General features: G+C 28.8%; 46 protein-coding genes and 1 tRNA gene (2 of these 47 running past the window's edge). 29 read left to right on the top strand and 18 right to left on the bottom strand.

Going from position 1 to position 57,671, the window contains the following annotated elements:
• Window positions 1-140 carry the end of a patatin-like phospholipase family protein gene (locus KI686_RS00645; RefSeq protein ID WP_237587294.1) on the top strand. Its footprint begins 2,062 nt before the window's first position, so the window shows 140 of its 2,202 coding nt (coding positions 2,063-2,202); its start codon lies off the left edge, out of view; it ends in the stop codon at window positions 138-140.
• 61 nt (window positions 141-201) lie between these two features.
• Here KI686_RS00645 and KI686_RS00640 read toward each other — a convergent pair whose 3' ends face one another.
• Window positions 202-2,460 (bottom strand): inorganic phosphate transporter, encoded by a 2,259-nt coding sequence (locus KI686_RS00640; RefSeq protein WP_237587293.1) that lies wholly within the window; start codon window positions 2,458-2,460, stop codon window positions 202-204.
• Window positions 2,461-2,831: 371 nt separating this feature from the next.
• On the opposite strand from KI686_RS00640, the gene KI686_RS00635 reads away from it, so the two are divergent.
• Both KI686_RS00635 and KI686_RS00630 read left to right on the top strand, forming a co-directional pair.
• A complete protein-coding gene (locus tag KI686_RS00635) occupies window positions 2,832-5,582 on the top strand; it encodes a TonB-dependent receptor (protein ID WP_237587292.1) in 2,751 nt (916 codons plus the stop codon).
• Between the two features lie 207 nt (window positions 5,583-5,789).
• On the top strand, window positions 5,790-7,781 hold the full coding sequence (locus KI686_RS00630) for a beta-helix domain-containing protein (RefSeq protein ID WP_237587291.1): 1,992 nt from the start codon (window positions 5,790-5,792) through the stop codon (window positions 7,779-7,781).
• A 356-nt stretch (window positions 7,782-8,137) separates the two neighbouring features.
• Here the strand turns inward: KI686_RS00630 and KI686_RS00625 are convergent, their stop codons facing one another.
• The 3 genes from KI686_RS00625 to KI686_RS00615 form a co-directional block, all read right to left on the bottom strand.
• The gene (locus KI686_RS00625) at window positions 8,138-8,626 is read right to left on the bottom strand and encodes a cation transporter (protein ID WP_237587290.1); all 489 of its coding nucleotides are present in this window, start codon (window positions 8,624-8,626) and stop codon (window positions 8,138-8,140) included.
• Between the two features lie 146 nt (window positions 8,627-8,772).
• On the bottom strand, window positions 8,773-10,824 hold the full coding sequence (locus tag KI686_RS00620) for a M16 family metallopeptidase (protein ID WP_237587289.1): 2,052 nt from the start codon (window positions 10,822-10,824) through the stop codon (window positions 8,773-8,775).
• A gap of 19 nt (window positions 10,825-10,843) precedes the next feature.
• A complete protein-coding gene (locus tag KI686_RS00615) occupies window positions 10,844-12,154 on the bottom strand; it encodes a M16 family metallopeptidase (protein ID WP_237587288.1) in 1,311 nt (436 codons plus the stop codon).
• 260 nt (window positions 12,155-12,414) lie between these two features.
• Between KI686_RS00615 and rplU the strand changes: the two genes are divergently transcribed.
• The 12 genes from rplU to KI686_RS00555 all read left to right on the top strand — a co-directional run bounded on the left by rplU (window position 12,415) and on the right by KI686_RS00555 (window position 24,420).
• On the top strand, window positions 12,415-13,032 hold the full coding sequence (rplU, locus tag KI686_RS00610) for a 50S ribosomal protein L21 (protein WP_237587287.1): 618 nt from the start codon (window positions 12,415-12,417) through the stop codon (window positions 13,030-13,032).
• A gap of 40 nt (window positions 13,033-13,072) precedes the next feature.
• Window positions 13,073-13,333 (top strand): 50S ribosomal protein L27, encoded by a 261-nt coding sequence (rpmA, locus tag KI686_RS00605; protein WP_237587286.1) that lies wholly within the window; start codon window positions 13,073-13,075, stop codon window positions 13,331-13,333.
• 105 nt (window positions 13,334-13,438) lie between these two features.
• Complete coding sequence (locus KI686_RS00600) at window positions 13,439-15,370, top strand: sensor histidine kinase (protein ID WP_237587285.1); 1,932 nt, start codon at window positions 13,439-13,441, stop codon at window positions 15,368-15,370.
• Window positions 15,371-15,390: 20 nt separating this feature from the next.
• A complete protein-coding gene (locus KI686_RS00595; RefSeq protein WP_237587284.1) occupies window positions 15,391-16,110 on the top strand; it encodes a LytR/AlgR family response regulator transcription factor in 720 nt (239 codons plus the stop codon).
• 221 nt (window positions 16,111-16,331) lie between these two features.
• A complete protein-coding gene (locus KI686_RS00590; protein ID WP_237587283.1) occupies window positions 16,332-17,564 on the top strand; it encodes a 3-deoxy-D-manno-octulosonic acid transferase in 1,233 nt (410 codons plus the stop codon).
• 2 nt (window positions 17,565-17,566) lie between these two features.
• On the top strand, window positions 17,567-18,124 hold the full coding sequence (locus KI686_RS00585; RefSeq protein ID WP_237587282.1) for a YeeE/YedE family protein: 558 nt from the start codon (window positions 17,567-17,569) through the stop codon (window positions 18,122-18,124).
• Window positions 18,125-18,216: 92 nt separating this feature from the next.
• Entirely contained in the window at window positions 18,217-18,630 is a 414-nt protein-coding gene (locus KI686_RS00580) for a DUF6691 family protein (protein ID WP_237587281.1), read from the top strand.
• A complete protein-coding gene (moaA, locus tag KI686_RS00575) occupies window positions 18,631-19,623 on the top strand; it encodes a GTP 3',8-cyclase MoaA (RefSeq protein WP_237587280.1) in 993 nt (330 codons plus the stop codon). It begins immediately after the preceding gene.
• A 20-nt stretch (window positions 19,624-19,643) separates the two neighbouring features.
• Window positions 19,644-20,879 carry a molybdopterin molybdotransferase MoeA gene (locus KI686_RS00570; RefSeq protein WP_237587279.1) on the top strand — a complete coding sequence of 412 codons (1,236 nt, stop codon included), beginning with the start codon at window positions 19,644-19,646 and terminating at the stop codon, window positions 20,877-20,879.
• Window positions 20,876-21,349 carry a cyclic pyranopterin monophosphate synthase MoaC gene (gene moaC / locus KI686_RS00565; protein ID WP_237587278.1) on the top strand — a complete coding sequence of 158 codons (474 nt, stop codon included), beginning with the start codon at window positions 20,876-20,878 and terminating at the stop codon, window positions 21,347-21,349. The genes KI686_RS00570 and moaC overlap by 4 nt, the downstream gene beginning before the upstream one ends.
• An 82-nt stretch (window positions 21,350-21,431) precedes the next feature.
• Window positions 21,432-22,610 carry an NTP transferase domain-containing protein gene (locus tag KI686_RS00560; RefSeq protein ID WP_237587277.1) on the top strand — a complete coding sequence of 393 codons (1,179 nt, stop codon included), beginning with the start codon at window positions 21,432-21,434 and terminating at the stop codon, window positions 22,608-22,610.
• Window positions 22,611-22,647: 37 nt separating this feature from the next.
• The gene (locus KI686_RS00555; protein ID WP_237587276.1) at window positions 22,648-24,420 is read left to right on the top strand and encodes a MutS-related protein; all 1,773 of its coding nucleotides are present in this window, start codon (window positions 22,648-22,650) and stop codon (window positions 24,418-24,420) included.
• Here KI686_RS00555 and gldD read toward each other — a convergent pair.
• The 4 genes from gldD to mutY are packed head-to-tail and all read right to left on the bottom strand — an operon-like array spanning window position 24,417 to window position 27,825.
• Window positions 24,417-24,971, bottom strand: a complete 555-nt coding sequence (gene gldD, locus KI686_RS00550) for a gliding motility lipoprotein GldD (RefSeq protein ID WP_237587275.1) — start codon at window positions 24,969-24,971, stop codon at window positions 24,417-24,419. The two genes, KI686_RS00555 and gldD, sit on opposite strands and share 4 nt — an antisense overlap.
• A complete protein-coding gene (locus KI686_RS00545) occupies window positions 24,964-26,286 on the bottom strand; it encodes a gliding motility-associated protein GldE (protein WP_237587274.1) in 1,323 nt (440 codons plus the stop codon). The genes gldD and KI686_RS00545 overlap by 8 nt, the downstream gene beginning before the upstream one ends.
• 20 nt (window positions 26,287-26,306) lie before the next feature.
• Window positions 26,307-26,741, bottom strand: coding sequence for a single-stranded DNA-binding protein (locus KI686_RS00540; protein WP_237587273.1), 435 nt, complete (start codon window positions 26,739-26,741; stop codon window positions 26,307-26,309).
• A 40-nt stretch (window positions 26,742-26,781) separates the two neighbouring features.
• Entirely contained in the window at window positions 26,782-27,825 is a 1,044-nt protein-coding gene (gene mutY / locus KI686_RS00535) for an A/G-specific adenine glycosylase (protein ID WP_237587272.1), read from the bottom strand.
• A 143-nt stretch (window positions 27,826-27,968) separates the two neighbouring features.
• Here mutY and KI686_RS00530 point away from each other — a divergent pair, with 143 nt between their 5' ends.
• Window positions 27,969-28,259 (top strand): HU family DNA-binding protein, encoded by a 291-nt coding sequence (locus tag KI686_RS00530; RefSeq protein ID WP_237587271.1) that lies wholly within the window; start codon window positions 27,969-27,971, stop codon window positions 28,257-28,259.
• A 312-nt stretch (window positions 28,260-28,571) separates the two neighbouring features.
• Entirely contained in the window at window positions 28,572-30,101 is a 1,530-nt protein-coding gene (locus tag KI686_RS00525; protein ID WP_237587270.1) for an Rne/Rng family ribonuclease, read from the top strand.
• A gap of 88 nt (window positions 30,102-30,189) precedes the next feature.
• Here the strand turns inward: KI686_RS00525 and KI686_RS00520 are convergent, their stop codons facing one another.
• Window positions 30,190-31,245 carry an endonuclease/exonuclease/phosphatase family protein gene (locus tag KI686_RS00520; RefSeq protein WP_237587269.1) on the bottom strand — a complete coding sequence of 352 codons (1,056 nt, stop codon included), beginning with the start codon at window positions 31,243-31,245 and terminating at the stop codon, window positions 30,190-30,192.
• Between the two features lie 135 nt (window positions 31,246-31,380).
• On the opposite strand from KI686_RS00520, the gene KI686_RS00515 reads away from it, so the two are divergent.
• The 8 genes from KI686_RS00515 (at window position 31,381) to truB (ending at window position 39,283) form a co-directional block, all read left to right on the top strand.
• Window positions 31,381-34,137, top strand: a complete 2,757-nt coding sequence (locus tag KI686_RS00515) for a carboxypeptidase-like regulatory domain-containing protein (RefSeq protein WP_237587268.1) — start codon at window positions 31,381-31,383, stop codon at window positions 34,135-34,137.
• A gap of 19 nt (window positions 34,138-34,156) precedes the next feature.
• The gene (locus tag KI686_RS00510; RefSeq protein ID WP_237587267.1) at window positions 34,157-35,578 is read left to right on the top strand and encodes a DUF5689 domain-containing protein; all 1,422 of its coding nucleotides are present in this window, start codon (window positions 34,157-34,159) and stop codon (window positions 35,576-35,578) included.
• Window positions 35,568-36,020, top strand: a complete 453-nt coding sequence (locus KI686_RS00505; protein WP_237587266.1) for a hypothetical protein — start codon at window positions 35,568-35,570, stop codon at window positions 36,018-36,020. Before KI686_RS00510 ends, KI686_RS00505 begins: the two co-directional genes overlap by 11 nt.
• 7 nt (window positions 36,021-36,027) lie before the next feature.
• Window positions 36,028-36,450 carry a hypothetical protein gene (locus KI686_RS00500; protein WP_237587265.1) on the top strand — a complete coding sequence of 141 codons (423 nt, stop codon included), beginning with the start codon at window positions 36,028-36,030 and terminating at the stop codon, window positions 36,448-36,450.
• Between the two features lie 195 nt (window positions 36,451-36,645).
• Window positions 36,646-37,524 carry a cell division protein FtsX gene (locus KI686_RS00495; protein ID WP_237587264.1) on the top strand — a complete coding sequence of 293 codons (879 nt, stop codon included), beginning with the start codon at window positions 36,646-36,648 and terminating at the stop codon, window positions 37,522-37,524.
• A 4-nt stretch (window positions 37,525-37,528) separates the two neighbouring features.
• A complete protein-coding gene (locus KI686_RS00490) occupies window positions 37,529-37,771 on the top strand; it encodes a DUF3098 domain-containing protein (RefSeq protein ID WP_237587263.1) in 243 nt (80 codons plus the stop codon).
• Between the two features lie 2 nt (window positions 37,772-37,773).
• Window positions 37,774-38,568: an undecaprenyl-diphosphate phosphatase gene (locus KI686_RS00485; protein ID WP_237587262.1), complete on the top strand. Its 795-nt coding sequence runs from the start codon at window positions 37,774-37,776 to the stop codon at window positions 38,566-38,568.
• 22 nt (window positions 38,569-38,590) lie between these two features.
• Window positions 38,591-39,283, top strand: coding sequence for a tRNA pseudouridine(55) synthase TruB (truB, locus tag KI686_RS00480; RefSeq protein WP_237587261.1), 693 nt, complete (start codon window positions 38,591-38,593; stop codon window positions 39,281-39,283).
• A 9-nt stretch (window positions 39,284-39,292) separates the two neighbouring features.
• Here the strand turns inward: truB and KI686_RS00475 are convergent, their stop codons facing one another.
• The 4 genes from KI686_RS00475 to KI686_RS00460 form a co-directional block, all read right to left on the bottom strand.
• A complete protein-coding gene (locus KI686_RS00475; RefSeq protein ID WP_237587260.1) occupies window positions 39,293-40,963 on the bottom strand; it encodes an RluA family pseudouridine synthase in 1,671 nt (556 codons plus the stop codon).
• Window positions 40,964-40,979: 16 nt separating this feature from the next.
• A complete protein-coding gene (locus KI686_RS00470) occupies window positions 40,980-41,939 on the bottom strand; it encodes an L-threonylcarbamoyladenylate synthase (RefSeq protein WP_237587259.1) in 960 nt (319 codons plus the stop codon).
• Window positions 41,940-42,051: 112 nt separating this feature from the next.
• A complete protein-coding gene (locus KI686_RS00465; protein WP_237587258.1) occupies window positions 42,052-44,286 on the bottom strand; it encodes a DUF5916 domain-containing protein in 2,235 nt (744 codons plus the stop codon).
• A 363-nt stretch (window positions 44,287-44,649) separates the two neighbouring features.
• A complete protein-coding gene (locus tag KI686_RS00460) occupies window positions 44,650-45,456 on the bottom strand; it encodes an N-acetylmuramoyl-L-alanine amidase (protein ID WP_237587257.1) in 807 nt (268 codons plus the stop codon).
• 183 nt (window positions 45,457-45,639) lie between these two features.
• Between KI686_RS00460 and KI686_RS00455 the strand changes: the two genes are divergently transcribed.
• On the top strand, window positions 45,640-46,236 hold the full coding sequence (locus KI686_RS00455; RefSeq protein ID WP_237587256.1) for a hypothetical protein: 597 nt from the start codon (window positions 45,640-45,642) through the stop codon (window positions 46,234-46,236).
• Window positions 46,237-46,330: 94 nt separating this feature from the next.
• Here the strand turns inward: KI686_RS00455 and KI686_RS00450 are convergent, their stop codons facing one another.
• Window positions 46,331-46,717: a hypothetical protein gene (locus tag KI686_RS00450; RefSeq protein WP_237587255.1), complete on the bottom strand. Its 387-nt coding sequence runs from the start codon at window positions 46,715-46,717 to the stop codon at window positions 46,331-46,333.
• Window positions 46,718-46,720: 3 nt separating this feature from the next.
• A complete protein-coding gene (gene polA, locus KI686_RS00445) occupies window positions 46,721-49,561 on the bottom strand; it encodes a DNA polymerase I (RefSeq protein ID WP_237587254.1) in 2,841 nt (946 codons plus the stop codon).
• A gap of 242 nt (window positions 49,562-49,803) precedes the next feature.
• Between polA and KI686_RS00440 the strand changes: the two genes are divergently transcribed.
• Window positions 49,804-51,027 (top strand): metallophosphoesterase, encoded by a 1,224-nt coding sequence (locus KI686_RS00440; protein WP_237587253.1) that lies wholly within the window; start codon window positions 49,804-49,806, stop codon window positions 51,025-51,027.
• An 85-nt stretch (window positions 51,028-51,112) separates the two neighbouring features.
• On the top strand, window positions 51,113-51,406 hold the full coding sequence (locus KI686_RS00435) for a thioredoxin family protein (protein WP_237587252.1): 294 nt from the start codon (window positions 51,113-51,115) through the stop codon (window positions 51,404-51,406).
• A gap of 9 nt (window positions 51,407-51,415) precedes the next feature.
• On the opposite strand, the gene KI686_RS00430 is transcribed toward KI686_RS00435, so the two are convergent.
• Window positions 51,416-52,060: a polysaccharide deacetylase family protein gene (locus KI686_RS00430; RefSeq protein WP_237587251.1), complete on the bottom strand. Its 645-nt coding sequence runs from the start codon at window positions 52,058-52,060 to the stop codon at window positions 51,416-51,418.
• Window positions 52,061-52,070: 10 nt separating this feature from the next.
• Window positions 52,071-55,148, bottom strand: coding sequence for a glycosyltransferase family 117 protein (locus tag KI686_RS00425; RefSeq protein ID WP_237587250.1), 3,078 nt, complete (start codon window positions 55,146-55,148; stop codon window positions 52,071-52,073).
• Between the two features lie 170 nt (window positions 55,149-55,318).
• Here KI686_RS00425 and KI686_RS00420 point away from each other — a divergent pair.
• Window positions 55,319-55,390 (top strand) — tRNA-Gln (locus tag KI686_RS00420).
• A gap of 432 nt (window positions 55,391-55,822) precedes the next feature.
• Here the strand turns inward: KI686_RS00420 and KI686_RS00415 are convergent.
• On the bottom strand, window positions 55,823-57,671 hold the 3' portion of the coding sequence (locus KI686_RS00415) for a DEAD/DEAH box helicase family protein (RefSeq protein WP_237587249.1). The gene runs 1,295 nt beyond the window's last position; only the last 1,849 of its 3,144 coding nucleotides appear in the window; its start codon lies beyond the right edge, outside the window; it ends in the stop codon at window positions 55,823-55,825.

Below are 57,671 nucleotides of genomic sequence, written 5' to 3'. Positions count from 1 at the left end.
AGTTGTTTAATGAGCTTAAGTCTGGTTATGCAGTTGGTTATAGTTATAACAGTTTCTTTGGTCCTATAGAATTAAAGTATAGTTGGTCTCCAGATAATAGAGAAAGATATTGGTTATTTAATTTTGGTTTTTGGTTTTAAAAAAAAACCAGTAAAGAATAACCTTACTGGATTTTTTTTAAGATATTTATTAGTATTTTATTTAATCAGTTTTTTTGTTTTTTGTACTTAAATGAAACTCTTCGTAGGTTTCTAATAAGTTCATTAATGCCTTAATTAAATCTTTTGTTTCTAAAAGTAAGCTAAAGTATAAAGTAGTATTTTTAGGACTTGTTTCATCTGTTCTAATTCTTGCTACTTGTTTTTCTATAGATTTAGACACGTCTTTTAACAATAATGTTTTTTCTATAATTAGGCCATTAAGATTATCTAGTTGTCTTTTTTCAAAAATTAAAGCTTCTTTAGTTAATAAAGTAGTTAATTGAGCATCTATTTCATTTAAGTCATTTATTTGAGCTTTCTTTAAGTTTTTATGATTGTTGTTTACGTGCTTGTAACTTGCTCTAGAAATATAACTTATAGATTGAGCAACATCTTGTAAGTAACCTAAAACTAAAATATAAAATCTACTCGCTTGTACAGAAGTTTCATCTAAAGATTTTATAAAGTAGAAAACGCCATCTTTTAAACTATCTATTTCTTCATTAAGTTTAGCAACATGTTTGTCTGTTTTGCGTAACTTATTTAAATCATGATTGCCTAGATCATTTACAACATTAGTATATAATTTATTTACTCTTGCTATTACACTAGAAATATGATCTGCACTTTCTTCTATAACACCATTAATGGTAATTAATTCTGACCTCTCAATATATTCTTGTTTTTTAACTTCTTTAGATTTTTTTCTATAAATTAAAGAATTTCTAATTATTAAAAATGCAACAAGAGCTAATAGAATAGGAATCATAATCATGTCCCAACTAATTAAGTATGCTACTAATGCAGAAGCTAAAAAGGCAACAATTGCTGTTAAAAACCAACCACCAATAACATTAATTACACCTGCTACCCTATAAACAGCACTTTCTCTTCCCCAAGCTCTATCTGCTAAAGATGTACCCATTGCTACCATAAAAGTTACATAGGTTGTAGATAAAGGTAATTTCATAGATGTTGCAATAGATATTAAAATACCTGCTACAATAAGGTTAACAGAAGCCCTTACTAAATCAAAAGCAGGTAATTCATAAGTTTTATCTTTTGGTAACTCTATAATAGGTTTTTGAAATTTAGAATCAATAAAAGTTAATGTTGTTTTAGGGATTACATAACTTATACCAACATTAATGCCCATAGCAATTCTAACAAAAATTCTTGATAATGTGTTTGGTTGAAACTTTTCATGACCCTCTCCTTGGCGAGATAAATCGATACCAGTTTTTATAACATTTTGTGCCTTACTAGAAGTCCATAAAGTAATAACCATAATTGCACCAGCTAATAACAATAATAACATATTAGAAGGTACTTTTTCTGCTAAAATTCCCATAGAAAAAGCATCGGGTTCAATACCAGAGCTAACCCAAGATTGGTAAGAGTTCCAAGCGGCAATAGGTACACCTACAAAATTTACTAAGTCGTTACCAGAAAAAGCCATTGCTAAAGAAAAAGTACCAACACCAATAATTAGTTTTAAAATATTAATTTTAAATAATTTAATTAAAAGTTGTGATATAATAGACCAGGCAATAAAACTACCAACAATAATCATTAGAGTATTACCTTCTATTAAATGTTCTAGGTCTTTGTAAAAAGGTGTTCCTTTAAGACCTTTAATGATAATAAAATAAGTAATTGCGGTTATAGCAAAACCACCAAAAACCGCACTAATATATGTAGGTCTTTTTTCAAAATTGAATGAAAATATTACTCTAGAAATAAATTGTACTAAAGCTCCAACAGAAAAAGCGACAACTACAGATAATAAAATACCAAAAATTATTACTGTTGCAGTTTCATGGTTTATATAGCTCCAGAGATCAGAAAATGATTGTCCTTCATTAGCAGCAATTTTAATTAATGATATACTAACAGCTGCACCAAGAAGCTCAAATACAATAGAAACAGTAGTTGATGTAGGCATTCCAATAGAGTTAAAAATATCTAATAGTAAAATGTCTGTAATCATTACGGCCATAAAAATGAACATAATGTCTTGAAACATAAACATGTTTGGGTTAAAGATACCTTTTCTAGCCACTTCCATCATTCCGCTAGAGGTAACTGCGCCAAAGAACACACCTATACTGGCTATAAGCATTATGTTTCTTACTGATATTGCTTTAGAGCCAATAGCTGAATTTAAGAAATTAACAGCGTCATTACTTACTCCAACAATTAAATCTACAATAGCTAAAATAGCTAAAGCAATAAGCATCAAAATATATGGATCTCCCATTTTTATATATTGTTTTAGGTTTGCAAATCTACAAACACAAAAAAAATTGTATGTTATGTTTATGTTATATAATTAGCTATTAAAGCAATTTAGTAAACTATAAATTCCCTATTATAATAACCATTATTTTGATAGATGACAGACAAATTTTTTTCTTCATTTTTTTAAGAAAAAATGGTAGATTTTTAATTGATGAAAGGTATTAAGAATTGCTTTAATTTAGAAAAAATAATTTTTAAAATTAATTAAAGGTTAAATTTTTTTTCACAGTTAACATTAAGTTAACGTTTAAGTAATGTAAGTGTAATTTAAAACTAACATATAGTTTACAGTTTGGGTAGACTTTTGCTGCAAGAAATTATATATTCAAAATGAAGAAAATTTTATTTATTACTCTGTTAACTTTATGTCAGTTTATCTATGCTCAAGATAAAGGAACTTTAAAAGGTTTGTTAACGGATAAAGAAACTAATAATGAGCCATTGCCTTTTGCAAATGTTCTTATTAAAGGTACAGCTATTGGTGTAACAACAGATTTTGATGGTAATTATACGCTTAGTGTGCCTACTGGTACACATATTGTAGTTTTTAGTTTTTTAGGTTATAAAACAATAGAAAAAACAGTAACCATTAAAGCGGGAGAAACTGTAGTTGTAAATCAAATAATGTCTGCAGCAGAAGGGGTTTCTTTAGATGAGGTTGTTGTAAAATCATCTGCAAATAAAGAATCTGCAAGTGCACTGTTATTAGAACAAAAGAAAGCAACTGTAATTAAAGAAAGTATTGGGGCTCAAACTTTATCTAAAATAGGGGTTTCAGATGCAGCAACAGCAACAACTAAAATTTCTGGAGTTACTAAGAGTCAGGGTACAGGAGATATTTTTATTAGAGGTTTAGGAGATAGATATTTATCTACAACAATGAATGGCTTGCCAATACCTTCTGATGATGTTGAAAGAAAAAATATTAATTTAAGTCTTTTTTCTACAGATGTTATTAAAAATGTTGGTATTAGTAAAACATATGCTACATCGGGTTATTCAGATCAAGCTTCTGGTAATGTAGATGTTATAACTAAAGATTATACTAAAGAAAACTACTCTGTAGGCGTTTCTGGAGGTGCTAATACAAGTGTATTGGCTTATGAAGGAGATTTTAGAACAACAATAATAAGTAATGATATAAATTTTGGTTTTCATAAAAAACAATATGCTTTACAAGATTTAATAACATACCAAGGTTGGGATACAGAAGTTTTATCTGCACAGCCTATAAATTATAGTGGATCTTTATCAGCAGCTAAAAAGTTTGAAATTTTTAGTAAAGATTTGTCATTTTACACAACAATTTCTCACTCTAAATCTTTTGAATATTTTTCTGGAGAGTTTCAAAGCTTCAGACAGAATCGTAATGATACTTCTTTCGATGAAGTGGAAAGTTTTACAACTAAAACAAACACTAGTGGATATTTAAATTTTAAATTAAAATTAGATGATAATAATAGTGTAAAATTTAATACATTATTTGTAAATAAAGGTTCTAATAACTTGTATGAGCAGGGTAGAAATGGTTTAGGATTTGTTTATGATCAAGACCCTCAAGAAGAAGGAGCTTTTATTAGAGATCAAAATTTTAAACAAACTACAATGTTTGTTAATCAATTAATGGGAGAGCATAATTTAAACGATAACAATACTTTAAGTTGGGCAGGTGGTTATAATTATGTTTTAGCAGAAGAACCAAATAGAATTAGAAATGAGGTTAATATTTTAGATGTTGAGTCATCTTCTCTAATACAATATGCGCACGTTGGTGATTATCAACAAAGAAAATCTACACAAGAAATTGAAGATATAGAGCTTAATGGTTTTATTAAAAATAATTGGACATTTGGTGCACTTAATGAGGATGGGGATAAACCTTTTGCGCTTAATTATGGAGTAAATTATAGAAGAAAAGAAAGAGAATTTTATTCACAACAAATAGGTGTTTTAGCAAGAAACTTTACAGCACCTTCTGTAGATGAATTATCTACAACTTTTACGCAATCAAATTTAAATAACGGTTTAAATCTTAGAGTTGGTCAGGCAGATCTTTTTACGGGAGAACTTAATGTGTTGGCTGCTTTTACAGATTTTAATTTTATATTAAATCCAAAACTTTCTGGTAATTTAGGTTTACGTTTTGAGATAGATGAAATTAATGTATCTTGGGATGTAGCTAATTATGTGGGTAGAATAGGTAATACAAGTAAAACTTATGAAAATCTTTTTCCAAGCCTTAATTTAAAATATGAAGTTGCAGAAAATCAATATTTACGTTTTGCAACAAGTCTTACACAAACGTTACCAGAGTTTAAAGAATTGTCTCCTTTTGAGTATGTTTCACCAACAGGTCGTGTATCAAAAGGTAATCCAGAGTTAGAAAAATCGGATGTTATTAATGTTGATTTAAAATGGGAGTTTTTTCCAAGTAGAGGAGAAGTTTTTTCTTTAACTGGTTTTTATAAGAGCATAAAAAACCCAATTAACTTAGCGCAATCAAGAGGATCATCAGGTAACTTTATTTTTTACAATACAGGAGATAAAGCAACAGTAAAAGGGTTAGAGTTTGAAACAAAAACAAGTTTTATTAAGAATGAAGAAGATGATACTGTATTAGGTTTTACAGCAAACTTAACAAAGATGTGGTTTAATCAAGATTTATACGATATTTTTCAATATAAAGGTAAAACAGAATCAGATTTACAAGGTGCTTCAGATTTAATTGTAAATGGTAGCTTAAGTTATAGTAGTAATAAAGAAAATGAATTTTCGGCAACTCTAACAGGTAATTATTCATCAGATAAAGTTTTTGCACTAGGTTCTCCAGAAGATTTTGTTAGTAGTGCTACTCTTTATAATGATGAAATTATAGAAAAAGGTTTTGTTTCTTTAGATTTAGTTTTAAGCAAAGAGTTAAATGAACATCTAACTGTTAAATTTATAGGAAGAAATTTATTGAATCCAGATATTAAGCAAACACAGTTAGTAAATTACTTAAATGCAGAAGAGGTTAACGAAGTTGTTTCGAACTATAAACAAGGTGTTCAATTGAGTTTAGGAATTAAATATACTTTTTAAGAAAAAGAACTTTTAGTACACATAAAAAAAACCTAGAAATTTATTTCTAGGTTTTTTCATATATGGTTCTTTTTTTAAAAAAATAACAAGTTAACAATTAGTTAACAAACATGTTTTTATCTAACATATAATTAATATTTAGTTAAGGTTATTTAAAAGCTTTGGTGGTTTCTTTGTGCAAACAATAATAACAATACAAAATAAAAAATGAAAAGATCAATTTTAAATAATTTAGGTTTCGTAGCGTTAGCTGTCGCTATGTTTTTTACAAGTTGTAAAAGCGACGATCCAATAGTTATACCTACTTCTGATGTTCAGCAAAACTTAGAATCAGGTATTTTAAATGGTACATTAGATGTAGATTATACATTAGACTCTAGTGTTTCTTATCAATTAACATCTTCTTTTATTGTACCAGAAGGTTACACTTTTACAATACCTGCTGGAACTAAAATTGAAGCAACAGAAGGAGGAACAGATGTTTATATAGCCGTTTTACAAGGTGGTACGATTAATATTAATGGAACAGAATCAAGCCCTGTAGTAATTTCTACTGCTTCTGGAGAAGCTAATGGATGGGGAGGTTTAACTATCTGTGGTTATGCTACTACTAGTGCAGGTATTGATGCTGAAGCTGAAGTAGGAGGTTTTATTTATGGAGGTACAGATGATACAGATAGCTCTGGATCTATTTCTTATTTACAAATTGCTGGTACTGGAGCTCAAATTAATTCAGAGTCTCAATATAACGGAATTTCTTTTTATTCTGTAGGTTCTGGTACATCTGTAAGTAATGTTGCTGTACTTAATGGTGCAGACGATGGTGTTGAGTTTTTTGGAGGTGCAGTTTCTATAACTAATTTATATATAGAAAACACTCAAGACGATGCTATAGACTGGACAGAAGAGTGGAGTGGTAACGTAACTAACGCTTTTATTTCTCATACAGAAGCTGGTTTTTCTACTGTTTTTGAAGGAGATAAAGCTAACGGAAACCCTACTTTTGATAATATTACAGCAGTTTCTACAGTTGGTGGTACTGCATTACAATTTAAAGCAACTTCTGGTGGTACAATTTCTGGACTTTCTTTAGTTGGTTATGATGTTGATTTAGATATGAAAGATGGTGGAGATGTAACTAACGTTACTTTTACTGACGGTTATACTCCAGTAGCATTAAATGAAGATATGGAAGCAGATGGATATTTCTATTCTTTAAGTACTTCTGCCATTGCAACTGTAACTGCAGATGATTTCCCTTGGGTTTCTACAGATATTTCTTTTGATACTAATTTATTACAAGGAGCTGTTACAGGAGATGTAACATTAGATGCTTCTGTTGCATATACTTTAAGTTCTTCTTACATCGTTCAAGATGGTGGTAAATTAACAATACCTGCAGGAACTAAAATTACTGCTAGAGATGGTGGTACAGGAGTTTATATAGCAGTTTTACAAGGTGGAGAAATAGATATACAAGGTACTGCAGATAATCCAGTAGTAATGTCTTCTGCTTCAGGTGAGCCTGGAGATTGGGGAGGTCTTACTTTATGTGGTTATGCTACAACTAGTGCAGGTGTTGATGCTGAAGCTGAAATAGGAGGTTTTATCTATGGAGGAACTGATGATGCAGATAGCTCTGGTTCTATTAAGTATTTAGTAATTAAAGGTACAGGTGCTCAAATTAACTCAGAATCTCAATACAATGGTGTGTCTTTTTATGCTGTTGGGTCTGGGACTACTGTTGAAAATGTTTCTGTAATTAATGGAGATGATGATGGGGTTGAGTTTTTTGGTGGTACTGTTGCGGTTTCTAATTTATATTTAGAAAATAATAGTGATGATGCAATAGACTGGACAGAGTCTTGGTCTGGTTCAGTAACAAATGCATATATTTCTCATACTGTTGCAGGTTTTTCTACTGCTTTTGAAGGAGATAAAGCTAATGCAAACCCTTCTTTTACTAATATAACTGCTATTTCTACACAAGGAGGTACAGCTTTACAATTTAAAGCAACTTCAGGAGGTACTATTACAAATTTATATTTAGAAGGTTATGAAACTAACATTGATATGAAAGATGATGGACCATTAAGTAATGTACTTATCGATGGTGTTGCTGCAACACTTACAGGAGTATATAACACAGGTACACAAGTAGATGTTTCTGGATGGACTTGGATTAACGCAGGTTTATAATTAGATACAGTTATAAAAATACATAAATAAAAAAGCAGGCTTTTAAAGCCTGCTTTTTTATTTTATTTGGTTGACGTTTATTTTTTAAGCTTACTTATAATTTAAGCGGTTTTTTCTTTATTGAGACTTTCTAATAATAAATGTTTTAAACAAATTCTTAGTTAAGCTTTACTTAGAAGAAGAATTGAGTTAGGACAAACTACCTTAAATTAAACAAACTTTGTATTAATCTTTACTGGTTTTTATTAGATTATGAAGATTAACAAGTTTTAGTATTGCGTTAATTAATGGTTTTTTAAAACAAAAAAAGAGCAAACTTATTTAAGTCTGCTCTTTTTTCTGTAATTAATTTTAGTTTAAGCTGCTGCTTTATCTGTACAACAGGCCATTTTACAATCTTCTTTACAAAATGTTGTTCCATCATCATTTAAAGAGCAACATTCTTTTTCTTTTTCTGAAGCTGATGTTTTGTTTTTGCAAGTTTCTTTACATTCTTCTGTACAAGCATGTGCAGTTTTTTTAGAAGCAATAGACGCTTTGTAAAGTTCTCCACCAGCAATTCCGCTAACAAAAGCAGCTAAATCTTCTTTAGAAGTTGTATTTGCATCATATTCTATATTAGCAATGCTATCTGTAAAAACAACTTTTGCATCTAAAACGCCTTCTTTTTTAGATAATTTAGATTGTATTGTTTTTGCACAACCAATTTCACATGTCATACCAGAGATAGCTAAAGAAACATTTTCTTTTTTTACAGCTAATTTTTCTTTTTTAGGTTCGCTTTTACATCCTGTTAATACTAGGCAAACAAGAGCAAAAGAAAATAATATTTTTTGGATTTTCATTGTTTATGATATTATAAAGATTATGTTACAAATTTATTAATAAAAGAAATGACTTTTAAGATTTTATACAATTTTGTGAAAATTGTTGTAAAGAAAAAGGGTGAAAACAATTTGTTTTCACCCTTTTTTAAATTTAAAAAAGTTTACTATTTAAAATCTTCTTCAGAAACTTCTTCATCAATTTTTACTGAAACCAAAGTAGATTCAATTTTTTGAGGTCCCATACTTCCAGATTTTTTTGTTGGAAATAAAATACCCTCAAAATCTTTATAATCACTAAAAGTAGCTTCTTGGTTTTGTGTTTTACCACCCATAGACATCGTTTGAACTTCTTTTACTTTTAAGCCAGTTTTTACATCAAAATAAGTAGAAGTAGAAACTATTGTTCCTTTTTTAGAAAGTACGTAAACATCATTACCATCTAATTTTTCGATGCTAGTTAACACGGTTTCATCGTTATTTAACAATCCTAACTCAGGGAAAGTACCTAAAGTGTGTGTCATTTCTGATGCAATATTTTCAGGAAGAGATTGTCCGTTAGTGCTAACGCCGTCTTTATTGGTTAAGACTTTCATCATTACATTACCACCAATACTAATTTCGCTAGAGAAATTAGTGGCATCTCTTTTTTCAGAAATACTAAGTGTTTGTCCCATTGCACTTGCTTGGTAAGTAACAAAAACTGTTTTTACAGCTTTTACTTTTTCAACACCACCAATTGCTTTAAAGTAATTGTTAATAACAGTTTCTTTTGTAATTCCATCAGGTACAGGAATTGTCATTTCTGGTTTTTCTGTAGCGTCTCCGTTTTTATCAAAATAATTAATAGTATAACCTGTTTTTTCTAAATTGTCTAAAACCTCAATGGCTTTACCAGTAACTATTATACGAGCTTTATCACTACTAAAGTATTTTTTAGCTGCATTTTGCACGTCTTCTACGGTAACAGAATTAATGTTAGATAAATAATTTTCGTAGAAATCTGGAGCTAAATTATAACGAGCAATATTTAATGCATAACGAGCTGCAGTTGCTGGTTTTTGTACTTCCATAACAAAGTTACCAACGTAGCTAGCTTTTGCATTTTTTAGTTCTTCTGCAGAAACTTTAATATCTCTAATTTTATCTATTTCTTTTTTAATTTCTACAATAGAGCTGTCTGTAACGTTGTTACGTACACTTGCGGTAGCTCTAAAAGTTGCTGCTATTTTGCTTTGTCTAACGCTAGAGTAAGAGCCGTAAGTGTAACCTTTATCTTCACGTAAGTTCATAAATAAACGTGCAGTTCCACTACCACCAAGAATGTTGTTTGCTAATAAAGCAGCGTAATAATCTTTATCACCTAATTTTAAATCGATGTTATTTGCTATTACAACTTCAGATTGTACTGCATTTGGCATGTTAATAAAATCGATTTCTGTTTTAGAAACGTTTACTGGTTTTGGGAAATCAACTTGTGGAATCTCACTTTTTTTCCAGTCTTTAAATAACTTCTTTATTAGTTTTTTAGTAGCCTTAGGGTTTATATCACCCACAATAACTAAATAAGCATTATTTGGTTTGTAATAAGTATTGTAGTTTTCTTTAACATCTTCTAAAGTGATGTTGCTAACAGTTTCTTTAGAAATAAATTCTCCAAAAGGATGATTTTTTCCGTACAATAAAGCATTTTCTACTCTTCTAGCAGTACTTGTAACGTTTTTTTCATTAGACTTTAAACCATCTAAAGTAATTTTAATTTCCTTATCGAATTCTTCTTTTGCAAATTGTGAGTTTTTAATACCATCTGCCATTAAAGCCAATACTTCTGGAAAATATTTTGTTAATGATCTTGCTGATGCCCCAGAGCTAAAGAAATTAACATTTGCACCTAAAAAATCTACTTTTTCGTTAAACTCATCTTTAGTAATATTCTTTGTGCCTCTACCTAGTAAGCTACCCATTATGCTAGAAACGCCTGCTTTGTCTCCTTCTACAACAGGTTGATTGTCTATTGTTAAGCTAGCAGAAACTCTTGGTAATTTATGGTTTTCTACCATAATTATTTGCAATCCGTTAGATAAAGTAAATTTTTCTGATTTACCTAATTTAACTTTTGGTGCCGGACCTGGTTTTGGTTGTATGCTTCTATCTATTTGTGCATTTGTAGCAAAAGACATTGCTATAAGTGCGATAAGTGCTATTATCTGTTTTTTCATTTTATATGTCTTTTGTTAATTATTTTTTTGGTAAGTATTCTAAAGTTAATCGTTGATTAGGATTTAGATATTTTTTAGCCACTTCTCTAATATCTTCTCTTGTTATAGAACGATAAATATCAATTTCTGTATTAATCAAGTTTGTGTCTCCATACAATACATTGTATCTGGCTAAAGAATTTGCAATACCTTCTACACTAGAATTAGAATTTACAAATTGATTTTCGAATTGATTTTGAAGTTTTTGATATGTTTTTTCTGAAATTAAATCTGTTTGAAGTTTTACAATTTCTTCATCTATTTCTTTAACAATATCAGTTAATTTATTATCGCCTTGTGGTAAACCATAAATTATGTAAGTTCCGTAATCTTCTTGACTTAAGTTAATTGCACCAGCTTGTAATGCTATTTTTTTAGTGTCTACTAATTTTTTGTATAAGACAGAGCTTTTTCCTGTGCTTAAGTAAGAAGAAATCATATCTAAAACTCTAGAGTCTTTGGTTTTCATAGAAGGCGTTCTATAAGCAGTCATAACAGCAGGAATTTGAATGTTAGGATCATAACCTGTTGCAGAAATAGCTTCTGTTATTGGTTCTTCTTGTATTACATTTCTTTTGATGTCTTCTCCACGAGGAATTGGTCCAAAATAATCTTCAATCATTTTTTTTGCACTTGCAACATCAATGTCTCCTGCAACTACTAAAGTGGCATTATTAGGTGTATAAAACTTTTTATTAAATGCTAAAAACTCTTCTAGAGTTGCAGCATCTAAATGTTCCATTTCTCCAATAGTTGTTCCTTTATATGGGTGTTTTTTAAAAATTTCTTTTTTTACGTATTCTAAAAAACGAGAATATGGTTGGTTATCAAATCTTAATCTTTTTTCTTCTTTTACAACTTCGTTTTGAGTGTCAACACCTTCTTGGCCAATAATAGGGTGTAATAAACGCTCAGACTCCATCCATAAACCTAATTCTAAATTGTTAGAAGGAAATACTTCGTAATAATAAGTTCTATCATCAGTTGTGTTGGCATTATTTTTACCTCCGTTAGAAGAAACAATTTTAAACCATTCTCCTTTGCCTATATTTTTAGTTCCTTCAAACAATAGGTGCTCAAAAAAATGCGCCATACCAGTTCTGTCTGGTTGTTCATCTTTAGCACCTACATGATACATTACAGATGTTGTAACTACAGGAGCAGAATTGTCTTGATGTAAAATAACGTGCATTCCGTTATTTAAATCATACTCTTCAAATTCAACTTTTTGTGCATTTATAGAAAATGCAACTAAAAAAGCAGAAGAAAGAGCTAAAATACTTTTTTTCATCGATTTTTTGTTTATGAGATTGTTTTTTACGTAACGTTTGACGCAAACCTTACTTATTTGTTACGTTTATTTTAGATTAATTTACGCTTTAATAAAAATAATAAAGATAAATTGAATTCAGCTTGTTTTTAATTAAATCATTTAGAGGGTGTTAATTAAATTAATAAACTATTGTTAAGTTGTAAAAAAGATGTATATTTGCACCCGCATTTTGAGTTATTTAATGCAAATAATTAGTATAAATACGCAAAACAATAAGTATGTACGCAATCGTAGAGATAGCAGGGCAGCAATTTAAAGTAGCAAAAGACCAAAAAGTATACGTTCATCGTTTACAAGGAGAAGAAGGATCAGAAGTAACTTTTGATAACGTTCTTTTACTAGATAATGAGGGAGCAGTAACTATTGGCGCCCCAGCTATAGAAGGAGCCGCAGTAACGGCTAAAATTTTAGGTCATCTAAAAGGTGATAAAGTAATCGTTTTCAAAAAGAAAAGAAGAAAAGGTTACCAAAAGAAAAATGGACACAGACAATATTTAAGTGAGATTCAAATTGAATCTATTGCTGCTTCTGGTGCAAAAAAAGCAACAAAAGCAAAAGCTGCTCCTAAAAAAGCTGCAAAAGCAGATGACTTAAAGAAAATTGAAGGTGCTGGACCTAAGGCTGCTGAAGCTTTAGTAAATGCAGGTTTAGATACTTTTGCAAAAGTAGCAAAAACAGATGCAACTAAATTGAGTGAAATCTTAACTGAAGCAAGTTCTAGATTATCTCATATAGTTACTACTACTTGGCCAAAACAAGCTGGTTTAGCTGCAGAAGGTAAGTGGGATGAATTAAAAGAATTACAAGATAGATTAGACGGAGGAATTGAAAAATAATTCTGTTAAATTTAACTTTAACCTATAAAAACTCAATAAAATGGCACATAAAAAAGGTGTAGGTAGTTCGAAGAATGGTAGAGAATCAGAATCGAAACGACTAGGAGTAAAAATATTTGGAGGACAAGCTGCAATTGCAGGAAACATTCTTGTTCGTCAAAGAGGAACAACTCATAATCCAGGAGAAAACGTTTACATGGGTAAAGATCATACTTTACACGCTAAAGTTGATGGGATAGTAGAGTTTAGAAAGAAAAAAGATAATAAGTCTTACGTATCTATAACTCCTTTTGAAGTATAGAAGATAAGGTTTTAAACTTATTTTAAAACGCTCAAGCAAATTAATTTGTTTGAGCGTTTTTATTTATATAAAATATAGTATATTTCTCATTCATTCCCTAAATTTATGAGAAATACAACCCTTGCCCTTTTTTTTAGTTTTTTGTTTTTTATTAATAACATTACTGCTCAAGAGAATACAACTAATCAAGAAAAAATTATAGAAAAAGTAGAACTTTTTATTTTAGAAAAAAAGTTAGATTCTGCTAATTTTTATATAAAATCAGCAAAAAAAGATAGTTACACAGAAATTCTTCAAAATATTATAGATGAGAAAAATCTTTCTTATAAAGATTATTTAGATTTTATTTTTAAAAGCGGTAGTAAATCTTCTGTTGATTATAATAAAGTTTCAGAGTTTATAAACACTGTTATTAAAACCCCAAAATCATCAAAAATTAACAAAGATTATGTAGAAATAAAATGGGTTCAAATTTCTGAAGTAAGAAACAATGGAGATTTGACTAGCTCATCTTTAATGCAAACAGAGTTAGAAGAGTATGTAAATAAATTTAACGATAAAGATATAGATGTATTAAAGTTAAAAACTAAAATTACCACACATCATATAGTAATGTATCTTATAGAAAAAGATATAGAAAAAGGTAAAGCACTAGTATTAAAAGGTCTTGAAACAGCAAAAAAAATAGATGATAAAGAGTTGCAAATTACTTTTTTGTATCATTTATCAGATTTTTTAATTTTAGAAAGAAAATTACAAGAATATATAGATGTTAGTGAAGAGAGTTTAAGGTTAGAAAAAGAGTTGCCTAAAAAATCGCACTTTTATTATAGTACTATTGAGCACTTAATAGATGCGTATGTTTTTAAAGGAGATAGTAATGACAAGGTAATGTTGCTAATTGACGAACTTTATAATTATCCTTTAAGAAGAGTTTATTCTTACTCATTGTATGTAGAGTTAATATCTCATTTAGATAAATCATCACCTTTAAAGTTTGAGATTTTAGAAAAATTTAAAGTAAAAGATGTTTCAGAACTAATTTTAAAATTAGAAGATTTATCAAAAGATTTAAATTCTAATAATAAACTTAGTTTTATACAAGCTGCTGCTAGAGCATTCTATACTCACGGTTATACGGATTTAGCAATGAGCTATAAAGACAAAGCTATAGAAACTACTCAAAAAATATATTCTCAAGATTTATCACAATCTTTAGCAGATTATAAAACAGAACAAGCGTTAAAAGGTAAACAAAAAGAGATAGAGCACGAAAAAGAAAAAACAACATTATACGGAATTATAGCATTATTGGCTTTTGTTTTGTTTTTTATAGCATTAATAGTTTTAAGAAAAATAAATAAACAGTCTAAAGAACTTTCAGAAAAAAATAGCTTGATTCGTGAGGCACTAAAAGAAAAAGAGTTGTTGATAAAAGAAGTGCATCATAGGGTGAAAAATAATTTTCAAATAGTATCTAGTTTATTAGAGTTACAAAGTAAGGGTATAGAAGATGAAAAAGCGCTAGAGTTAGCTAATGAAGGTAAAAATAGAGTAAAGTCTATGGCTTTAATTCATCAAAAATTATATCAAAATGAAACAGGTTTGGTAGATTTTGATGAATACATTCATTTACTTGTTAAAGAATTGTCTGCTCTTTTTAAATCAGATAATAAGATAGATACGTCAATTAAATCAGAAAACATGAATTTTGATGTAGATACCGCTATTCCTTTAGGTTTAATTATAAATGAAATAATAACAAATTCTTATAAATATGCTTTTACTAAAGGGAAAGAAAATACATTGTCAATCTCTATAAATAAAGAAAACGACGATAATTTTAAATTAATTATAGAAGATAATGGACCAGGTTTATCTGACGATATTGATATTAAAAAAACAAAAAGTTTAGGTTTACGTTTAATAACTAGACTAGTAAAACAACTACATGGTAAATTAAAATTAACAAATGATAATGGAGCTCGTTTTGAAATCTTGTTTAAAGATATTCATGCAAGAGGTTTGGTAGATTAATTATATAAGTTATTTTTTTAATGAGCAAAGTAAAAGTTTTAGTAGTAGAAGATGAGATAATTATTGCAGATGGTATTTGCGATACTCTAGAAGAATTAGGTTACCAAGCATTAGAACCAGCAATTAATTATACAGAAGCTATAGAGATAATAATTGATGAAGAACCAGATATTGCAATTTTAGATGTACAATTGTCTGGAAAAAAGACAGGAATTGATGTAGCAAGAAGAATTAGAGAAGATTTTCATTTTCCTTTTATATTTTTAACTTCAAATTCAGATTCATTAACATTAAACGAGGCCAAGGAGGTAAGACCACAAGCATTTTTGGTTAAACCTTTTTCTAAAGAAGAACTGTATACATCTATAGAAATTGCCCTACATAATTTTGCTGAAAGTAAAATAAAAGAAGATGATTTTGTAGAAAAGGATTCAATTTTTGTAAAAGAAAAAGGTGTGTATACAAAATTAAAATTTGATGATATTTTATATCTAAAAAGCTCTCATGTTTATGTAGAATTGTATTTAATAAATGGTAAAAAGATTTTATTAAGAAGAGGTTTAAATGATGTTCTTAATAGCTTAAATAATTATTTTATTAGAGTTCAAAGAAGTTTTGTGGTAAACATTAAATACATATCAGAAGTTAAAAGTAATTCTTTAAAAATTGCAGAAAAAGAAGAGATACCAATCGGTAAAATGTTTAAAGAAGGTTTAATAAAAAGAATGAATCGTATGTGATAATTTTAAGAACAAAAACAACGCTTTTTAGAACAATTTTAAAAGATCTTTTTACAATTAAATTACTTTTGCCTCCGATATTGTGTTGGGGGACATAAATATTTATAATGGGCTATTTTATAAGCCTTCTAAAAAAAAAGTTACTATTCTAAAGTAACTTTTTTTTTAGCCTTTTTTTTAAAAGAGTACTTTACTAAGTTCTATTTAGTATTTTTGTAGCTATGAAATTTTTGTACGATTTATTAGTTTTTAAAGCTTCAATATTTTTACCTATTATCGCACTTTTCAATAAAAAAATAAAATTTTTTGTTGACGGAAGAAAAGAAACGTTTTCTAAAATAAAAGCTTTAAAGAATAAAAAAACAATTTGGTTTCATGTAGCATCTTTAGGCGAGTTTGAGCAAGCAAGACCAATAATAGAAGAACTAAAAAAGAATTACTCAACGTATAAAATATTAGTTACTTTTTTCTCTCCTTCTGGTTACGAAATTAGAAAAAATTATTATTTAGCAGATGTAGTTTGTTATTTACCTTTAGATTCTATATCTAATGCAAAAAAGTTTGTAGAAATTGTAAATCCAAAATATGCTGTTTTTATAAAATATGAATTTTGGCCAAATCTATTAAACGAATTAAAAAGAAAAGAAGTTTCAACCATTTTAGTTTCTGGAATTTTAAGAAAAAAACAATTGTTTTTTAAGAGTTATGGTGGCTTTATGAGAAAATCTTTAGAAGCTTTTCATCACTTTTTTGTACAAGATCTAAATTCTAAAGAATTATTAAATTCTATCAATTTTAATAACGTTACAATTGCTGGTGATACACGTTTTGATAGAGTTGCAAAAATTTTAGAACAAGATAATTCGTTAGATTTTATCAGTCAATTTAAAGACGGTAAATACACAATTGTTGCTGGTAGCACTTGGCAAGAAGATGAAGAACTGTTGGTAAATTACATCAATAATAAAACATCAGAAAACGACAAAATTATTATTGCTCCGCATAATATTAAACAAGAAGCAATTTTACAATTACAGAAATCAATCAATAAAAAAACAATTTTATATTCCGCTAAAGCGGATGAAAATTTAGCAGAATTTCAAGTTTTTATTATTGATACAATTGGTATTTTAACTAAAATTTATGCGGCTGCAGATATTGCTTATGTAGGTGGTGGTTTAAAAACAGGTTTACATAACATTTTAGAACCCGCAACTTTTGGAATTCCTGTGGTTATTGGAAATAATTATAGTAAATTTAAAGAAGCGGTAGATTTGGTAAAAATAGGAGGTTGTATTTCAATAAAAAACCAAGAAGAATTTAATCAAACTTTTATTAATCTAAAAGAGGATGAAGGTTTAAGAAAGTTAACAGGTGTTATCAATAAAAGATACATTAAAGATCATCTTGGTGCAACAGCATTAGTTATAAATTATTTAAAAAATAAAATTTAAAAATGGATTTTATATTACAACCTTGGGCATGGTATATTGGCGGTCCGTTAATTGCAATTTCTTTATTATTGTATTTTTATTTTGGTCAAAATTTTGGAGCATCCACAAATTTTGAAACTTTATGTACCATTGCAGGAGCAGATAAGTTTTCTGATTACTTTAAAAAAGATTGGAAAGACAGAGATTTTGCGTTGATGTTTGTTGTTGGGTTAATTATTGGAGGATTTATTTCTGCCTATTTTTTAACACCAGATAAAAGTATTGATTTAAACCCTAAAACGGTGCAAGAATTAACAGATTTAGGTTTTACAGAAGTAACAAATCAATATTTTCCTGATGAAATTTTTGGGGAAGAAGCATACTTTTCTTTAAAAGGATTCTTAATTTTAATTGTTTCGGGTATTTTTATTGGTTTTGGTACACGTTATGCGGGTGGTTGTACTTCTGGTCATGCAATTACTGGGTTAAGTAATTTAGAAATCCCTTCTTTATTAGCTGTAATTGGTTTTTTTATTGGTGGTATTATTGCTACTTGGTTTATAATTCCAATTTTATTTTAGCTAATAATTTGCATTAAACAAAAATAATTATGTTCAATTTGTCTCTTCGAGCGCAGTGGAGAAGTTAATTGAAAATTTAAAATATATTCAAAATGAAAAACATCAAATTTTTAATATTAGGCATCTTTTTTGCAATCGTATTAAGTAAAACACAAGCTATTTCGTGGTATCGTTTTTACGAAATGTTTAAGTTTCAATCTTTTCATATGTTTGGTATTATTGGTGGAGCAGTTGTAATTTCTATGATTTTTATGCAGCTTTTTAAAAATGGAAAAATAAAAGATATTAACGGGAACAAAATTGTACCAAAACCAAAGAAAAAAGGTTTTGTAAGAACAGTTTTAGGAGGAACATTTTTTGGTTTAGGTTGGGGAATTTCAGGAGCTTGTGCAGCACCAATTTTTGTAATTCTTGGTTTTAAATTAATACCTGCTTTAATTTTACTATTTGGAGCATTAATTGGTACGTTAATTTATGGTGTTTTAAGTAAAAAATTACCGAATTAAATGAGTAAACTGGTAGATAATTTTGGTAGACAAATGCAATACGTACGATTGGCAGTAACCGATCGTTGTAATTTACGTTGCCAATATTGTATGCCTGCTCACGGAATAGATATTGTACCAAGACAAGAATTATTAACTTTTAAAGAAATGTATCGCTTAGTTCGTGTACTCACAGAATTAGGCGTAAATAAAGTGCGTTTAACTGGAGGAGAACCTTTTGTGCGTAAAGATTTTGTAAAATTTTTAGAGATGTTATCTTACAACGATTTGTTAGATGCTATAAATATTACCACAAACGGCGCATTAATTTCTCATCATATTGATAAGATTGAAAAGCTAGAAAAAGTTAAAAATATCAATTTAAGTATAGATAGTTTGCAAAGAGAAAAATTTGCAAAAATTACTAGAAGAGATGTTTTTCCGGAAGTTTATAAAACTTTTGAATTACTTGAAAAAAGTAGTTTAAACTTAAAACTAAATGTAGTTGTACAATCTGGTTTTAATACCGATGAAATTTTAGATTTTGTACGATTAACAAAAGATAAAAATGTTGCTGTCCGATTTATAGAAGAAATGCCTTTTAATGGCAAAGGGCAACGTGATATGCAAGAAAATTGGACTTTAAAAAAAATTTTAAATGAAGTAAAAACAGCATTTTCTGTAGATGAAATTCGGTCAGAAAAATCATCAACTTCTAGAAATTTTAAAGTAGAAAATCATTTAGGAACTTTTGGTATTATACCTGCATTTACAAGAACAATTTGTAATGATTGTAATCGAATTAGAATTACATCTACCGGAACATTTAAAAATTGTTTGTTTGATGATGGTGTTTTTAATTTGCGAGATTTTATTAGAAAAGGAGCAAGTAATGATGATTTAAAAGAGCTGTTTTTAACCTTGGTAAAACAAAAGCCAGAAAATGGTTTTATAGCAGAAGCAAACCGTAAAAAAGGAAATGTTTCTGAAAGTATGAGCACAATTGGAGGGTAACAACTAATTTACATTTTTAGATGATTTCAGTAAAAGAAGCAAAAAATATCATTTTAAATTCAACGCAAGATTTTGGATTTGAAGAAGTTCCGTTTATAAAATCAGTTGGTAGAATTTTAAGAGAAAACATTCTTGCAGATAGAGACTTTCCGCCATTTAACAGAGTTTCTATGGATGGAATTGCAATTGATTATAAGTCTTTTAAAAACGGACAAAGAGCATTTAAAATAGAAGGAATTCAAGCAGCAGGAAGTGAGCAATTGTCATTGCAAAATTCTGAAAACTGTATTGAGGTAATGACAGGTGCGGTTTTACCAAATAAAGCAAATACAGTAATTCGTTACGAAGATGTAACTATTAAAAACGGAATTGCAACAATCAATATAGATGCTATAAACGAGAAGCAAAACGTTCACAATAAAGGAAAAGATGGTAAAGTAGGAGATGTTTTAATATCTGAAAACAAAATTATTTCAGCTGCAGAAATTGGTGTTTTAGCAACAGTTGGTAAATCAACAGTAAAAGTGGCAAAACAACCAAAAGTAATGATTGTTTCTACAGGTGATGAATTGGTTGGTGTAGATGAAACTCCGTTAGCGCATCAAATAAGAAGAAGCAATGTTTTTACATTAGTTTCTTTGTTAGAAAAATTAAATATTCCATCAGAAACGGCACATATAACAGATGATAAACCAGTTTTAAAATCAAAAATAAAAAGCTTTTTAAAAGAGTTTGATGTGTTGCTTTTTAGTGGAGCTGTTAGTAAAGGTAAATTTGATTTTCTACCAGAAGTTTTTGACGAATTAGGTGTAGAAAAACTATTTCATAAAGTTGCACAAAGACCAGGGAAACCATTTTGGTTTGGGCAAAAAAAGAATTTGAGTTCTGATAAACATATAGATGATAAATACCAAAAGAACACAATTGTGTTCGGTTTTCCAGGAAATCCAATTTCTACTTTTGTAAATTGTTTGGCGTATTTTTATCCTTGGTATTTTAAATCAGTAGGAGTAGAACCAAAAGAAGAAACTGCAATTTTAGGAGAAGATGTTTCTTTTAAACCAAATTTAGAATACTTTTTACAAGTAAAATTAGAAAGTAAATTCGGACATTTAGTTGCTTTTCCTGTAAAAGGAAATGGTTCTGGAGATTTGGTTAGTTTGGTAAATGCCGATGCTTTTATTCAGTTGTCAAAAACAGAAGAAATACTTTTTAAACAGGGTGAAAATTTCCCAATAATAAGATTTAGACAATGAGTGATTTTAGTCATATAAATTCAAAAGGAAATCCTAAAATGGTAAATGTTTCTGATAAGAAAATTACCAAAAGAACAGCTATTGCAAAAGCAACTATGTTTTTAGGAAAAGAAGTAATTGCTCATTTTACAAATGATGAGTTAATTACTAAAAAAGGTCCGGTTTTTCAAACGGCAATTATTGCCGGAATTCAAGGTGTTAAAAAAACATCAGAATTAATACCAATGTGCCATCCGTTGTTAATTAACGGTGTAGATGTAGACATAGAAATTATAGATTCTGAAAACATAGAAGTATTATGTAAAGTTACAATTACCGGTAAAACTGGTGTAGAAATGGAAGCTTTAACAGGTGCAAATATTGCATGTTTAACTATTTATGATATGTGTAAAAGTATCAGTCAAAAAATGGTAATTAAAGAAGTGAAATTGTTAGAAAAAACAGGTGGAAAATCGGATATTAAGAATTAAAATGTCTCCTCGAGTGCAGTCTAGAGGCTTTAATAGTTCTCGACTGCGCTCGAACTGATATTTTGAAAAAGTTTAACTTAAAATGAAAAAGCATACCAAACATACCAATTTAGAAAGAAGAGATAATGATAATTTTGCACCTAATGAAATTGCAATTCTAGGAACAAATTGTGGTGTTATTTCAGATTTAGTACATAAGGTCTCAGAGAAATTATCAAATTATAAACTAGCTTATTTTGATGCTTCTCATGCAAAATCTCTCGACTGCGCTCGAGATGACAGTTATAGTTTATCAGAGTATACTTTTCATCATCAAGGAAATTTACAAATAACTACTTCTGGAAACATAAATAAATTTCAGCAACGATTAGATTTTGCTCAATTCGATTACCTTTTTATTAACGGAAATCATTATCAAGGAGCAAAACAAATATTAATTCTAGATGAAGCTAAAGAGGCTTCTGTTTTAAAAAGATTAGAGCAGTTAGATCGAATTCAGTTTGTAATAAAGTTAAAATCTGAAACAGAATTTTTTCCTTTTTTAGAAGAAAAATATCCGCAGATAAAAAATATTACTTGTTATACTATTGATGAGGTTGATGCAATTGCAAATCATATTAATAATTTAATTCAAGAAAAAATTGCACCTGTAAAAGGGTTGGTTTTAGTTGGTGGAAAAAGTACTAGAATGGGTACAGATAAAGCCGAGCTTAATTATTTTGGAAAACCTCAAAAAGAAATTGCAAAAGAATGGTTAGAGAATAATAATTTAGAAACTTTTTATTCTGTTAGATCTTTCGACTCCGCTCAAGATGATAATCAGAATTTGAATGTCATTTCGAGCGCAGTTGAGAAATCTCAAAAAGCTCAAGAAATTTCTGATGTTTTTTTTAATTTAGGTCCTTTTGGAGGAATTTGTTCTGCGTTTCAAAAAGACCCAAATGCAGCTTGGTTGGTTTTGGCAACAGATGTACCTTTTGTAAATGAAGAAATTATTCAACAGCTTTTAAAGTCTAGAAATCCGAGTAAAACAGCTACTGCAATTAAAGGGAAAAACAAAGATTTTCCGGAGCCGTTAATTACCATTTACGAGCCAAAAGCATATCCTGTTTTACTACAATATTTAGCACAAGGTTATTCTTGTCCGCGTAAAATGTTAATCAATTCTGATGTAGAAATTGTAGAAATTAATGATGATTTTATCAGAAATATAAATACACCAGAAGAGTTTAAAATTGCCAAAAAAGAGATTGGAAATTAATGAAAAGAAGTCAACTTTAAGCTTTAAATAATTTTAAATGAAGAATAATCCTATAGAATTTTATACACAAGCAAAAATAGATTTAGAAAAAGAAGCTTTGGTATTAAAGAAAAAATTAATCAATGTTTCTATTTTTAGATTTGCTGTTTTTTTAGCAACTACATTTTTAATTTACTTGACCTTTGGTGATTTTCCAGATGTATTTATCATCGCTTGTTTAGGAATAGCATTATTCTCTTTTTTGGTGTTAACAAACACTAAAATAAAAAGAAAAAAACAGGTTATAGAAGCTAAAATTGTAATTAATAGCACAGAAATTAAAGTTTTAAATAGAGATTTTTATGATTTAGAAACTGGTGAAGAATTTGTAAATCCGTTGCATTATTTTAGCAATGATGTAGATTTATTTGGTAGAGGTTCGTTTTTTCAATACATGAATAGAACCGCTACAAATGATGGGAAATTACTTTTAGCAACTACACTTTCTGCAAATAACACGTCTAATATTGTAGAAAAACAGCATGCAATAAAAGAACTTTCTAAAAAAGTAACTTGGAGGCAACATTTTTCTGCCTTAGCAAGTTTAGTTTCAGTTAAAAATACTTCGGCAACTGTTATTGATTTATTTTCTAATTACAAGGCTGTTTTTTCTAAACATTTGGCAAAATTTCAAATAGTTTTTTCAATAATTTCTTTCACCTTAATTGGCTTGGTTTCTTTTGGTTTTATTGCATTTTCATTTGTTACAGCTTGGTTTTTTGTCGGACTTTTTATTACTGGTGCTTTCGTTAAAAAGACACAAAAATTATATTCAGAAACAGATAAAGTTAGAGAAACTTTTAGGCAATATCATCAATTGTTAAATGAAATAGAAAATGAAACTTTTACAGCATCAATACTAAAAGAGAAACAAGAAATTATAAAATCTGAAGAGAAAAAAGCTTCTTCAATTTTTAAAGAATTTTCTAAGATTTTAGATGGTTTTGATCAGCGAAACAACATCATTATATCTGTGGTTGGTAATGGCTTGTTTTTGTCTGAAATTTACAATGCTTGTAAGGTAGAAAAGTGGATTTTAAATTATAAACATACTGTACAAAAATGGTTTGAAGTAGTCGCGTTTTTTGATGCTCAGAACTCATTAGCAAACTTTAATTTTAATCATCAAAAATTTGTTTTTCCAGAAATCTTGGATGGGCACGAAACTATAAAATCTACTAATTTAGGTCATCCTTTGTTAAAAGTAGATCAAAGAGTTGATAACGATTTTATAATTGATGATGCACAATTTTTTATAATTACAGGCGCAAATATGGCTGGTAAAAGTACTTTTTTAAGAACCGTTTCTTTGTCTATTGTAATGGCAAATTGTGGTTTGCCCGTTTGTGCAGAATCCTATTTATATTCGCCAATAAAATTGATAACAAGTATGCGAACTTCTGATTCTTTATCTGAAGATGCCTCTTATTTTTATTCGGAATTAAAGCGTTTAAAGTTTATTATTGATGAAATAAAATCAGAAAAATACTTTATTATTTTAGATGAAATTTTAAAAGGAACTAATAGTAAAGATAAGGCAATTGGGTCTAAAAAATTCGTGGAAAAATTAACAAAATCTAAATCTACAGGAATTATTGCAACGCATGATATTAGTTTGTGCGAATTAGAAAACGAGTTTTCTAGTGTAAAAAACTATTATTTTGATGCAGAAATAATTAATGACGAGCTACATTTTGATTACACTATGAAAAACGGTGTTTGTAAAAATATGAATGCTTCTTTTTTACTGCAAAAAATGGAAATTGTTTAGTTTTCCCATTCTAAAGTTTCTACCAAGTGTAAAATATCTTTTTTAATATAATCTACGGCAGGTAAAATAGAATCGTAATTTGGTTTTGCATAAAAATATAAAGAACCTTTTATAAAGTTTTTTGTGCTATCTGTAACATGAAATTGTAGATGAGAAGCTGCGTTTCCTGTAATTTCATACAAGCTACCAAAAACTCTTTTCTTAGGGTTTACAAAATCTATTGGTGGTTTAATTTCTTCTGCTTTTACAGCATGTTTAAAAACCAGTTTTTCAGATTCGGTTAAAAGTTCTCTTAGGTTGTTATTTATAGGTCTGTATGTAATATCTATAGAAGCTTTTAGTTGAGGGTACTTAATAGTTATCCAATTATTTTCTTTGTTTATAACAGTAGTGTTTTTTAAAATATTAAAACTATAAGGTCTAGAGATTTCTAAGTTTTTATACGTTTTCTGTGGATATTCTAAACTTAAATAAGCCTTTGGTTTTGGTAAAACATCTTCTTTACAAGAAAGGAATAGAGTTAAAAAAATCAATAAAAAAAATTTACGCATTTCTAGTTGCTTTTACTTGTTTAATACGTTTTTTGTCTAACGCTTCTATTGTAAACGTATAGTTCTTGAAACTTATTTTCTCTCCTTTTTTAGGAAATTTTCCAGAAATTTCTAAAATAAAACCAGCAAGAGTTTCACTTTCTCCTTTTTCTTCTTCAAAAACATCTTCATCTTCATCATCTAAAACTTTACAAAAATCTTTAATTGTAATTTTACCTTCAAAGATATAATTGTTCGCATCAATTTTAGAATAAGATAAATCTTCATCATCAAATTCATCATTAATATCACCCACAATTTCTTCAATAACATCTTCTAAAGTAACCAATCCGCTTGTTCCTCCGTATTCATCAACAACAATTGCTAAGTGGTTTTTCTTCTCTCTAAAATCACCTAACAAATCGTCTAATTTTTTATTTTCTGGTACAAAGAAAGGTTCTCTAAGTAAATCTTGCCACTTAAATGTTGTTTTGTCTAAGTGTGCAAGTAAGTCTTTTGCGTATAAGACGCCAATAATATTGTCTATATTTTCTTTGTAAACAGGGTTTCTAGAATATCCGTTTTTTAATATTTTTTGTAAAACAGTTTCGTAAGGTTCATCATCTGATAGTGCAAAAATATCTATACGAGGTTTCATAATTTGTACAGTTTCTGTATTACCAAAATTTACAATTCCTTCTAGTATTTTTTGTTCGTCTTTTGTGGTTGCTCCTTCAGAAGTTAACTCTAGCGCCTGAGATAAGGTTTCTACAGAAAAATTAGAGTTTTTATTTCCTAGATTTTTTTCTATCCACTTTGTTAGGGTAATTAATGGCAAACTAAAAGGTGTTAGAAAAAAGTTTATACTATGTATAAATTTAGACATTACTCTAGAGAATTTAAGTGCATTTCTAGAGGCGTATACTTTTGGCAAAACTTCTCCGAAAAGTAAAATTAAGAAGGTTACTAGCACTATTTCTATTAAAAATCTAATAGAAATAGTAAAAAGAAATAGGTTTAATTGATAATTAAAATTGCCAAAAAGTGTTTCTGATAAAGATGCAAATAGCAAAACAATTAAAATATTAATAAAATTGTTAGTTATTAATATTGTAGCTAATAATTTTCTAGGTCTTTCTAATAAGGTAACAACAATATTTTCTTCTTTTCCGTTATTAGAAAGTTCATTTAAGTTTGTTTGTGTAAGAGAAAAAAAAGCAACCTCTGCGCCTGATACTAATGCAGAACTTATAAGTAGCGCTATTAAAGTTATTATATTAAACGAGGTTAATAGATCTATACTTGTAAAAAATAATATTTTGGGGTCTGGATCCAATTTTTAAGGTTTAAGTTAATTTAAAAAGGTAAATCATCTTCTTCTTCCATTTCTACAGATTTTGGAGCTGGAGAAGGTTTTTGATTTTGTACTGGGTTAATATTATTAGTTTCTGTATTTTTTTTGTTAGAAAGCATGGTCATTTCATTAACAACTATTTCGGTAGAATAACGTTTAACACCATCTTGTTCCCATTGACGGTTTTTTAGTTTCCCTTCAACATAAACTTTATCTCCTTTTGTTAAATATTTTTCACACACTTTGGCTAATCCGTTTCTTACAACAAGGTTATGCCAATCTGTACTTGTAACTTTTTCTCCGGTTTGCCTGTTTGTGTAACTTTCTGATGTTGCAATAGGAAAACGACCTACACAGTTTTGATCATCAAAATAATGCATTTTAACATCATCACCTAAATTACCAATTAAAATTACTTTATTTATTGTACCTGCCATAGCTTGTGTATTTCTATAACAAAAATACTAAAAATATCAATTACTTTTTAGGTAGGTGTTTTTCTAAGAAATTTGCTATTAAAATAGGAACAGGGTATTTTTCAATTTCACTCCATTTAATAGTTGCTTCTGATAAATTTTTGGTTTCAACAATCCAAAATTGTGTATATAAATGTTGATGAGATAATTTATGAACAATTTCTTTTTGATTAAAAAGTGAGATTGTGGTTTCTTCTGGAAATAAATTGATAAATTCTTGGGATGATATTAACTCTTCTTTATTAATAACGTTTTTGGTTTCTATTAACGGAAATTGATACAAGCCTTGCCAAATACCTTTTCCTTTTCTTTCTGATAAAATAGTTGTTTGCTTGTTGGTTTTTATCACTAAAAAATTAAAATAACGTTTTCTAACTTTTATTTTTTTCTCTTTAACAGGTAGCTCTTTAATTAATTGTTTTTCTAATGCAACACAACTATTAGAAAACGGACAAGTATTACATAAAGGATTTTGTGGTTTGCATTGTATAGCACCAAAATCCATAATTGCTTGATTAAAAGTACCTGGTTGTGTTTTATCTATTAAAGACTGCGCAAGTGTTTTAAACTCTTTAATTCCTGCAGATGTGTTAATAGGTGTTTTAATTCCGTAATAGCGAGAAAGTACCCTGTAAACGTTTCCATCAACAACAGCGGTAGCTTCGTTAAAGCAAATAGACGCTATTGCAGATGCGGTATAATCTCCTATACCTTTTAATTTAATAATTTCTTTGTAAGTTGATGGGAATTCTCCGTTTAGTTCGTTTGCAATTAATTTTGCAGAAAAATGAAGGTTTCTTGCACGAGAATAATAACCTAAACCTTGCCACATTTTTAAAACGGTACTTTCGTCTGCATTTGCAAGATCAAAAACAGTAGGAAAAGCTTCTGTAAATTTTAAATAATATGCCAAACCTTGGGCAACTCTTGTTTGCTGAAGCATGATTTCTGACAGCCAAATAAAATAAGGATTCTTAGTTTTTCGCCAAGGTAAATTTCGGCTGTTTTGTAAATACCAGAAAATTAATGTGTTATAAAAAATCATTGATAAAAAATAGGATTACAATATTACATTTTAAAATTCACATAATTTTAAGTGTTATTATTTTTGGAATTGATTAATTGTCATATATTTGCATCCGCATTTTTGGAAGTAAATTAATAAAAATATAGTAAAATATTAGAGACATGACGAAAGCAGATATCGTATCAAAAATTTCAGATAAATCAGGAATCGAGAAAACAGAAGTTTTAGCAACTGTTGAAGCATTTATGACTGAAGTGAAAGATGCATTAGAAAGTGGAGATAACGTATATTTAAGAGGTTTTGGTAGTTTTATAATTAAAACAAGAGCCGAAAAAACTGGTAGAAATATTTCTAAGAATACTACAATTAAGATTCCTGCACACAATATTCCAGCTTTTAAACCAGCAAAAACTTTTACAGAAGGAGTAAAAAGTAAAGTAGCTGTTAAATAACAAAATATTAATCTAAACCTTAAACGGTTAAAAAAACAACAGAAATTATGCCAAGTGGTAAAAAAAGAAAGAGAGCAAAAATCTCTACACACAAAAGAAAGAAAAGAGCTAGAGCAAATAGACACAAGAAAAAGTAAGCATCCGCTTACTTTTTCGTTTCTTGTTTAGACGAAAGAAGTTAAAAACAAAGTTCATTGACATTAGAAGGTTTATTTATTGTTTAAAAACAGTAAATCTTCTCACGGTATTATAAATATACCTGACAATATTAATCCATCTACACAATTAAGTGTAGTCTAAAACCATTTCAGTATGAAAACAGAATTAATAATTCGTAGTAATTCATCTGATATTGATTTTGCCTTATTAAGAGATGGAAAACTTATTGAATTAAATAATGAAACATCTGATAATAAATTTTCTGTTGGCGACATATTTTTAGCCAAAATAGGAAAAGTATTAACAGGTTTAAATGCATCCTTTGTTAATGTAGGATACCCAAAAGATGGGTTTTTACATTATCATGATTTAGGAGCGCAAGTAAACTCATTAAACTCATTCATTAAGAAAGTAAGCACAGGTAAGTATAAAGAATTCACTTTAAAGAACTTCCGTAAGGAAGAAGACATTAACAAAGACGGTAGTATTAACAGTGTACTAAAATCGGGTCAAAACCTATTAGTACAAATAGTAAAAGAACCAATTTCTACAAAAGGCCCAAGATTAAGTTCTGAGTTGTCTATAGCAGGTAGATATTTGGTTTTAGTTCCTTTTTCTAACCGAGTTTCTGTTTCTCAAAAAATAGCAGACCCAAAAGAAAAAGAACGTTTAAAAAGATTAGCAAAAAGCATTAAGCCCAAAGGGTTTGGTGTTATTTTAAGAACTGTTGCCGAAGGCAAAAAAGTGGCAGAACTTGATAAAGATTTACAAAACTCTTTAGATCGTTGGAAAACTATGTGTAAGAGAATACCTAACACAAATACACCAACAAAAATTTTGAGTGAGCTTAATAGAGCTTCTTCAATTTTAAGAGATATTATGAACGAAACCTTTACAAGTATTGTAACAAATGATGAAACTCTAAAAGTAGAGATTAAAGAATATCTACAAGAAATATATCCTGAAAAGGAAAATATTGTAAAACTTTATAAATCTGATGTTCCTATTTTTGAAAAATTCGGAATAGAAAGACAGATTAAAACGTCATTTGGCAAAACAGTTTCCATGAGCAGAGGTGCTTATTTAGTAATAGAGCACACAGAAGCATTACATGTTATAGATGTAAATAGTGGAAATAGGTCTAATAAAGCAGGTTCTCAAGAAGATACTGCTTTAGAAGTTAATTTAATTTCAGCAACAGAAATAGCACGCCAATTGCAATTACGCGATATGGGAGGAATTATAGTTGTTGATTTTATTGACATGCACAAAGCTGAAAATAGAAACAAATTATATCAGCATCTTAAAGAACAAATGGCTTTGGATAGAACAAAGCATAAAATATTACCTCCAAGTAAATTTGGATTGGTACAAATTACAAGACAAAGAGTAAGACCTGAGTTAAGTATAAAAACTACCGAAGCCAACCCAAATAAAAATGGAGAAGTAGAAGCACCTATAGTTTTGTTAGATAAAATTGAGGCAGATTTAGAGAAATATTTGTTAAGCTCTAAAAATAAAAAAGTACAATTACATGTACATCCTTTTATTGCTGCATATTTAACAAAAGGAGTGAATTCTATACGTTTTAAATGGTATTTAAAACACAAAAAGTGGATTACAATTATACCTCGTGACGCTTACACATACTTATATTATAGATTTAAATCTGTAAAAGCTTAAAATATTATAATATAAAGGCAATAATTTTTTATCAAAAAACCCTGCAATTTTCTTAGTTGCAGGGTTTTGTATTATTAATAAATTTATCTTAGTTTTTTTCTTTTATTAAATATAAGTAAACAGGATAATGGTCTGAATAACCACCTGTATAATTACCGTTAGAAAAACTTCTAAAAGGATATCCTTTATATTTTCCTTTTTTAGTGGTTAAAAAAGCTTTATTAAAAATCATAGCTTTATACATTTTGTAAGTAGTATAATCTTTTTCTCCTTTGTCTAATAACGGAGAAGTAAAGAAAATCATGTCAAATAAATTTATTTTATCTCTATATTTTAGGGTGTTAAAACCTCTTCTAAACATGTCTTCATAAGGGTTGTATAAGTCATCTTTACTTACCTCTTTTTTTCTACTTTTTGTTTGTAATACTTTTTTAAAACTAGAATTTATTGGGTCGTCATTAAAATCGCCCATAATTAAAATTTTAGCACTTTCATCTTGTTTTCTAACTTGATCTATAATTTTTGTGTTCTGGTAAGCTGCCTTTTCTCTATTAGGTCTACTTGCTTTTTCACCACCTCTTCTAGATGGCCAATGATTTACAATTATATGTATTAATTCATCATCTAAATAACCAGATACTAAAAGCTGGTCTCTTGTATAAATTTTTACGTTATCGCTATATATATTAGGATTAAAAGCTTCATGATAAATAGGGTTGAAATATTTTTTCTGATAAAGTAAAGCAACATCAATACCTCTCTTGTCTGGTGAATCATAATGTATAATGCCGTAATCATTATTTATTAAATGTTTAGATTTTATTAAATCTTCTAAAACGTTTAAATTTTCAACTTCAGATACTCCAATTATTGCCGGACTTGTATTTGTTTTTTCTGCTCCTATTTGAGCAATTGTACTACTAAGCTTTTCAATTTTATCCCAATAAACTTTAGATTTATTAGATTTTAACTCCATTATTGGGCTCGCTTCATCATTTTTATTTACATCATTTATGGTGTCAAATAAGTTTTCTAAATTATAAAAAGCAATAGTTCTAATATCGTATTGCTTTGCTTTTTTCTGAGAATTACAAGAAGTAATTACAATTAAGAAAGCTAAAATAAAAAGTATATTCTTACCCATTTTATGATGTTTTTTATGTGGTAAAAATAAGAAACTTAAGCTGCATATTTTAAATAGATGCTCTGTTATTGTAGAACTTTAATTTATTTTCACTAAATTTAATAGCGAAAAAGAAAATTTAGAGTACAATTATTTATGAAAAAAATTGTTATGGCAACTTGTTTGCTGTTAACAGCTACTTGGTATGTTAACAGTCAAAATATTATAAAAGGAGTTATTTTAGATAATAATTCCGAGAAACCTCTTGGGGCTGTTTTTGTTAAGATACAAGGCATAGATAAAGGTACAACTACAAATTTAAACGGTAATTTTACAATTAAAGTTTTAGGTGAAAAACAGGTTGTTTTAACAATACAACTTGATGGTTATCAAACACAAAATATACCTATAGAACTCTCTGATGCAATTTTAGACTTAGGTGTAATTTATCTTTTTAAAGATATTTCTATCAATCAAGATTTAAGTTTAATTACTCTTACAGATGATGAGTTAAATAATGATACTAATTCTGCAGATAACATCTCTGGGCTTTTGTTATCATCAAAAGATATTTTTTTAAGAACAGCTGCTTTTGAGTTTAGTTCTTCTTTTTTTAGAATAAAGGGTTTAGATTCTGGTAACGGAAAAGTATTAATTAACGGCATAGAAATGAATAAAATCTATGACGGTAGAGCTCAGTGGGGAAATTGGGGAGGATTAAATGATGTGTTAAGAAATCAAGAATTTAGAAATGGTTTATCTGCTTCTGATGTTACTTTTGGAGGGCTTTTAGGAGCTACAAATATAGAAACAAGAGCTTCTGAACAAAGAGCCGGAGCTAGAATAACTTATTCTTCATCTAATAGAAGTTATCAACATAGAATGATGGCAACTTACTCTTCTGGGATGTTAAAAAGTAATTGGGCTTTTACTTTTTCTGGAAGTAGAAGAATAGGAAATGAGGGATTTAATGAGGCAACTTCTTATAATGCATATTCTTTTTTTACATCCATAGAAAAAAAGTTAAGCAATAAAAGTAGCATTAATTTTACAGGAATTTTTACTCCAAACAGAAGAGGGAAATCATCACCAAATACCCAGGAAGTTTATGATTTAAAAGGCATAAAGTACAACGATTATTGGGGTTTTTTAAATGGTGAAAAGAAAAATTCTAGAATTAAAGAGGTTAGTGAGCCTATTTTAATGCTAAACCATTATTGGAATCTTACCTCAAAAACAGCTATAAACACCAATATAGCATATCAATTTGGTAAAATAGGAAATAGTAGAATAGATTATAACGGAGGGTCTAATCCGAGTAAAACATATTATCAAAATTTACCAAGTTATTTTTTAAGATATAATGATTTTGAAGGAGCTTACGAGGCTGAAAAGAATTTTAAAAATGATGGACAAATTAACTGGAATGCTATTTACGATGCAAATAGTACAAATAAAGATACAGGTTTAGAGAATGCGTATGTTTTTTATGAAGATAGAAATGATGATAAACAAATTACAATCAATACTATTTTAAATTCAGAACTTAACGATCATGTTACTATCAACGGAAAAATAGAATACAAACAATTACATTCTAAAAACTTTGCAGAGGTAATAGATTTGCTAGGCGGAAGTGGTTATTTAGATATTGATCCTTTTGGAGCAACAGAAGATGAAAAACAAAATGATCTTTTAAATCCAAATAGAATTGTAGGTAAAGGTGATAAATTTAAATATAATTTTAATTTAAGTTCTGCTATTATAAAAGCTTTTGCTCAAACTCAATTTAGTTATAAAAAGGTAGATTTTTATGCCGCTTTAAATGTTGTTAATACAACACATCAAAGAGAAGGTTTATATCAAAATGGGGGTTTTATTGATAATTCTCTGGGTAAGTCAGAAGAGCAAAAATTTACAACTTACGGTTTTAAATCTGGTGTAACTTATAAAATAACAGGTCGTCATTTGGTTGATATTAATGCTGGGTATTTTACCAATGCACCAACGCTTAGAAATACGTTTTCTAACTCAAGAGAAAATAATAATGTGGTTTTAAATTTACAAAACGAAAAAACACTTTATACAGATGTTAGTTACATTTTTAGAAGTCCGGTTATTACATCAAAAATAACAGCCTATTATGTTTCTACAAAAGACGCAACAGAGATTTCTTTTTATTTTGCAGATGGAGTTGGTGGTGATAATACAGCTTTTGTACAAGAAATTTTAAATGGGATTGATAAAAATAATTTAGGTTTAGAGATTGGTGTTGAAGCACAAGTTACACCCACTTTACAGTTAAAAGGAGCGGCGTCTATTGGGCAATTTACGTATGCTAATAATCCTAATTTATACCTAACTACAGAGGCGGATACAGAATCTATTGTGGCAGGCTTTGTAAATGGGTTTAAAGATTTTGGAACCACAAATCTTAAAAATTATAAAATAGCAGCTGGTCCGCAAAATGCTTATTCTATAGGTTTTGAGTATAGAGATCCAGATTATTGGTGGTTTGGTGCTACACTCAACTTTTTTGCAAACACATTTGTAGATATTTCCCCTTTAAATAGGTCTAGAAATTTTTACATTGATGATGATGGATTGCCTTTTTTAGATTATGATACAGAAATTGCAAAAGAACTTTTGGTTCAAGAAAAATTTAATAATTATTCAGTGGTAAATCTTGTTGGCGGAAAATCATTTATCGTCAATAAACATTACATCAGTGTTTTTGCAACAGTAAATAATTTATTAAATAAAGAGTATAAATCTGGTGGATTTGAACAAGGAAGAAATGCTAATTACAGACAATTATTAGAAGATAAATCTTTAGATAAACCCGTTTTTGGTAATAAATATTGGTATGGTAGAGGAGCAACTTATTTTTTAAATGTAAGTATCTCTTTTTAGAAAAATTAAAAAAAGAAAAATGAAAAAGAATAGAATCCTCTCGCTAATACTTGTTTGTATAACAAGTGTTTTGTGCATCACTTGTGTAGATGATGCAGATTTTAAAGTGCCAGAAAGTTTAGGAAATGAAGAAAACGAAGCTGTAAATAAGATTTTAGATAGCATTTCTGTTGGTACACTTCAATTAAAAACAATACAAGAACTAAAAGAGTTGTATGTAATTGGCAACGATCCTTTAGAGGTGGTTTCTGATATTGTGGTAAAAGGATATGTGGTTTCTTCGGATAAAACAGGTAACTTCTACAAAGAATTTTATATGCAAGATGCTCCAGAAAACCCAAATTCAGGCATTAGAGTTTCGTTAAATTTATTAGATAGTTATAATAAGTTTAATATTGGTAGAGAAATTTATATTCGTTTAAAAGGTTTGTACGTAGGCGAAACTAATTCTGGAGACGGAATTGTAACTATTGGCGGAAAAGTAAGTGCATCTAATCTTTCTGAAATAGAAAATGTAACTACAAATCAAATACCGAATCATATTTTTAGAACTACAACAACAGAAACAATTGTGCCAAAATTAATGGATTTTGCAAGGATAAATGAAACACATATAGGAACATTTATTTCTTTAGAAAATGTGTTTTTTGATGCAAAATTAGCAGGGAAATCATTTGTAGATCCAATAGAAGATTTTGATACACAACGTAAAATTCAGACTTGTTTAGGTTTAGGGTATGACGATTTATTATTAGAAACAAGTTCTTTTTCTAGCTTTTCTAACGAAACTTTGCCAGAAAAAGCAGGCGTTATCAATGCAATAGTTTCTAAAGATTTTGGTGGGAGTTTTATCGTTTTAAATTTAAATGATAGCAATGATGTTTTTATGACAGAAGATAGATGTACGCCTTTGTCAATAGCAGATTATACAACTATTTTATTAGAAGAAAATTTTGATAATGAATCTGGAGATATTGATGTTTTAAATTGGATAAATTATAGAGATATTGGTACAAAATCTTGGCGATCTTATACAGATACCTATTCGCAAAGTAAGGCAGCAAGAATTAACTCTATAAGTTCTGGTGATGAAAATACAGTTACTTGGTTAATAACAAAAGCAATTAATTTAGAAACAACATCGCAAGAGTTTTTGTCTTTTGAAACCTCTAATAGTTTTGCTAACGGAAGTAATTTAGAGGTATTAATTTCTACAGATTTTGATGGGAATGAAAACAATATAAACTCTGCAAGTTGGAATATTTTACCTGCAAAAATAGTTTCTGACGGACAAGATTATAGAGATTGGATTCACTCTACTTATATAGATTTATCAAATTATTCTGGCACAGCTTACATCGCTTTTAAATATACCGGAAATGGAAATGCAAGTTTTGATGGTACTTATGAATTAGATAACGTTATTATAAATGCAAAGTAATATTTTAATAGAAAAGGTTATGAAAGAAAATATTAATATTTTTTCTTTTAAAGTAGAATTAAAAGAATTGTCTACAAATGGAGTGGTTAGGTTTTATTCTAAGAAATGCGATGAAAGTTGGGGCTCTTATTGGAATAATAAAAAACTAACAATACCCGTTTCTGGTGTATATCAAATAGATTGGGGGTTTTGTCAAAACTCTATAAGTGCATATTATAAAAATTCAGAAACAGAATTGGCTTTGGTAATAAATAATAGGTTGCACTCAGAAAAAGCAAAAGTAACTAAAGCAAATGCAGATGTTGATTCGTTAAATTATTGTCGTCAAACACTAACTACAATATTAGAAAAAAATGATACACTATCTTTATGTGCAAAAATATTTAATCCTAAAAGTTTAAATATGAAAGATGTTTATTTAAAGGTTGTTATAAATAATTAAAAAAAATATGAAATCAATATTAATTTTAATTCTAGCTATAGGGTTTACAAGTTACGCTCAAAAACCAATCTTAATAATTAATAATTCTGTTATTGCTAGTATTGATTTATTAAATAAAACATCATCTCAAAATATTTTAGAACTTGAAGTCAATAAAGAAAAAAAATTAAGTTCTACTTATCTTTTTGTTGAAAACGAAAAAAGTGGAGGAATTATTGAGGTAAATATCAAAGAAAAATTTAAAGTAAAGTCTCAAAAAGAATTAAATAGTTTTTTTGGATTAAATGAGAAGAATGATATTTATGTTAATGGTTATTTAATTGAAAATAAAAGTTTTAATATTTTGTCTGAAAGTATAGTTGCAATTGAGTTAGTTAATGCAAATAATTTTAAATTGAATAAAAAGTTTTTGAATATAAAAACCGAATAATTTATTGCTAGTTATCATTATTTAAAATTAATATTAGATAAAGAAGAATATCTTTGTAATTATAAAAGTATCTAGATAATAAAAAGTTTTTGTGTTTTAATTATATCAACAAATAGAATCGTTAAAATACTGCTAACAGATACTGTTAACTGCATACTAATTATTATCTTGCGGTCTTTAAAACAATGCTAAATAATGGCTACTAAATTTGATTCTTATCAAAAACGAAGATTACTATCTTCTTACTTTTCTGTGGTAATAAGTATTGCCATCGTTTTATTTCTGGTAGGTTCTTTAGGGTTAGTTTTATTAAAATCTACTTTAGTTGCTAATCGTGTAAAAGAAAAAGTAGCAATTACCTTATTTTTAAAAGACGGAATTTCTAATACAAATAGAAAAAACTTAGAGGCTTCTCTTTTAGAAGAAGAGTTTACCAAAAAAGTTATTTATACTAGTAAAGAAAGTGCCGCTAAAATTTATAGTGAAGAAATAGGAGAAGATTTTTTAGAATTCTTAGGAGAAAACCCTTTAAAAGACGGAATTGATCTTTATTTAAAAGCAGATTATGTTACGCCAGAAAAAATGGAAGAGTTAGAAAAAAGATTCTTAAAAAATGCTTTTATTTCTGATGTTTCTTATGATAAACCTCTAATTAATTTGCTAACAAAAAATATTAAAAGAATTAGCTTTTGGATGTTAGTAATAAGTGGTTTCTTTGGTTTAGTATCTATGTTTTTAATTAATAGTTCTATAAGATTGTCTATTTATTCTAAACGATTTAATATTAAAACCATGCAAATGGTTGGAGCAACAAAAGGTTTTATTAGAAAACCTTTTATATGGCAAAGCATAAAATTAGGTTTTATAGGTGCCTTATTGGCACTTATAGCTTTAGGTGTTGTTATTTATTATATAGATAAATTTGCACCATCTTTATTACTTTTAGAAGATTACGTTACTTTAGCATATTTAGTAAGCGGAATTATAGTTTCTGCTTTTGTAATAACTTGGGTTAGTACTTTTTTTGCTACACAACGTTTCTTAAATTTACAAACAGAAGAACTTTATTATTAATATTATGGAAAAAGAAAACATGCAACAATCAACATTTTTATTTGGTAAAAGAAATTATATTATAATGATTGTAGGGCTTATTTTTATTACATTAGGTTTTATTTTTATGTCTGGTGGCGGTAGTAATAATCCAGAAGTTTTTAATAACGAAATATATAACTGGCAGCGTATTCGTTTAGCGCCAACATTAGTAATTATAGGTTTAGGAATAGAAATTTATGCTATTTTAGCAAATCCAAAAAAATAATAATGGATATTTTAGAAGCAATAATATTAGGTATTATACAAGGATTAACAGAATTTTTACCTGTTTCATCTAGTGGACATTTAGAGTTAACAAAAGCTATTTTAGGAGACACTTCTGTACCAGAAGAAAGTTTAACATTTACAGTAGTTTTACACTTTGCAACCGCATTAAGTACATTGGTTATTTTTAGAAAAGAAGTTGCAGAAATATTTAAAGGTTTGTTTCAGTTTAAATGGAATGATGAGTTAAAATTTTCTTTAAAAATTATACTTTCTATGATTCCTGCAGTTGCTGTTGGTTTACTTTTTGAAGAAGAATTAGAGTCTTTTTTTGGAGGAAAAGTTCTTTTAGTAGGAGTAATGTTGTTAGTTACTGCGGCACTTTTATTATTAGCAGATAAAGCAAAAAACACAGATAAAGAAGTCTCTTTTTCCAATTCTATAATTATCGGAATTTCACAAGCCATTGCAATGTTACCAGGTATTTCTAGATCTGGAGCAACAATTTCTACATCTGTATTATTAGGTATTGATAGAACAAGAGCTGCTCGTTTTTCTTTTTTAATGGTAGTTCCTTTAATTTTTGGTAAAATAGGTAAAGATTTACTAGGAGGAGACATTAGTTTTGAATCCTCAGAAATTATACCAATTTCAGCAGGTTTTATAGCTGCTTTTTTAGCAGGTTTATTAGCTTGTAAATGGATGATTGCTTTAGTTAAAAAAAGTAAATTATCTTACTTTTCTTTATACTGTGCAATAGTGGGTGTTATTGCAATAGGATATTCACTTTTAAGTTAAAATCTAATTTTAGCATATTTTAATGACAGAAGAAGGTTTTAAAAACGGTCAAATTTTATTGATTGATAAACCGCTTGAATGGACATCTTTTCAAGCTGTAAATAAATTACGTTGGGAAATAAAGCAACGCTTTAAGATTAAAAAAATTAAAGTTGGCCACGCAGGTACTTTAGATCCGTTGGCAACAGGTTTACTAATTATTTGTACTGGTAAACAAACCAAAAATATTAATGAATATCAAGGTCAAATAAAAGAGTATACGGGTACTTTTACTATTGGCGCAACTACACCAAGTTACGATTTAGAAACAGAAGTAGATAAGACGTTTCCTACAGAACATATTACAGAAGAATTATTGCACAAAACTACAAATCAATTTATAGGAGAAATTCAACAAAAACCACCTATTTTTTCTGCGATTAAAAAAGACGGTAAACGTTTGTATGAGTTAGCTAGAAAAGGTGAAACTACAGAAATAAAAGCAAGAACAGTTACTGTTTCTACCTTCGAAATAACTAAAATTAACTTACCAGAAGTAGATTTTAGAATTGTTTGTAGCAAAGGAACTTATATACGTTCTTTAGCTTATGATTATGGTGTTGCTCTAAACTCTGGAGCTCATTTATCAGCTTTAAGAAGAACTAAAATTGGTGATTTTTCTGTTGATAAAGCAACTTCTATAGAAGGTTTTATAGAAAAGTTAAAAGAAGAATAATTTTCTTAACTAAAAATCTGGAGCTACTGTAAAACTCATTTTTTTATGAGTAGTTGGATGTAGAAACTCAATAAACTCTGCATGTAAGTGCAATCTGTTTGTTTTTTTTCCATATAAATCATCACCAATAATTGGCACATTTAATCCATCTTTATGGGCTGCATGTACCCTTAATTGATGTGTTCTACCGGTAATCGGATAAAAATAAACTCTAGTTTTGTTATCTTCTTGTTTGATGATTTTCCAATCTGTTTCAGCATTTTTTCCATAAACAAAATCGACTAGTTGTTTAGGTCTGTCGTCTAAATCTACACGCAACGGAAGTTTTATTTTTCCGCTGTTTTCAGATAAAGTACCATCTAACAAAGCAACATAACGTTTTTTAATGGTTCTGTTTATAAACTGACTTTGCAAAACTTTATTAGCTTCTTTAGTTTTTGTTAGTAATAAAATTCCGGATGTAGACATATCTAATCTATGTACAATTAAAGGTCCTGTTGCGTTTGGATATTTTTCTTTAATTCTAGTGTAAACAGAGTCTGTAATATCTTTACCAGGAACCGATAAAAATTCTGCAGGTTTGTTAATGGCAATTAAAACATCATCTTCATAAACAATCTCTAAATCTTGAGTTTCTCCTAAGTTTTCTAATAACAAATTATCGTCCATTTTAATGCCACTTAACATATGGTCTAAAATAGGTTTACATCTACTTTGGCAAGCAGGATAAAAATTTTTATGTTTTCTAATTGCAGAGTTTGGTGAAATTCCCCACCAAAATTCTGCCATACAAATAGGCGTTAAATCATTTTTAAAAGCATATTGTAAAAGTTTAGGCGCTGCACATTCTCCAGAACCCGCAGGAGGCTTTACAGATGGATTATTAAAAATGTCTAACAAGTTTTTACTTTCTTTTTGATGATTTAAGAAAGCATAATTTTTAAAAAGTGTTTCTTGTAAATAATTAGATTTGTCTTTTCGTTTTTTTTCTAGAGATGCAATTTTAGTTTCAAAAACGTCTAACTCTTTTTTTATTTTAGAAAGCTTATCATCATAATATTCTACAAGTTCTTTGTAAAAAAACTGATCGTTATAACTTTCCTGAACTAATTCTTTATTTAAAAGATTAAAATCATCCTTTTCTAAGTTTGATAAGCCAATTTTTTTCCTTCTTTTTCTATTTGCTTTTTTAAGTTTTAATCTCTTTTTTTCTAAAGCCAAATCTGTTTCAATCTCTTTAAAAACTCGTTGAAATGATTGTTTTAGATTTAAATAATTCGTGTCTTTTTTTAAAGAAAATAATTCTTTATTTATTTGATTTATTTCAATTTCTCCATCCAAATAAAAACTACCATTTTCTCTCATATTAAAAACTGGCGGAACAAACTTTTTTGGTAGGCTATTGTCTGATAGTTTTCCAGAAAAAGCAGCTAAATATCCAGTCTTATTTTGTTGGTTTTTAACAACTAACACTCCAAACATTTTTCCGATGGCAGATTTTTCATCATCTTTTAAAAGTCCAAAATTATGTGAAAAATCAGTTTGGTTTTTTAGGTATTTTTGTAGCTCTTTAGAGGCTATCTCTGCCAAAATATGAGGTTGGTAATAAAAGGGAAATGTAAACTTTTCTGGAAGTTCAATTTCCGAAATATCTGTTTTAAAATTTTGGAAATAATTCAAACTTTAAAATTATAAATTACAAGCTAAAAGTTGCGCGTTGCAAACGATCGTTAATAGATTTTCCTAGTCCATTATCAGGAAATCTTTCTGCAATAATTACATCTAAATTTAAATGATCTAACTCGTGTAAAGCGTCGTATAATTTTGATGCTGCTTCGTGCATAGAACCTTTTTTTGATAATATAATTTCTGTAAGAGAAGCATCTTTTAAAGAGTTTTTAAAAGGTAATACACCAATTTTTTTATCTAAATGATTTTTAATTTCTGTACTAATATCATCAACCAAAAAAGTTTTGGTAGAAGGTGCATAATGTCTTGCCAACATTCCTGGTGCATCTGGGCTTTCTTCTTTTTTGTTTTTGATAGAAATTTTGCCAACAACAGCTTCTATATCTTCTAAAGCTAAGGCTCCTAATCTGTAAATAATTGGTTCATCATTTTCAAAACCAATAATAGTAGATTCAATTCCGTTTGTACAAGCTCCGCCATCTAAAACTTGTTGAATATCATTTTTAAAATAACGTTCTACATGTTCTGGTTTTGTAGGGCTAATGCTACCAAAAGGGTTTGCACTTGGTGCTGCTAAAGGAAAAGGTAATTGTTTTAATAAACTTAAAGTTACAGGATGATTTGGTACGCGTACAGCTACGGTATCTTTACCAGCTGTAATTAAATCAGGAATTTTTTCATTCTTTTTTAAAACCATAGTCATAGATCCTGGCCAAAAAGCATTTGCTAGTAACTGTGCTTTTTCTGGCACGTTAATAACAATATCTTTTAAAGAATCTACAGAAGGTATGTGTACAATTAACGGATTAAAAAAAGGTCTTTTTTTAGTAGAAAAAATGCTTTTTATTGCTTTTTCACTAAAAATATTACCTGCTAAACCATAAACGGTTTCTGTTGGTATGGCAACTAATTTATCATTGCTTAATAGCTCTATTGCCTTTTGTATGTCTTTAGATATAATGCTCATAATAAGTGCAAAATTAAACATAAAAATAAAGCCATAACAAGCTATTTTAAAAAATTAAATAGCTTGTTATTTAAACGAATCTAAATTAGATTAATTTATAGTGTGTAGTTATTTATGATTTGTTTTTTCTATTGATATCAAACCAATAATTAATTTTTAAGAAAATACCTTTTTGAACAGGATCTATAGGAGAAGTTGTTTTTACATCGGTATATGTTAAGAAAATATCAGAAAGAGGTGCGTATCTCCACTGTAATCTAGATACTAATAAAAAACTTTCTGCTTGAGAACTGTATTGTATATCTGTGTTAAAGAAAATGTTTTTACTAAATGTAAGGTTAAAAGTAGGGCCTAAGTACCATAATTTTCCTGATGAATAAGGTTCAGGCAACTGAATATCATCATATTGTGCTTGTAATGAAACAGTAAAAAATGGTTGATATCTGTATTGAAATGTAACGTCTGATGTAAATTTATTACCAAAGTAAAAACTTCCATATTTTACAGATCCTTCGGTCCAAAGAGCTTTTCTTTTATCAGATCTAAAGCTTAGTTTTAACTCGTTGGTATCATAACCTCCAATTGGTAATGGAGTTGCGTTTTCTGATGTACGAACAGGATCAAATGGTTTTGTTAAGTATATGTAGCTATTTGTACCAGATAATCCTAACATAGTTCCGTTTGTAAAATTAACGGTTCCGCCTGCTGTGTTATAAGATTCTGTAAGTAACATATCTTCAGAAGCTTTCCAGTAAGAATTGTGACTTAAACTTAATACAATTGTATTTATAGCATCAGAAGTAGGATACATTTTAAAATCTCCATAAGGATTTGCTCTTACAACATCTGTACGTTTTAAATAACCTAAATCTGCCTTAAAGCCTTCGTTTAAATACTGGCTATTAAAATTTAAGGTGTATTTACGCTTTTCTAATGTTATATCTGTACCAGCAGAAATTGCATTAGTTTCTATGCCAGGTGTAAATGATTTATGAAGAAATACTTGAGCATCAAAACTATTGTCTTTAGAATAGAATTTTAAATCTGTACCAACAATTCTATTGTATTTAGTTTTTGTATGTGTTTCTTTATAATTAGTTGCTTGTCTGTTTACAAAAAAGAACCCAATGGTAGATTTGTTAAAAATTCTTTGTTCTGCAGCTATAACTAAATTGTTATTTGCAGAAATTTCTTCTTTTTCATCTCCACCAGTTTGTACATCTAAAAGACCAACTCTTAGTTTATTATTTATTTTACCTGTAAATTTAGCTCCGGCATTAACTGGTACAATAATGGTATTTCCGTTTCTATCAGTATCTACACCAACACGTCTAGAGTAAAAAGGAATTGCATTACCAGAAAGACCAAATCTGTTAAATAAATCTCCATTATCAATAAAAAACTGTCTAGTTTCGTCTTGTATAATTTCAAATTGAGTAACGTTATTCTGACTAGAAACTACATCTTCACTAGAAAAATCTGGATTTATAGTTAAGTCTAGCATAAAGCTATTTTGTACCGGAATTTTAGCATCAAAACCTGTCTTAAAATTAAAAGATTCTTCGTTGTTTACGTAGTCTTTACTATAAGAAGGTGTAATATATGGAATTACAGAAAGTGGACTTTTGGTTTGCTTTAGTGGTTTTTCGAAAATCATATCGCCAAAATAACCAAGGTTTAGTTGATTTTGATTTTGAGGAACTCTAGACCAAGAACTTTTGGTGTTAGATTGCGTGTCTGATCTCATGGCAGAAAACTTCCATCTATCTACACCTTCGGTAAATTTAAAGGCAGACATTGGTATTCTTACTTCAGAGATAAAATAATCATCATGTATTTTAGATTCTCCAATCCATTTTGTATTCCAATTTAAATCGAGTTCTCCAGAAATTCCTCCTCCATAAATAATACCCTCTCTTAAAACTCCAAAAGGATTGATACCAAATAAAAATGCATTTGCACGATCACTATAAGTATCAAACATTAAATTGATAATATCTGCACCGCTAATACTAAAATCTCTTTCGAAAGATGGAGTTCTGTATTTTTTACCAGGAGCATCTGCTTTAATTCCGATGTATAAGAATTCTTCATTATAAAGCATTCTTATTTCGGTTTGATAATTTGCTAATTTATTATCGGCAGGAAAGTATTCATTAAAATTACTTGAAGGTGTTGTATTTTGCCACATAACTTCATCTAGTACACCATCTATTTTAAACTTGTTATTGTCTACATATTTTACAGAAATATCATTTTGCGCGTATGAATATTTACATGAAAAAGAGATACAAAATATTAGTAATAGTCTAAAAAAGACAACGGGTGAAATGAAGTTTTTTTCCACTTTTTTTTGAGTTTTTTAGCGAATGTAAACTGTAAATAATGCTCGAAAATAATTTAGAATGTTAAAGTTTTGTAAAAAAAAGATTGAAAAAAACAGTGATAAATTAAGGGTTATTTTAGTACTTATTTGTGGTAATTTACTATAGTTTTTCTCGTAATTTTTTGCTTAAATTCCAGCGGTCATCAATTTTTTGTAAGTAAATTTTTCCTCTCTTTTTTTTGTTGAAAAAAGTTTAATTACATCATTTTATAGAATGAATATATTTATATTTTTTTCTTAATATTTATTAAGAAAAAAATATAAATTTTAGAAGACGTTCTTGTTAAGGTAAGCTAAATTAATAGTATAGAAATTCTTATTTGTTTAAATTTCATCCATCAGTAAAAACAATATTTTTTTATCTTTTTCGGTTAACTCATGTGATACTTCATCTGAGTTAAATCTAAGTTTAAAAGAGTAAATGGCATTTTTTATATTACTAGTATTGTAACCAATGTATTTTAATGCAAAATTATAATTGAAGTCTAAAGGTAGTTTTACGTCTTTAAGTTTATCTTCATCATACCAAATTCCAAAACCACTTTGCGATAAAGCTTTCCAAGGAAATAATGCGCTAGGATCTGTTTTTCTTCCAGGAGCAATGTCTGAATGACCAACAACGTTGTTAGTAGGTATTTTATATTTTGTAGTTAGTTTTTTAAGTAAAGCAACCAAGCTATTAATCTGTGCATAAGAAAAAGGTTCTTTACCATCGTTGTCTAATTCTATACCAATAGAAACACTATTAATATCTGTGTTTGTACCCCAACTTCCGCCGCCGGCGTGCCAACCTCTCACTAAATCGTTAAGCATTTGGGTGATAGTTCCGTCATCACAAATTACGTAATGAGAGCTTACTTGTGTGCGCTCTAAAGCAAAGGTTTTATAAGTTTGTTGGCAACTATCTTGTGCTGTATGATGTATAACAATTAAATTGGGTTTTCTTAAATTAAAATTCTGAGACTTTATAACATCAGATATTCTATTGTCTATAGTGTCTGGAGTAATTTTAATAAGAGATTTTCCTAATTTTCTGGCTTCTTTATTATATTCTTTTTTAGAAATTTTATAAATGTTTTTAGAGCAAGAAGTAAAAATGGCAAGAAGAATTAAGAGTTTAAAAGTTTTCATTTTTTTAAAGTTAGTAAGAATACTTAAAAGTTGTTTTCATTTATAATTTTGATAAAAGTAGTAAAACCCTACTAATTAGAAATTATTTTAACTTTTATGATAAGAGTTAAAGTAAATGTTATTTGAGTTAAAGCCTCTTTTTTTATTCTTATAGTTTTGTGATGAACTTAAAAAACAATACCAATGAAAACTAAGAAAATAAATTTATTTAAAACATTAGCCATTACATTAACTGTTTTTAGTTTAGCCTTTGTTTCTTGTAACAAAGTAAAAAATAAAACTTCTGAAACAAAAGAAGAAGTGGCTAAATTGATTGATGAACACACAGAAGAAAAAGATGCTGTAAAAACACATAAATATACAATGAAAGATGGTAGAACTATTATCTACGATATTAATGCAAAAGGAATTGTAGGTTTTGATGATTGGTCTAATTATACTGAAGTTAATGCAGAATTAGAAAGCTTTAAAGATAAAGAATACATTACTGTAGAAAAGAATGTAATTAACTTAAATGACAGAATGGAAAACTTAGCTAACACAATTCCAGAATGGTTAAAAACAGAAGAGGTTTTAGAAGATGTAGAAGCTGTACAAGAAGAATATAGAGAATTAGTGGACGATAATGAAGATACAGAAAGCGAAGTAGAAAAAAACTTAGAGGCTCTTTCTGATAAATTTGATGAGTTAAAAGAAACTTTAGATGAAACTGTGGCAGCTTACACAAAAAAACATGAAAACATTGTAGAAGAATTTCATGAAGAGTTAAAAAATAAATAGGTAAAGGGGATGGTAGTTGTAATGTTTACAATTACCAAAAGAGGCAGATTCTTTTGAATCTGCCTCTTTTTTTGTTTAAAAAGTATTATAAATTTTAATCTACATAATTAGCAGAAGGGCAAAATAGCAAATCAATAGGATTATCTATTTCATATAAATATTGATAAGATCTAGAGTCTTTTTTACAAAAAGGTTCTATCAATTTTATCATATTTGTAAAACCCTCTAACGTTAAAATGCAAAAAAAAGTTTGATTGTCTTTGGTTAAAATACCTTCATCTGTTTTAAACAAACCTAAAATTAAATTGCAATTTCTAGGTTCTATAAAATCTACTTTAGATAAATCTAACTTTTGTTTTTTTATAATAACAGTTTCAACCAACAAATCTCTAAATAAAATAGCTTCTTCTTTGTTAAAATTGTACAAACGTACAATGTCTTGGTCGTGTCCGTCAATGTTTTCTATATAATCTAACTCCATGTTTTAATGTGCTTGTAACCAGTTTTCTCCAATTCCCATTTCTACATCCAACGGAACACTCATTTTAAAAGCATTTTCCATTTCTTCCTTTATAATTGGTTTTATGGTTTCTAGCTCGTCTTTATGTGCATCAAAAACCAATTCATCATGTACTTGCAATAGCATTTTAGATTTAAAACCTTCTTTTTCAAAACGGTTGTAAATATTAATCATTGCTAACTTTATAATATCTGCAGCAGAACCTTGTATTGGTGCATTTACAGCATTACGTTCTGCACCAGATCTTACCATTGCGTTTCTAGAATCTATATCTTTTAAATATCTACGTCTTTTTAAAACTGTTTCTACATAACCGTTTTCTCTAGCAAAATCTACTTGTGCAGACATGTATGCTTTTAACTTCGGATACGTTTCATAATACGTATCAATTAATTCTTTGGCTTCTCCTCTAGATAAATCGGTTTGATTGCTTAAACCAAAAGCCGAAACACCATAAATAATACCAAAATTAACTGTTTTTGCGTTACTTCTTTGCTCTCGAGTAACTTCATTTAAAGGAACATTAAACACTTTTGCTGCAGTAGAAGCATGAATATCTTCTCCGTTTTTAAAAGCATCAATCATAGTTTCTTCTTCACTTAAAGCAGCAATAATTCTTAATTCTATCTGAGAATAATCTGCAGCTAATAAAACATAATTTTCATCTCTTGGTACAAAAGATTTTCTTACTTCTCTACCACGTTCTGTTCTAATAGGTATGTTTTGTAAATTAGGATTGTTAGAACTCAATCTACCAGTTGCCGCAACAGCTTGCATGTATTCTGTATGAATTCTTCCTGTTTTAGGGTTTACTTCATTTGGCAACGCATCAACATAGGTGCTTTGTAATTTTTTATATTGACGATATGCTTTAATATCTCTAATAATTTGGTGGTCTTTTTCTAAGAACGATAAAATATCTTCTCCGGTTTTATATTGACCTGTTTTTGTTTTTTTAGGCTTATCTACCAACTTCATGTTTTCGAACAAAACAATACCCAATTGTTTTGGAGAAGCAATGTTAAATTCTTCGCCTGCTTGTTCGTAAATACTCTTTTCTAGTTGATTTATGTCATCCGTTAAGGTAACAGATAACTCTTTTAAGAAATCGATGTTTACGTTAATTCCTTCAATTTCCATGGCTGTTAAAACAGAAACCAAAGGTAATTCTATATCATTAAAAAGTTTGGTAACATTACCTGTTTCTAGTTCCTTGGTAAAATGTTCTTTTAATTGAAATGTAATGTCTGCATCTTCTACTGCATATTCTGTTTGGTCTGCAATTGGCACAACACGCATAGAAAGTTGATTTTTCCCTTTTTTACCAATCAATTCTACAATAGAAACTGGTTGATAATTTAAATAGGTTTCTGCCAAAACATCCATATTATGACGCATGTCTGGGTTTATTAAATAATGCGCAATCATGGTATCAAACAACTTCCCTTTTACGGGCATGTTATAGTTTGATAAAACTTTGATATCATATTTTAAATTATGACCAATTTTTTCGATTTCACTTTCAAAAAACGGTCTAAATTCTTCTAAAATAATTTTTGTTTCTTCTTGGTCTTCTGGAAAAGAAACATAATAACCTTTTCCTGCTTCAAAAGAAAAAGCAATTCCGATTAACTCAACTTCTAAAGCTCTTAAACCTGTGGTTTCTGTATCAAAACAAACAGAAGTTTGTTGCATCAACTTTTTTAATAATAATTTTCTTGAGAAAGGAGAATCTATATGTTGGTAAAAATGATCGGTATTTTTAATGTTTTTAAAACCAGATAAACTTTCTTCTTCAGAAACACTTCCGGTTCCTGGAGCAGCAAATAAATCAAACTGACCTTCTGTTTTTGGAGTAGTTTTTTTAGCTGGAGTCTTCTCGACTGCGCTCGAAGTGACATCTGTAGAAGTTGTGGTTTCTTCTGTATTAAAAGTACGTAAGAAATTGGTTAATAAATTTCTAAACTCTAAATCGTTAAAAATTTCAGTTACTTTTTCTTTATCAGGTTGGTCTAAAGTAAAGTCATGAGCATCAAAAGTTACCGGAACATCTAGCATAATTGTTGCCAATTTTTTAGAAAGTAAACCTAATTCTCCGTTTGCTTCAATTTTCTCTTTCATTTTACCTTTTAGCTCGTGTGTATTTGCTAAAAGGTTTTCCATAGAGCCGTACGCAGCTAAAAACTTTTTGGCAGTTTTTTCTCCAACGCCAGGTAAGCCAGGAATATTATCTGCAGAATCTCCCATCATTCCTAGGTAATCAATTACTTGCTCTGGGTTTTCTACACCAAATTTTTCTTTAACTTCATCAACTCCCCAAATATCATAACCACCACCAAAACGAGGTTTGTACATAAAAATGTTTTCAGAAACCAATTGTGCAAAATCTTTATCTGGGGTTACCATAAAAGTTTTATAACCTTCTTTTTCTGCTTGTTTAGAAAGTGTACCAATAACATCATCTGCCTCAAAACCCTCTTTTACCATAATTGGTATGTGCATGGCTTTTAAAATCTCATAAATATATGGTACGGCAACTTTAATTGCTTCTGGTGTTACATCTCTGTTGGCTTTGTAGGCTTCAAACATTTCTACTCTGTCTACACTACCGCCTTTATCAAAACAAACGGCTAAATGATCTGGTCTTTCTCTTTTAATTACGTCTAATAAAGAGTTCATAAAACCCATTATTGCAGAAGTATCTAATCCTTTAGAATTGATTCTTGGGTTTTTTATAAAAGCGTAATATCCACGGAAAATTAATGCGTACGCATCTACTAAAAAAAGTCTTTTTTGATCAGCCATTTTGTATAGAGTTGAAGGGATAAAACTACAAAATATTAGTTTGAAAACTAATATTAAAAGTTATGAATTGTAACATTAATAGCTTTTGCGTTACTAATATTTTAAAAATTAAAAAGATGAACTTATTTTTTAAATAAAAAGCTAACATTTTTAGATGAAAAAGCTGCCATTAAACTTTAACAACGTGTTAAATTTAATCAATATTTAAAGAATTACCTTTGTCGATAAATTTAACCTTTCTTATGTCACGTTGGATATTTCCTTTAATTATTTTAGCTATTCTTATTGTTTCTGTAGAGATTTATACGTTTCAAGCATTTAAAACAATTTCTAAAAGTAAAATAGTACGTTATTCTTTTTTGTTGATTAGTGTAGCTGTGTACATTAACTTTTTTGCTAATATTTTAACGTATTCTAGAAGTGATGGGCAAACACCGCAGTTTCAAATGGCAATGGGTTTATTACTCACCGTTTCTATTCCTAAATTGGTTATTATTATTTTATTGTTTGGTGAAGATGCATATCGTTGGATTTTAAAATTAATTTCTGCAATTTCTGGAGGAGAAACAAAGCCTTTGGCAGGTAGAAGAAAATTTATTTCGCAATTAGCTTTAGGTTTGGCGGCAATACCTTTTGCTTCTTTTATTTACGGAATTATTCAAGGTAAGTATAATTATAAAGTGATAAAATATCAATTAAGTTTTAAAGATTTGCCAGATGCTTTTGATGGTTATACTATTACACAAATTTCTGATATTCATTCTGGAAGTTTTACGAATAAAGAAAAAATACAATACGGTGTTGATTTAATTAATCAACAAAAATCTGATTTAATGTTGTTTACGGGTGATATTGTAAATAATCAAGCATCAGAAATGGATAATTGGATTGATGTTTTTGCTCAATTAGAAGCCAAAGAGGGTAAATATTCTATTCTTGGTAATCATGATTATGGTGATTATATGGATTGGGCAAACCCGCAAGATAAAATAGATAACTTTAAAAAAGTAAAAGACATTCATCAAAAAATTGGTTTCGATTTACTGTGTAATGAAAATCGATATATAGAAAAAAATGGACAAAAAATTGCCTTGGTTGGTGTAGAAAATTGGGGAAAAGGTTTTAACCAAGCTGGAGATTTGCAAAAAGCATCCAAAGGTATTAATCAAAAAGATTTTAAGATTTTAATGAGTCATGATCCTAGTCATTGGGAAATGAAAGTAAAACAAGACGATTTTAATTATCATCTTACATTAAGTGGACACACACATGGTTTGCAAATGGGAATCGAAATTCCGGGTTGGATTAAATGGAGTCCTTCTAAATTTGTGTATAAACAATGGGCAGGTTTGTATAAAGAATTTGGTAGATATGTAAATGTAAATAGAGGTTTTGGATACCATGCTTTTCCTGGAAGAGTGGGTATTTGGCCAGAGATTACTGTAATAGAGCTGAAAAAGGGTTGATAATCAGTGTCTTTAAATGATTTTTATTATATTTGAGTATTAACAACAAATATTTTAAAAGTCACTTACTTAAAGACTTAACATTATGGCAAAATTTGGAGAGCTAATTAGCGTAGATAAACCTGTGTTAATAAAATTTTGTGCAAATTCTAATGATACAGAAAATCAAATTACTACATTAACAAATGTAGCTGCAACTTTAAGAGAAAATGCAAAAGTAATTAAGATAAATGTTGCAGAAAATAAAGCTTTAGTAGATGCGTTAGAAGTGCAAAATATTCCCACTTTTATGATTTGTAAAAAAGGAGAAATAAAGTGGCGCCAAGCTGGTTTTAAAGACGATAAAACTTTGATAGGTTTGGTCTTAAATTATGTTTAATAAATCTTTTTAAGACTTAATTGCTTTAAAAGTAAAGCCTTTTTCAGACAAGTCTTTTAATACTTTAGGTAGCACATATTCCATTCTTTCTTTTGCTTTTACACTGTCGTGAAAAACAATAATGCTCCCGTTTTCAACACTTTTTAAAACATTATCTAAGCATTTTTCTTTAGAAATTGTAACATCAAAATCAGCAGATAAAACATCCCACATAATAATTTTGTATCCTTCTTGTATCAATTCTTTTGCTTGATTCTTTTTAATTCTTCCGTAAGGAGGCCTAAACAGTTTTTGTTTTGTTGTATAACCGAATTGTGTAATTGTTTTATCACACATTAAAATATTATCTATGTAGTTTTGTTTTTCAGTTTTCCAACCTTTTAAATGGTTGTGAGTATGGTTTCCTATAGAATGTCCTTCAGAAATAATTTCTTTAAATAATTCAGGATGATTTTTTATATTTTTTCCGATACAGAAAAAGGTAGCTTTTGCATTGTACTTTTTTAATTCTTTTAAAATAAATTGAGTTATATCTGTGGTTGGACCATCATCAAAAGTTAAAAAAATCTCTTTTTTATTAGAGAAAAAATGCCACGTATAATTAGAGAAAATTCTCATAATTATACGTGGCATTTTAGCTAAATATGCTTTCATTTAAAACAAACTATTCTTCGTCTGGCATTAAGTGACTAAATAATTGTACAACCTCTACAAAATCATCTTGTAAAGTTTCTATGTATTCTTTGTCAACTTCACCTTGTTCTGCTTGGCTAATTATGTTTCTGTACATGTATAAATTGTTGTCTATTTCATCAAAAATTAGTTCTGTATCTTCCATAGAAAATGTACTTAACCAAATTAATTTTTCTTTAAACAATTTTATTAATGTAGCAGATACTTCTCTTGCTTTTTTAGAGTCTTTTAAACGGTAATAAGCTTCTGGGTAACCAATAGATAAGCTATAATGGTCAAAGTCTGCAATAGGCATTTTTTCTAAAGATAAATCTAGGTATTTTAAAGCTTTTGCAGTGTCTCCTTCTTTTGCGAAAGTTTCTGATAAACGAAGTAAACTATTACGCATAGAAATTGCATTTCTTTTTGTTTGTTCGTCTAAATAAATTTTACCGTCGTTAATATTTCTCCAGTTCCATTTTGCAATATTAGCCTCCATTTTTTCTGGGTCAATTCTACCCATATCAAATAGATTTTTATCTTTCATAGATGTTTTAATTGGTACAAATTTATACGCCAAACCATCTAATTGTAGATATTCTTTTAGCCAAATATATTCTTCATCAGCATTAGCGCCACCAGTAAAATAGATTGGTTTTTCCCAATCATTATTAGCAATTATGTCTAACATTAAAATTCTATTCTTAAATAAAGCTCTATCATCTATAGTAATATCTATGTATGGTAAAATTTTATCAGCATCTTTTTGAGCTACAATTCCGTTTTCTAAAACCTTTTGTTTGTTAACAGGAATTCTAATTTTATTTGTAGGATAATACTTTTCTTTAGCTCCGTTTTCCGTTTCTACATAAGTAGCATCATTATCAGAAGCTATCCAGCGCATAAAGTTGTTAATCGTCATAATAGAGTCTTTAAAACGTGGATGATCCATAGAATAAGCAACATCTAAAGTTCCGTATTTATATTGATCGTGTACTAATTGAGACGGAATAGGATCTGCATCGTATGTTTTTCTTTTCATTTGATCTATATACCAATCTGTTGCAAATAAAGAAGTGTTTATTAGTTTTACATCGGTTCTTATGCCTTCTACCTCTTGCATGTACCAAAGCGGAAAAGTATCATTATCACCAATTGTAAACATAATTGCATTTGGGTCGCAAGATTCTAAATAAGCTTGTGCGTTTAAATGAGTTGTGTATCTGTTAGAACGATCGTGATCATCCCAGTTTTCTGAAGCCATTAAAGCCGGTACAGCAATTAAAGAAATAATAGAAACAGCAAAAGCAATTACTTTTTTAGAGCCAAATTTCTTTAAATATTCATACAAGGCCAATACGCCAAAACCTATCCAAATTGCAAAAATGTAAAAACTACCTACAACAGCATAATCACGTTCTCTAGGTTCAAAAGGTTTTGGGTTTGTGTAAAAAATAATAGCAAAACCGGTAAAAGCAAAGAATAAAAACAGCGTAAAAAAGTTCTTTTTATCCCACTTTATTTGGTAAATTAAACCAAGAACTCCTAAAATTAATGGTAAAAAATAATATTTATTTCTTCCTTTATTTTCTAAAACTTGTGTTGGTAGTTCTTTTTGAGAACCTAATCTAGCTTCATCAATTACTGTAATTCCGCTAAGCCAATTACCATTTAATATGTCTAAGTTTCCTTGAATATCATTTTGGCGACCCACAAAATTCCACATAAAATAACGTCCGTACATGTATCCAAATTGATAGCTAAGCATAAACTTAATGTTCTCTGCAAAAGTAGGTCTACGTTTACTGTTTAGAGGAATGCCAGCTATAGATTTGTACATTTTTTCTTTAGACGGATCTACCATTCTTGGTATAAAACCCTTGTGTTTGTCTGAGTAGTTTGGTACAACATTTTCGTAATTATTTACAATTTCATACTTACCATTTCTCTTTTCGTATTTAGGTTTGTCGTCTTTGTAAGGATTGTTTGGGTCTTGTTCTCTAGAATAAGAATTAGAGTAATATGTATCGTAAAATACGTTTGCATCACCATATTGTTCACGTTCGTAATACGCTAATAATTCACGAGCACTAGACGGATCGTTTTCATTGATTGTAGTATTTGCATTGGCCCTAATTGGTAACATCATCCAAGAAGAAAAACCAACCATAATAAACAACACAGAAAGTATTAAGGTGTTTGTATTTACTTTGTTTTTTTTGCGTGTATAGTTTAATCCAAAATAGAACAATCCAATTAAAATTAATGCGGCAATAATAGAACCAGAATTATAAGGTAAACCAATAGAATTGATAAAAAATAATTCTGAAGCACTAAAGAATCTTAAAGTATAAGGGAATAAAAACTTAAAAACAAAAGCTAAAACCAATATAGAAAAAATGGTTGCAATTGTAGTAGTTTTTAAATTAATGGTTTTATACGTTTTAAAGAAATACAACATTACAATTGCTGGTATTACCAACAATGATAAAATATGTACACCAAAAGATAAACCAACTACAAAACTGATTAAAATTAACCATTTATTACCTCTAGGTGTGTGTAATTCGCTTTCCCATTTTAAACCTAACCAAAAAAGTAAAGCCATTAAAAAAGAAGACATTGCATAAACTTCTCCTTCTACAGCACTAAACCAAAAACTATCAGAAAATGTATATGCTAAAGAACCAACAATAGAACTACCTAAAATTGCTATGTATTTTCCTTCGGATATTTCACCTGTTTTTAGAGCTAATTTTTTTGCCAAATTTGTAATTGTCCAAAACATAAACAAAATTGTAAAAGCACTTGCCAAGGCAGACATAAAGTTAACCATTTTTGCAATTTGATCTAAATTAGATGTAAACATTGCAAAAAATGCGCCTAGCATTTGAAATAAAGGAGCACCTGGCGGATGACCAACTTCTAATTTAACAGATGTAGATATGTATTCTCCACAATCCCATGCGCTTACGGTTGGCTCTAGTGTTAAAGAATATGTTATTAAAGCAATTGCAAAAGTAGCCCATCCTAAGATGATGTTCCATTTTTTAAAATTTCCTGATGTCATAGTTAGTGGATAATGTGTGGGCGAATTTACTAATAAATATGAATAAAATTAGTTGTTACTTGTTTTTATAAATGTCAAAAACGTCTTAAAACTTTGTTAAATGAAAAAAATATTAAAAAATGTTTGCGTGTTTAAAAGAATGTATTAAATTTGCACCCGCATTAGAGTATTGGCCTATGGTGTAATTGGCAACACACCGGTTTTTGGTACCGACATTCAAGGTTCGAGTCCTTGTAGGCCAACTTATAATTTTTAAAACCCTTTTAAACATTGATGTTTTTAAGGGTTTCTTTTTTCAGCCCCCCTATCTGCACCCCTAACTATACTTTTTAAGTAAATAATATAACTCTGACTCTTGTTATATAACAAATATACTATTTATAGTTAAGCATAATTACAGTTTTTCAAAATATTCATGGATAGTTGAGGTTGAATAAAGAATAGTAGAGGCTAGGAGAATTATAAAATCTAGAACCTTTTTATCTTAGCAATACCTTATTTATAAAATATATAAATTATGGATAAAAAACAAGATTCAAATGAGTTGATTTCTAGGATAATTAGAGATGGCTGCGAGTTAATTATTCTCTGGATTAAAAAAAAGATCTGATGATTTTAGTGAAAAAATAACCAACCCAAATGTGGGTTGGTTTAATTTTATTATACGAAATTATTTAAATCGCTTTTTTAAATTCTGAAGTTTTTACATAACTACCATACTCCTTAATGTTAAGGTCATGCGTTGTAATGATATAATTTGAAAGAGACCTACTTTCTGAGCTACTAGTGAAATAGTCTTTTTTAAAAGTATTTGGATTGTAGATTCCTTTATTTAGGTTTTTTACAGGAATACTGCCATCAATCATTTTAAATCTTTCGTTTTTAAATGCATAATCACATAAAAACTTACAGGTTGCTAATTGGTCAAAATTAGCGTACATGATATTACCTTTTATATCACTAATTATGTGCGCGGTTGTAGTGATATTTGATGGTGTAGAATTATTAAAATCTATAACCTCTCTACCTGTCTTTGTTCGGATTTTTATTTTATCTTTTTTTATGTATTTATCAGATTCTTTAGATAAAGAATCATAAATATCTGTAATATTAAAATTGATAAGACCTGTACTAAATTTATTGAGAAGTGACTCTAACTTAAAATCTTTATCACAGAAAAATGTTTGCTCAATAAAAGGCATTATTTTAAGATCATTGATATTCTTATAGGTAAGATATTCTGCTGTTTTAAAAGCGGATAACAAAAATCGATCTAATTCTTTTAAATCTTTTTTAAGTGCATTAAGTATTCTGGATAGCTCAGGTATCTTATTCTTTTTAGGATCATTCAATATCCCTTCGATATACTCTGAGGTTACTTGAACATCCCTTTTCTTTAATTTTACTTTTAAAGAATTATAAACATTTTCTAAATTGACGTGATTCATTCTTATGGTTGGAGTCATATGATCATCCAGTCTTTTTAGAATCTTATCGGTAAAATTTTTAAATTCAATGTCGCTATCTCTTTGATCGGAATATTCCGGGGTTACAGAATCACATTCCAAAAATTTCATTTCAGACAAAAATTTATCACTTCTCAATATTCTAGGTATAATAATTCTTTCATGAGATTTTACCTCTCCAGTTTTATCTTTTTTCATCGGACTGTATATAGTAAGCTTGTTTAGTAAATCTTCTAAATCCTCTAGATCTACTTCCTTTATCAATTCTTCATCAGAAAATTCTTCTTTTAGCTCGTCTTTGGACGTTGTTGATTGAATAAGTTTATTATTTTCAATTCCATTTTTCGTTTTATCAAATTGTTGTTTCGCCCACATCTCTTTTAGTGAAGCAACTACTTTGTCATTAATAAACGTAAAGGAAATATATGTTGAGAATACTTCTTTTATAATCCCAATATTTTTTTGAGAGAGGTAGTCTAAAGCTCTTAGGTAGTTTATCTGTTTTAAATATTTATCATTTGTAAGATAGGAGAAGGAGTTTACATAATTTGCAATGCTTTTAAGGTAGCTTGGGGTTTTAAAGGGAGCAAAATTTGTATCCTCCCTTATCAAGAATCTTAAAATTTCAATTGCTTCATCTGCTCCATAATAATAAGATAATTTTAGATGATATCTGATTAATTTATTTAAGGCTCTTTCATGAGAAGTATGAAAATCTCCTTGAATCTCATATTTATCATTCTTATATTTATCAACGATAAAATTGCTTACCTCATTACTTAGTGGATCCTTTATAGTTCCTGAAGCTTTTACCAAGATTCTTTTATCTGGTTCTAACTGTCCTTCTAAATAAAATAATGCTTTGTCATCATCTAAGAAATTTTGAATTACTTTGTTTTCTAGGTCGAGGTGTTCTTTAGAAATATCCTTTAATGGTTCTGAAACGTGTATATGCTTAATTATCGATGCGATTCCAGCATCTTCGGCCATATAATGGTATCCGTCCATGGAATAAAACCAATCTTCATAAATACTTTTTTGTTTATCTATACTGTTT

The sequence above is a fragment of the Polaribacter sargassicola genome (assembly GCF_021991835.1).
Classification (GTDB): Bacteria; Bacteroidota; Bacteroidia; order Flavobacteriales; family Flavobacteriaceae; genus Polaribacter; species Polaribacter sargassicola.
Note: the sequence above shows the minus strand (reverse complement) of the source record. Positions and strands in the feature narration are given on the sequence as shown.

What these genes read in the sequence shown, in the direction of transcription:
- KI686_RS00640 (WP_237587293.1), bottom strand. Translation starts at nt 2,460, where the DNA reads ATGGGAGATCCATATATTTTGATGCTTATTGCTTTAGCTATTTTAGCT.
- KI686_RS00635 (WP_237587292.1), top strand. Translation starts at nt 2,832, where the DNA reads ATGAAGAAAATTTTATTTATTACTCTGTTAACTTTATGTCAGTTTATC.
- KI686_RS00630 (WP_237587291.1), top strand. Translation starts at nt 5,790, where the DNA reads ATGAAAAGATCAATTTTAAATAATTTAGGTTTCGTAGCGTTAGCTGTC.
- KI686_RS00625 (WP_237587290.1), bottom strand. Translation starts at nt 8,626, where the DNA reads ATGAAAATCCAAAAAATATTATTTTCTTTTGCTCTTGTTTGCCTAGTA.
- KI686_RS00620 (WP_237587289.1), bottom strand. Translation starts at nt 10,824, where the DNA reads ATGAAAAAACAGATAATAGCACTTATCGCACTTATAGCAATGTCTTTT.
- KI686_RS00615 (WP_237587288.1), bottom strand. Translation starts at nt 12,154, where the DNA reads ATGAAAAAAAGTATTTTAGCTCTTTCTTCTGCTTTTTTAGTTGCATTT.
- rplU (WP_237587287.1), top strand. Translation starts at nt 12,415, where the DNA reads ATGTACGCAATCGTAGAGATAGCAGGGCAGCAATTTAAAGTAGCAAAA.
- rpmA (WP_237587286.1), top strand. Translation starts at nt 13,073, where the DNA reads ATGGCACATAAAAAAGGTGTAGGTAGTTCGAAGAATGGTAGAGAATCA.
- KI686_RS00600 (WP_237587285.1), top strand. Translation starts at nt 13,439, where the DNA reads ATGAGAAATACAACCCTTGCCCTTTTTTTTAGTTTTTTGTTTTTTATT.
- KI686_RS00595 (WP_237587284.1), top strand. Translation starts at nt 15,391, where the DNA reads ATGAGCAAAGTAAAAGTTTTAGTAGTAGAAGATGAGATAATTATTGCA.
- KI686_RS00590 (WP_237587283.1), top strand. Translation starts at nt 16,332, where the DNA reads ATGAAATTTTTGTACGATTTATTAGTTTTTAAAGCTTCAATATTTTTA.
- KI686_RS00585 (WP_237587282.1), top strand. Translation starts at nt 17,567, where the DNA reads ATGGATTTTATATTACAACCTTGGGCATGGTATATTGGCGGTCCGTTA.
- KI686_RS00580 (WP_237587281.1), top strand. Translation starts at nt 18,217, where the DNA reads ATGAAAAACATCAAATTTTTAATATTAGGCATCTTTTTTGCAATCGTA.
- moaA (WP_237587280.1), top strand. Translation starts at nt 18,631, where the DNA reads ATGAGTAAACTGGTAGATAATTTTGGTAGACAAATGCAATACGTACGA.
- KI686_RS00570 (WP_237587279.1), top strand. Translation starts at nt 19,644, where the DNA reads ATGATTTCAGTAAAAGAAGCAAAAAATATCATTTTAAATTCAACGCAA.
- moaC (WP_237587278.1), top strand. Translation starts at nt 20,876, where the DNA reads ATGAGTGATTTTAGTCATATAAATTCAAAAGGAAATCCTAAAATGGTA.
- KI686_RS00560 (WP_237587277.1), top strand. Translation starts at nt 21,432, where the DNA reads ATGAAAAAGCATACCAAACATACCAATTTAGAAAGAAGAGATAATGAT.
- KI686_RS00555 (WP_237587276.1), top strand. Translation starts at nt 22,648, where the DNA reads ATGAAGAATAATCCTATAGAATTTTATACACAAGCAAAAATAGATTTA.
- gldD (WP_237587275.1), bottom strand. Translation starts at nt 24,971, where the DNA reads ATGCGTAAATTTTTTTTATTGATTTTTTTAACTCTATTCCTTTCTTGT.
- KI686_RS00540 (WP_237587273.1), bottom strand. Translation starts at nt 26,741, where the DNA reads ATGGCAGGTACAATAAATAAAGTAATTTTAATTGGTAATTTAGGTGAT.
- mutY (WP_237587272.1), bottom strand. Translation starts at nt 27,825, where the DNA reads ATGATTTTTTATAACACATTAATTTTCTGGTATTTACAAAACAGCCGA.
- KI686_RS00530 (WP_237587271.1), top strand. Translation starts at nt 27,969, where the DNA reads ATGACGAAAGCAGATATCGTATCAAAAATTTCAGATAAATCAGGAATC.
- KI686_RS00525 (WP_237587270.1), top strand. Translation starts at nt 28,572, where the DNA reads ATGAAAACAGAATTAATAATTCGTAGTAATTCATCTGATATTGATTTT.
- KI686_RS00520 (WP_237587269.1), bottom strand. Translation starts at nt 31,245, where the DNA reads ATGGGTAAGAATATACTTTTTATTTTAGCTTTCTTAATTGTAATTACT.
- KI686_RS00515 (WP_237587268.1), top strand. Translation starts at nt 31,381, where the DNA reads ATGAAAAAAATTGTTATGGCAACTTGTTTGCTGTTAACAGCTACTTGG.
- KI686_RS00510 (WP_237587267.1), top strand. Translation starts at nt 34,157, where the DNA reads ATGAAAAAGAATAGAATCCTCTCGCTAATACTTGTTTGTATAACAAGT.
- KI686_RS00505 (WP_237587266.1), top strand. Translation starts at nt 35,568, where the DNA reads ATGCAAAGTAATATTTTAATAGAAAAGGTTATGAAAGAAAATATTAAT.
- KI686_RS00500 (WP_237587265.1), top strand. Translation starts at nt 36,028, where the DNA reads ATGAAATCAATATTAATTTTAATTCTAGCTATAGGGTTTACAAGTTAC.
- KI686_RS00495 (WP_237587264.1), top strand. Translation starts at nt 36,646, where the DNA reads ATGGCTACTAAATTTGATTCTTATCAAAAACGAAGATTACTATCTTCT.
- KI686_RS00490 (WP_237587263.1), top strand. Translation starts at nt 37,529, where the DNA reads ATGGAAAAAGAAAACATGCAACAATCAACATTTTTATTTGGTAAAAGA.
- KI686_RS00485 (WP_237587262.1), top strand. Translation starts at nt 37,774, where the DNA reads ATGGATATTTTAGAAGCAATAATATTAGGTATTATACAAGGATTAACA.
- truB (WP_237587261.1), top strand. Translation starts at nt 38,591, where the DNA reads ATGACAGAAGAAGGTTTTAAAAACGGTCAAATTTTATTGATTGATAAA.
- KI686_RS00470 (WP_237587259.1), bottom strand. Translation starts at nt 41,939, where the DNA reads ATGAGCATTATATCTAAAGACATACAAAAGGCAATAGAGCTATTAAGC.
- KI686_RS00460 (WP_237587257.1), bottom strand. Translation starts at nt 45,456, where the DNA reads ATGAAAACTTTTAAACTCTTAATTCTTCTTGCCATTTTTACTTCTTGC.
- KI686_RS00455 (WP_237587256.1), top strand. Translation starts at nt 45,640, where the DNA reads ATGAAAACTAAGAAAATAAATTTATTTAAAACATTAGCCATTACATTA.
- KI686_RS00450 (WP_237587255.1), bottom strand. Translation starts at nt 46,717, where the DNA reads ATGGAGTTAGATTATATAGAAAACATTGACGGACACGACCAAGACATT.
- polA (WP_237587254.1), bottom strand. Translation starts at nt 49,561, where the DNA reads ATGGCTGATCAAAAAAGACTTTTTTTAGTAGATGCGTACGCATTAATT.
- KI686_RS00440 (WP_237587253.1), top strand. Translation starts at nt 49,804, where the DNA reads ATGTCACGTTGGATATTTCCTTTAATTATTTTAGCTATTCTTATTGTT.
- KI686_RS00435 (WP_237587252.1), top strand. Translation starts at nt 51,113, where the DNA reads ATGGCAAAATTTGGAGAGCTAATTAGCGTAGATAAACCTGTGTTAATA.
- KI686_RS00430 (WP_237587251.1), bottom strand. Translation starts at nt 52,060, where the DNA reads ATGAAAGCATATTTAGCTAAAATGCCACGTATAATTATGAGAATTTTC.
- KI686_RS00425 (WP_237587250.1), bottom strand. Translation starts at nt 55,148, where the DNA reads ATGACATCAGGAAATTTTAAAAAATGGAACATCATCTTAGGATGGGCT.